Genomic DNA, 57,671 nt, shown 5'->3' on the forward strand with positions numbered 1-57,671 from the left:
GTGAAGGATTGGTTTTAAAGAGGGAACTATATTTTGCTTCAATTTTTCTAGAGTATCTAATATTAGTAATTTATTAGGGCTCAAACTTATTGAATAAGATAATATTTCGCCGCTGGCCTGGTCCAGCACGGCGGATATATAGCCCCATTTGTCTTTACGCAAACGTATTTGAGTTACATCTGTATGTAATACTTTTAAAGGTTCTGTCTCAGTAAATTTCTGTTTGATTGTATTAGGAACTATTTTTCCAAGGTTACCTCTATAGGAACAGTAACCGGATGTGTGTTTTGAAAAAATAACTACTTTTAATTTAAGTTTGGTCATTAAATGCCGAATTGTTTCTGGAGAATTTTTGAATCCGACCTTGAGAGACTCTTTCCAGATTCGACGATAACCGTAGGTTGAGTTTGAATCGTGATATGTTTTAACAATAAAATCTTTTAGTTGAGCGTATTTATCTGTTTTATCAGTTTTACTAAGGCGTTCATAATAAGTTGATCTTGGTAGATCGACCTTAGTTAATAACTCATTCAACTTGTATTTTTTAAGTAATGATTTGACTAATTTTGCTTTTTCGAGTTGTGATCGTTTTCTCGCAAGGTCTTTAGTGCTTTTAAAATATCACGGTCCATTTCGGCATCATGTAGTTTAGCTTTTAGATCAAGAATTTCCTGTTTATATTTCTCTTCTTTTGTGGAATTTAAACGTGTTTGTTTCTTCTTTTTCTTGGCCATTAACGGTCGTCTCCCTCTGGGACGACGCCTTAATCCAATAACACCATATTGATTATATTTATAGATCCATGAATCAACTTGACTAGGTGATATCTTGAAATAAATTGCAGTATCAAGGCGACTGATCTCATGTAATTTATAATATTCTATCACGGATAATTTGAAATCTTGAGAATATTCTTTATGGGATTTCTTACTTATCAAATAATCAAGTCCATTCGCCTCCGCTTGATGGATCCAGCGATAAATCGGTGATTTACTGGGCATTCCATATTTTTTCGATAATCCAAGTATAGAAATTTGTCCATCAAGGTATTCATTTACTAATTTAGCTTTGAAATCTGAAGAGTATTTGGTCATAAAAAAAGTGCTCCTAAAGTTGTTAGATTATATCTAACAATTTTAGGGCACTTCACATTACGGATTGTCCTTTTTGAGTACTATTTAATTAGATAATTTCGCTAACTTTGATCCATTGGTTAGTAGCAACACGGTACATCTTTACACCGTTTTGAGTCTTCATTAAGTCAGTTGCCCATGGTGTGTTAGGTCCTAATTTAAGATTTACAATAGCTTTGCCGTTATCATCATAGATTTGAGCAAAACCAGTATTCTTAGTTGTTACGGCTCTAACATCAGATTTTTGAGCTGTTGTATCATCTGATGAGCTGTTGTTGTCTTTATCGTTTGTTGTAGTTGAACCTTCAACAAGAATATCTGATAACTTCAACCATTCAGTTGTAGAAACTTGATAATAAGTTACTCCATTGAGGACCATCTTATTATTTGTTTGCCATCTTGAATCTTTACTCAATGAACGACTCAATACCTTACCGTCTTTATCATATAAGTGAGCTAAAGGAACAGTAACTTTTACAATTCCCTTAATAGGAATAATTCCATCAGCGGCACTCTTTGTAACAGTAACAAATTGAGTATTACCTTCGTTTTGTAGAGTTAAGTCCTTGCTTGCTGTTGTGTAGCCTTCTGGCAATTGAGTATCTGTTAATGAAACCTTAACCCCAGCTTTGTCGCCAAAGATTTCAGTTCTACCAACCTCAGTTTCATCAGCTGTCTTAAAGATAACTGTGTTAGAAACTTTCTTCGTTACGGGAACGTTATATTCTTTTCCTTCAACTAAATTAATAGTTTGCTCTGCATCGTTATTCCATGTGCAGCCTGCAGGTAGATTAGTCAATTTATAATCATTGCCGTTACCACCATTAACTGTTTCTGAGTTAACTAATTTACCGTTTTGATCAACGTAATTAACCTTAACTGAAATCATCTTAGTAACTACAACTGACTTGCTGTCTCCGTCGTTACCAAAAGTAACCTTACTACTGTCAGAACTTGTGTAACCATCTGGAGCAACAGTAATCTTTTGACCCTTTGTTCCTTGATATGCACGTGCTGGGCTGATGGTATTACCGTCAGCATCAACGAATGTCACGTAATTTGTAACTGTTTGATCTGCTTGTGTTGTTGCTTGAGTAGCAGCGTTAACTGTTACAGGAGTGACGATTGTTCCTAGCACCATGCCAGAAACTAAAATTCCACTAAGTAGTAATGATGTACTCTTCTTCAAAATAACCCCTCCATATTGTTCAATACTAAACACTTTAAATCTTAGATTAGTCAAACATATGTTTCAAGCTATATTACGCAATTTTATCAAAACGTTTACAATGTTTTTCTTCCTATTAATGTATAAAAAAAATAAAACAATCGAAGGTTTATTTAAATTCCTCAATACTTATATATGTAATTTATAACATCCAGTGAACTACATTTTTCATCATCTAATATCTTCATAAATTTTTCATCGCTAATTAAATTCATTAAATCATTCAATGCATTTAAATGATCAGTTGAATTAATAGCACTTAATGAAAATATATACTTAACTCGCTTATTTTCAGATAATACAATAGGTTCTTTTATTGATAGAATCCCTATCCCTATTTTATTGGCTCCAAAGTGTGGATTTGTATGCGGCAATGCAATATTAGGGGCTATCACAAAATCAATTCCGTTATTGATTTGATTTAAAATCTTGGAAATATATGATCTTCTAATAATATTATTTTTAAGAAATGGTACTAGGCTTGCCTCTACTGCATCTTGATAATCACGATAGCTGGTATGTAACTGGATATAATCCGGTTTAATTACATCCTTTATTGAAAGTTTATGAACATTAAATATTGGCTTAGATCTAAATATATCTTCAGATAAATCTTTCCTAATCTTTTTTAACATATCTTCATTACGGACATTATTATTTATAACTTTCATTACTGTATCTAACGTAGGGGCAACAAAATTATTGGATGAGAAACTACTATTAACTTTTTGTACGATTGCATATTTATCATCATCAGTCAAAATTGGATTGATTACAAAGCATGGTTTTTCCAGTGTAAACAAATCACTTCTATAAAAAGTGGAAAATATCATATCAATTTCATCCAAATGATTTTTTAACTCTGAATAAGGAAATGGCATCATAAATTTAATATTGGGAAAAATGTTAGTTAATTGTAAATATGCTAAAGCAGAACTTCCGATACCGTTTGGGCAAACAATAGCCGCTGATAAATAATTCCTTTTATTCTGATTGGAATCATAAATGAAACCAATCAAATGAATTGTTAAATAGGCAATCTCTTCATTAGGAACTTTACCTAACTCATCCTCAAATTTGGATATAGTTTGCGACAACAACTCAAAAATTTCATTATATTCCTTCATAACTTGCTTCGTTAAAGGGTTAGTAATGGGAAATTTAAATTGAAGTCTAAAATACATCGATCTAAAATGTGTAAAAATTTGACCAATAACTTTTTTGTTATCCGTAAAATCTATTCCTGATATATCAGAAAATTTATCAACAATTTTTTCAGTGATACTATAAATATAATTATCAATATCAAAATTTTTTTCTCCGCCAATACTCAAACAAAGTACAGTTGTGGCCACATATTCGGCCGCATTTTTATTCTCGATTCCTAAGGAATCTAGTAACTCTTCCGAGAATCTGTATTCATTAGTTTCACGAATATTAAACTTTTTAACATTGGCCGGAACGTAATTTGGCTTTATGTACAATCGATCAATAATAATCGTCAGTATATAGCAAAATTCCCTCAGTCTATTTTCTACAAATTTAATTTGATAATGATCTTTTAAATTCGATACCAATTCAAAAATTTCATTTAATCCATAACGACAATTAGAATCTATAAAATTATTTAGGAGTTCAGATCTATTCTCCACCAACTCATTAGAGATATTCTTAATTAAACACATTCTAATAGCATCTTCACGGCCATTTATTTTATAACCAGTTTTTCGATCATAACTTATTTTTAACTGCTGGGAGAACAAATCCAATTCCAACTGTTTTAAGTCTTTTGAAACTGTTGACTGACTAACACGTAACAATTCTTGCAAATGTACTAACGACAAATATTTATTGCTCGTTGAAAGTAACAACGTTAAAAATAGTTTTCTCTCGTCATTGCTCAATACATACCTTTTTAAAGACATTAAGTTCTCTGATACACGAATATTCAATAAATAATCATAGGTTTCACTGGGAACAGTGATATATACTCCGTCGGCATCAATTTCTTTTTTTCCTTTTTCATCTAAGTATTGGTTCAATTTATCAATGGAATACTCTATCTGCCTATCTGATAATGAAAACTTTTTTGTCAATTCATCCTTTGTTAACACCGGATTTTGAATCAACTTATCAATGATCAACAATTGTTTTTTATCTAGCACGTATAATCACCTTCCATTATCTAGCAATAAAACCAAAAGAGTAGTTACTTCCGCCCTTTTGGTTTTTTTGATCTTATTCACGATATTCATCAATTTTATTTCTAAACTGTTGGGCACTCTGAGCTATATCATCCACGGTCCCTTTGGATAGGGCACCGCCAATGCCGACGATATCAGTACCAGCCTCAAGCCAATCCGTAATATTATCTACCGTTACACCACCAGATTCTATCAATGGTAAATAAGGAATTGGAGTCTTCATTGTTTTGATTAAATCAGGACCAACGATTCCTCCATATGGAAAGATTTTGACAAAAGTAGCTCCTGCTCGTAATGCAGTGATAGCTTCAGTAACAGAAGTACATCCAGGTGCATAGGGAATTTGATATTGATTACATAATTTGGCAACTTCTGTGTCAAACATTGGTGAATAGATAAATTGAGCACCTGCTTTAATAGCATCTTTTGCTGTTTCTCCATCCAATACAGTTCCGGCACCAACTAACAATTTGTCGCCAAATTTTTCCTTTAAAATTTTAATCGAATTAGCTGCACTATCTATGGTGTAACTGACTTCCATTACATCAACTCCGCCTTTAACAATGCCTTCAGCAATTTCGATAACACGATCAGTTGATGCACGTACAACTGCCAACGCACCACTGTCATAAATACGATTCATATAATCAAGTTTTTTCATACGACACCTCTAAATAATATTATTGGTTCTGTAATAACTAATCATTCTGTCAATATCTTCAAGTTCATCACTATTGGGCATCATCACAGGATCCTTAGCTGGTCCAACATTAATTCCACTAGCAGTTACAGTAGCTTTTAGTGCAGACGGAGTTGTTCTTGTATGCAAAACTTTTCTCAACGGTTCAATTCTGTGTTGGCATTCCTCAGCCATCTTTAAATTGCCATTTTGATAATATTCATAAATATCAACGTCATTTTGGGTTAATAGATTAGCTGTTGCAGCAATTGCTCCATCACCTCCGGCTTCTAATAACGCCAAAATCTTCGAATCGGAACCTGATAACACACCAAAATCTTTATTAGCTCGAAGTTTCAAATAACCACGCATGTTATCAATACTTCCAGAACTATCTTTTACTCCAACAATATTAGAATTCTTTGATAGTTCGGCAACTGTTTCAGGGTCAATATTTACACCGGTTTTTCCGGGCATATTATAAAGAATAATTGGAACATTTACTGAATTAGCTAATTTTTCAAAATGATTGATTAGTTCTTCCTGAGTAGGCGGTACAAAATAAGGCGTTACCACTGACAAAGCATCTGGATTCAAAGTTGCGATTCTCTGACTAAAGTCAATCGTTTCGGAAGTACTATTTAATCCTGTCCCAACAAAAATTTGAGTTCTATGATTTACATATTCAATTACATGTTTAGCAAAGGAAAATTTTTCATCCTCTGTTAATGAATACGCCTCTCCATTTGTTCCTAAAATAAAGATTCCATTAATGTTATAAGTTAAAAGTTTATCTATCAATTTATCTGTTCTTGAATAACTAATTTTTTGATCATCGGCTAATGGTGTAACCATTGCGACAATAATTCCAGAAACGTCTGTCAAAATATATCCTCCTTAATGAAAGATTCCTAAGAACCAATTTAATAGTGAACCTACAACGTTGTAGTCGACGTTTGGGAATGTTGATCCAGTAATTCCAAGTGATGAGAATGTTGGATAAAGTAATAAAGGTAAAAAGGCTAACAATAATCCGACTACAAACGAACCTAGAATAGCGCCTCTCCATCCACCAGTTGAATTACCAAAGATACCCGCAGTACCACCGGAGAAGAAACAAATATGTGCAGCAGGAATGATAACGATTGGGAATTTCAACATAACCATTACAACAATTGCCAACAAACCGGCTGTGTAAGAACTTAGAAAGCCTACCAAAACAGCCGTAGGTGCAAATGGGAAAATTGTGGGAACATCCAATGCTGGACGTGAACCTGGAATGAATTTTTCTGAAATGGCAACGAAAGCAGCTGTAATTTCAGCAAGAAACATACGAACACCTGTCATCAAAATAGAAATTCCGGCCGTAAATGTTAAAGCTTGAATCATTGGGAAGACTAACCAATCAGTTGTTCCTGACAATTTTGTAACAACAGTTTTACCTGCAGCTAACGCAGCAACATAGAAAATAACGATCATAACAACCGCAACTCCCATTAGGAAATCCTTAAAGAAAGATAACCATTCTGGAAACTTGATGTTTTCTGTTGTTTCATCTTTATGACTTTTGAAAATATTGCCAATAAAACCAGATAGAGCGTAACCAATCATATTGAAATGACCTATAGCTTGAAAATCTCCACCTGTTATTTTTTTCATAAATGGTTGGCATAATTGTGGAAGTGCTGCTGAAACAAACCCTAAAATTGTTCCGCCAACAATGGATGTAAGCTGATTCCTGAGACAACTTTTAAGAGAGCGTATAATGAATAAATCGTCTCTCAAAAGGAAGGAATTTTTACATGCCAACTCGTTACGACAAAGAATTCAAACAAAACATCATCAACCTATATAAGCAAGGCGAATCAGCTGCCCAACTGGCCAGATAATATGGCATTGGCTATTCAACCGTTCATAAGTGGATCCAGGGCCAAGCCAAAACTCAATCCGGTAAATCGCCAGACGAAATTAAAGCGATGGAAAAGCGGCTGGCTTCCCTGTCTGAGGAGAACGAAATCCTAAAAAAAGCCCTGGGCTTCCTTGCGCAGAAGTAACCAATATTTTTGATTACATTCACCAAGAAAGCCATCACCACCAGGTAACTAAGATGTGCCGAATCCTCGGTGTTTCCAGAGCTCAGTATTATCGTTATCGATCCCCAAAGCCTTCAAAACGCCGGGCCGAAGATGCGGACTTAAAACAACGGATTCTGCGGATCTTTGCGGAATTTAAGCAGCGATACGGTGTTATGAAGATCCACCATGAATTGAATCTGGAACTTCAACCACTGCAGCGTCGGTGCAGCCCAAGACGGATTTCCCGGCTCATGAAGGAACTGGATATCCACTCCGTTACCGTCAATAAATGGAAAGCGGCTTCGGCTTCCAAAACCAAGGTTGAACAGCGTCCCAACTTGCTTAAGCAGGATTTCTCGACCACTGGTTTAAATCAAAAATGGACCGCTGATATGACCTATATTCAAACGAAGCGTAATGGCTGGTGTTACTTATCAACCATCATGGATCTGCACTCAAGACGAATTATCGGCTATTCATTCTCAAAAAAGATGGATACTGATTTAGTCTTAAAGACCCTGGAAAGCGCGGTTAAAAATCGAACCATTACTGGGGACCTGATTATCCACACAGACTTAGGATCACAGTACACCAGCGATGATTACAACCAACGGTTAACAGAACTACATATCCGCCACTCTTACAGCCGTAAGGGGTGTCCATACGATAATGCACCAATGGAATCTTTTCATGCTTCCCTCAAAAAGGAATGTGTTTATCCAGTGCCGGTCTTTGAGAATTATGAAACTGCCGCTGCTGTCCTTTTTGAATATGTGCATGCTTTCTACAATAGGAAGAGAATTCATAGTTCACTGGGCTACCAGACCCCCTTACAAGTTGAAATCGCAACACTTGCGAGCCAAATGGCCGCCTGATTTAATGCTTTCCAGGGTTCAAATAAGTTATTAATCACGATTAATGATTTATTTGAGCTGTGGAAGGTAAACGCGGTTCTGAATGTCTCTTAAAACCTGTCTCAAATATTGACTTCAATCCAACTGTTACAAAAGATAGTCTTGCTACAATTACTAATACTTTGAATCATGTAACGCCACCAATTGATAATAAGACTAAGTTGACCATTACAAAGACTTGGAACGATGAAAATAATCAAGATAAGATTCGTCCTGATCAAGTTAAAATCCAATTGCTAGCTGACGGTAAGGAACTCGGTGATCCTGTTGTCTTGAATGCGGATAATGACTGGTCATATACTTGGAATAACCTTGATAAAAACGTCAAATATTCTGTTAAGGAAACTCCAGTTACAGGTTATACTACCGAGGTTAAACGGGTTGATACTAACAATATTTCCATTACCAACACGCATTCGACTAATACGCCGGTAAATCCTAGTAAACCAGATAATCCTGACAAACCAACGACACCGACAAAGCCTACAACTCCAACTACACCTATAGAACCTGAACAACCTGTAGAACCAACTATTCCTAGTCAACCAAGCAACCCTAATACTTCTACTGATACTAATTTGATTCCTTCAGAGTCTGATAATAACGAATCTTCTTCAAAGGATTCAACACCATTACTTCCAGATAATCCGCTCACACCGGCTAAAGCTAGTGATCCTAATATTCCAAATAATGATGCAACTAAAGGTTTATTACCACAAACTGGCAATCAAACGACTTGGGTACTTAGTTTACTCGGTATAATTGTTTTAATAGTCTTAGGACTATATAGTTTAGTTAAAAGATTAATCTAAACAAAAAAAAGCTGAAACTTTTTTATCAAAGTTTCAGTTTTTTTGTATTTGAGTGTTTTTAGTATAAGAAATACTATTTTTTGAAGCCAGACTCTTTGTTATATTTTTCAAGCAAGGAATTAATTCTATCTTCAACTGTTGCGTTGTGATTGATTTTAGCAAAAGCTAAAGATTCATTTAATAATTCTTCAATTTCTTTATGTGGTCTCTTTTCATTGATAGCTATTTCCGCGGAAAGAAGTTTCAATCTAGGTAAATAATAAGTAATATGTTGCTCCGAACAAAGTTTTATTCCCCGTGAAACTAATTCATTACTTTTATCATATTTCTTATTTTTTATATAAAACTCCGCTGTATAAAAAATAATTGTTAATATTCGTAAATAAACATTAATTCCATTCTTTTGATATGTTTCATCTTTATGCAAATCAATATAGTTCCAGACCTTCTCAAAGAAGAAACTAGCCTCATCGATCATACCTAACCTAAAATAAAATACACCCAAGCCAACGTATGATAGATGAGTATAAATTGTTTGATGCTTCTCATCCAAATCATTTAATATGCGTGCAAAACAATAAAAAGCATTTTCAAGTTTACCATTTGTCAAAGCTTCATAAAGTCCCCGTTGATAATAGTATTGCATCTTTAATGCGTTATTATGAATTTCATCCGCATTAATTTCAGACAATCCCTTGAAAGTGTTCGAATAATTTTCCATCATTAATTCACTTTCAGTTTTATTTAGAAGTGACTTCATATGTGTCGTCGTTGCTATTGAATTTCTATATAGATCATCAACAGAAAGTCCCAACCTCTCACATAATTTACTTAAAATGGTCAACGAAGGTATTCGACCATTATTTTCAAATTTACTAAGAGTTGATTGTGTGCAAATGTCCTTACACAGTTTTACTTGGGATATTTTCAGCGATTTTCTCCGCTCAATAAATATATTAATATCCATAATCTCATCCTATTGTTTTTAAATCCTAGAAATATTTTGTGCGGGATATCAAGGTTTTTGATCACCCATATTCCGCACAATATCAGATTTAAAAATTTCCTTTACTTATAAACACTGTTCATTATCTAATTTATACCTTAAATTGTAAACACATATCATTATATTTATATTGAATCATATTTAATTAATTTTTATTTCAAAATATGAACAATGCTATTCATATTTTACCCATACCATTCACATGTGATGAGTAACATACCTAATGAAAAAATAAATGACAATTTCATCAGACTGCGGTATCATAGAATCCATGTTGCAAAAACAACTGTTCACTAATAGTGAACAAATTAGAAGTGAGGGGTTAATATGGCTAAGAAAAATTTAAGTCGTAGTCTATCATCTAGACAAATGCAAATGATCGCCTTAGGTGGAACAATTGGAGTCGGTCTGTTCATGGGGTCTGCTTCAACCATCAAATGGACTGGTCCTTCAGTTTTACTTGCCTATGGATTAGCTGGCGTGATTCTTTATATGGTTATGCGTGCATTAGGGGAAATGCTATATGTCGATCCTTCAACTGGTTCTTTTGCCAAATATGCAACAGAGTATTTACACCCTGTAGTTGGGTATTTAACTGCCTGGAGTAATGTTTTTCAATACTTGGTAGTCGGTATCAGTGAAGTTATTGCTGTCGGAACTTATCTAGAATTTTGGTTCCCAACCATGCCCAAATGGATAGCAGGTGTGGTGGTTGTTGTTACATTATGCCTAGCTAACCTTACATCTGTCAAAGCATATGGTGAACTGGAATTCTGGTTTGCCTTAATCAAAGTTTTAACAATTATTATGATGATTATTTTAGGATTTTTTGTTATCGTCTTTGGAGTAGGTAATCATGGTCATCCAGTTGGTATCAGCAATCTCTGGACTCATGGTGGTTTCTTCACTGGTGGATTAAAAGGATTCATCTTTGCTTTATCTATTGTTGTTGCTTCCTATCAGGGAATCGAGGTTATCGGTATCACAGCTGGTGAAGCCGAAAATCCTCAAGAGAATATCATCAAAGCTATTCGTTCTATCGTTGGACGTATTTTAATTTTCTATATCGGTGCTATTTTTGTTATCGTGGCTATTTATCCTTGGGATAAATTGGGTACAATCGGATCACCTTTCGTTGAAACATTCTCCAAAGTTGGTATTACCTTTGCGGCCGAAATTATCAACTTCGTTATGTTAACAGCCGCTATGTCTGGGTGTAATTCTGGTATTTTCAGTTCTAGTAGAATGCTTTATACACTAGGTCTAGAGAAACATTTACCTAAATCATTCGTAAAATTATCTCGTCATAACGTTCCATACATTCCCGTACTAGCCATTTCTATCGGTATCTTGATTGGATTAATTTTGAACTACTCATTGCCTGTTCTACTACATACTTCTGGTGATGTCTTTGTTATCGTTTATAGTTCAAGTGTTCTTCCAGGTATGGTCCCTTGGTTCGTCATTCTCTTTAGTGAATTAAGATTCCGTAAGATCAATCAAGATAAGATGAAAGATCATCCCTTCAAAATGCCATTTTTCCCTATCAGTAACTATTTGGCAATTATTTCCTTAATAATTATTTTGGTATTCATGTTCTTAAATCCTGAGACCACAGTCTCACTACTTGTAGGAGTTGTTTTCTTGATTGTCATGTCAATCATCTACTTCCTAAAAGAACGCGGCAAAGTACCTGTTGAAGATACTAAGCCTGAAGCATTTTCAAACTTTGAAGAAAATAAAGACTAAACAAAAAAGCTCAATGTATCTACTAGCAACTAGTAGTACATTGAGCTTTCTTTGTTTTTACATAAAATCAGTAACATCTTTAACATCATAACGAACTGACTTAGTATAGTCGCCTTCCGGTTTACCAATAGCAACAGCTGTAACTGGAATATATCTTTCACTGTCCAAACCAAAGGTTGAAGCAATTTTACCAAAATCATAACCTGACATTGGGTTGGCTTCGTAACCATGAGCACGTGCAACTAGTAACAATTGCATAGCAGCCATACTGCCATCGATTGTAGCATCCTTTTCAAGAAAACTTCTGTCAGCATGTTCATACAAAGGTAAGAATGTCTTAAAAACCTTATCACGTTCCTCAGGGCTAATTTGACCATTCTCACAAGCCTTATTCCAAACATCACGATACTTGTAATGTGATTGTGTATCACCTAAAACGAAGATAATTGCTGAACAACTGTCAGTCTGTGGATAGTTGAAAGGCATCATAACAGAATGGGCTTTCTTCTTACCTTCTTCATCATCACAAACAACAAAGTGCCATGATTGTAAGTTACAAGCTGAAGGAGCAGTAATTGTTTCTTCAAGCATTTCTGAAATTTCTTCACGAGAAATTTTTACATCACTTTGGAACTTTCTATATGAATGACGATTGAACATAATATCTTTAAAATCATTATTAACTAAATTCTTTGTTTCATCCATTAATCTTCATCTCCAAATATTTATCATACTTAATTCTACCGCCTTGATTAAATCTTGTAAACACTTTCACAAACTGGGTAGATGAAGTAAGAAATTTACGAATCATTCTCACTAACCACTCATCGTTAATGTACTGTTTGATGAATTTCATGAGTAAATCATGATTGACTTTCACCATCAAGTTAGCGGCACTTAAAAAGATCCAGCAACTCTATACTGAGTCACTGGATCTTTTATTTTAATTATTTAGTTTCTTTTGAAGTTTTCTTTTTCTTAAGATCGCCATGTTCACTCATTTCATGCCATTCGGCTAAACTGATCAAATTGGACATAGTCATTGGTAAGATGAAGACTAAGACAACTAATCCGATAATTACACCTAGAGCAACTTGAATCAAAGTTGTAACACCACTAGGAATCAAAGCGGCAAAGGTACCACTCAAGATAATAGCGGCACTGATAACAACCGCACCAATTGCTGTAGCAGCTCTCAACATTTGACTCTTCAAGTTAGCATCATCGTGATCATCCCTATAACGAATCATTAGGAAGATACTGTAATCAACACCTAAGGCCATCAACATAATGAAAGTAAAGAATGGTGTGTTCCAACTCAATAATGGTCTTCCCAAGAAGGTTGCAGAAATCATTCTTGTTAAGCTCATTGAAACAGCATAAGCAGTTAACAATGTACCGATAATCATCATTGGTTGCAAAATTGATTTAATAACAACGATCAAAGCAATTCCGATGCCAATCAACATGATAATAGCTGTACGCTCGAAGTCACCATTAGCAAGAGTTCTCAAATCGTTATCTTGTGATGTTTGACCACCGATAGCAACCTTAGTTCCAGCTAATGCGCCATGTTTAACTTGAGACTTCAAATCTTTTTGCATACGTTTGAATTGTGTATTTGCTTTAGTTGAATTTGGATCACCCTTTAATACAACTGTTAGAGTTGTGATCTTATGATGATCTGCCATGTATGTATCTAGAGCTGGCTTGAAGGCATTTGACTTAATCGTAGCTTTAGGTAGATAGAAATCATCACCGATATATGACTTACGTAATTCAGTCAAATATTGATTCATGGTATCACTACCACTTGCCAAAGTTGTCAATCCATCAGAGGCACTACCAAGTCCTTGTTGCAATTGATCAACTTGTGAAGACATTGATTGCAACTTAGTATTCAAGGTTTGAACACCTGTATTAACTTGTTGACTAGCAGAAGCAACAGTACCGGCACCACTATTCAAAGTAGAACTCGATGCATCTAATGTATTAGTACCACTAGCTAAAGTACTTGCTCCACTAGCAATTTGTGAGTTAGCGCTAGCAAGACTATTAGCACCTGATGACAATTGACCAGCACCACTGGCAACTTGGTTAGCACCACTAGCTAGAGTTTGTGTACCACTAGTTAATTGACTAACTTGACTTGTTAAGCCAGGAAGTGAACTTGTAAATTGATTGATACCGCTATTCAAAGTACCAGCACCACTATTTAATTGATTAATACTACTTACTAATGTAGAAATTTGGTTAGCACTTAATTGACCGCCAGTTGCTTGGCTAAGTGCACCACTACCTTGTAATTGAGCAAGTAATGGTTTTAGTTGGTTAACTGTTGCAGTTAGTTGATTCATTTCAGTAGCTAAAGTATTACTACCTTGACTCAATTGTTGAACTTGACCAGTCAATGTAGGCAGACTAGCTGCTGTACTACCGACACTAGATGCTAATTGATTAGAACCACTAGCAACTTGGTTAGCACCACTAGCCAAAGTTTGTGTACTTGAGGCTAAAGTATTTGCACCACTAGCTGCTTGGCTACTACCAGAAGCTAATTGTTGAGCTCCTGAATTAGCACTTGAAACCCCAGCCGTGTAATTACTGATACCAGATTGTAATTGTTGGGTACCAGCTTGTAACTCTTGAGTACCATCGGCCAATTGTTGAACTTGGCTCATGCTACCACTGATATTTGCGTTACTTAATTGTGTATTTGCACTATCTAAGCCTGATTTAATAGTATTTAAACCTTTTTTAGATGAATCCAAACCTTTAGTAATAGTCTTCAATTGATCTTTCAAATACATTGAACCAATCTTACTACCACCAGGTTCAGTTACAGAAGCAACTGTCTTAACACCATCTTCTTTTTGAAGATACTGTGTTAATTGATCGACAGCAGCTAATTTAGATTGAGTATTTAATTTCTTATCACTCTGAATATAAATTGTGATAGGAGCTGTCATACCTTTAGAGAAGTGCTTTTGAATTATCTCGTACCCAGCTTTTGACTTATAGCTACTTGGTAATTCATCAGCATTATTAAAGTTCAAATCAGCGTTCATAGTCATAACGAATGGAATAGCTAAAATAACAATTACACCCAAGACAATAGCTGGTTGTGCCAAAGCTGTCTTAGATAATCCATGCCATAAACGACTTGAACTACTACCATTAGAAATTTTACTTGGCCAGAATAATTTTGGACCAAGTACGGCCATGAAGAACATGTTCAATGTCAATAGAACTGGCAATAGAACAAGAACACCAATTGCGACGGCTGAAGCACTTTGATAGAACGAGAACTTAGCTAGCCACAAAACTGAAAATCCGATTAGAACTGAAATTCCTGAATAGAGAACTGTTCGACCACCATGTTTACGAGTTGACCTCATTGCATCGACCGGATCTAGTCCATCTGCCAACGCTCCCTTAAAGTAATCGTAAAGTAAAATATTATAATCAGTACCAATACCAAACAAGACAACGACTAAGAAGACTTGGGTAAAGTTAGAGATTGGGAATCCAGCATGTTGAGCTAGATTCATGACAACACTCAAACTGGTAACAAAAGCTACACCAACGTTTAATAAGGAAATAATTGGCACGATTGGTGAACGGAAAACTAAAATCAATACGATAAAGATAAAGATAACCGCAATAACTTCAGTCTTTTGAATACCTTTTTCAGTTACGGTTGAGAAATCATCATTTAAGGCATCACTACCTGTGACGTAAGTATTAATACCAGAAGTCTTTAACTGACTGTTAAGTTCTTTTACTTGGTGCTTAACAGTTCCATTAGCCTTAACCGTAATTTGGGCTAACTGAGTTGTTTTGTCTTTAGAAACCAACTGCTTCTTTGTTTCAGCATTATCTGTTGGTCCCATGACATTAGTAATACTTAGACCTGATTCATTCTCTAAACCAGACAAAGTATCCTTAATCTTTTCGGTTTGATTGGAAGAAAGCTTTTGATTTCCATTACTAAAAACAGCCGTATATGTACGGACTGATTTATTATTATTCGCTTTTTTCTGAATCTTATTAGCTACTTCACTCTCCACTGTGTTGGGTAGCTTTATCCCACCATTTTCTCTGACTAACTCTGAAACGTTTGGCATAGCGACGATTGCAATCAAGATTACAACCAGCCATACGATCAGTGCTGGCCACTGTTTACGACGAAAATCTTTCATAAAAATCACATTCCCTTAATCAAATTCAGTTATCCATACTTGGACAGTTGTAAAAATACAAATGTAATGATAAGGTTAATTACGAATTTGGGCAAGAGACAAGTCTTGTCATTTTGTCTAAACTTTGACAATTTATGAAAATTGTCCAGAATTGAGGCGCTTACATTTTGAAATATAATCCAAACGTTAAACAATCACGTGGTATTGAACGTACCCAACGGGCATTTGCAACCGCTATGTTTGATTCCTTAGCTCAGAAACCTTTTGACAAAATTACAGTAAATGCTCTCTGTGAAAAAGCCGATTACCCACGTGCCACTTTTTATAATTACTTTGATGATAAATTTGATCTTTTGAATTTCTGTTGGTTCAAATTAGGACAAGATACTCACCTGGACGTCAACAATACCCAAGAAAACAAATTAACCATTAAGGAGACCTTTGCGCAGATCTATAAATTATTTGAAGATTATCAGTCTCTACTATTAAGTATTATCGAAAATAATCCAATCGACAGTCCCTTAGTAAATCATTTTGTCCGTCATTTTACAGATGTCATTTATACATCTATCAAGAACAATTTTGAAATTAAGGACATCAATACTCCTTCAGAGTTAGTAGCTCAACATTGTAGTACAACAATTATCGAAATTTTGAGATGGATCTACTTAGGTCAACATAAAGTAACCCTCGAAGAGGCCGAAACTTACTTGACTGAATTACTCTCTGGACCAATTCGTTTACAAAAAGATAAACAATAATTTACCAATTTCACCACTTTTTGCAAAAAAGAGTACCATAGAAGTTATATTTATTATTGAAGGGTGTTTTTTATGGGTGTTTTCTTCTCAAGTATTCAAGGAATTCTAATAATCATTGGCCTAATCGCTGTTGGTTATGGTTTAACTCATTTAGGCTGGTTTTCAGAAAACTCAACACAATTGATTGCGAAATTAGTTACACAAGTTGCTTTACCTACCTATATGATTTCAACTATCACTAAAGACTTTACGGCTGAAAAATTGATCAAACTCTTACCTGACTTAGTTATTCCCGTTTTGTCGATGACTATTTTGATCTTTGTTTCTATAATTTTAATTAAAGTTTTGAAAATTGATCCTAAACATAAAGGCTTATTTTCATCAATGTTTTTCAATTCCAATACTGTTTTTGTCGGTTTACCTGTTAATATGGCACTATTTGGTGAAAAAAGTTTACCTTACGTCTTGGTCTATTACATGGCTAACACAACTTTCTTTTGGACACTTGGAACTTATTTAATTCAAATGGATGGAGAAATTAAAGGTAAATTCAAACTAAAGACGACTCTCAAAAAAATTTTTTCACCACCATTAATGGGATTCATTATCGGATTGATCTTAGTCATGCTCCATATTCAATTGCCTAAGTTCTTAATGTCAGACTTTGAATATCTAGGTAATCTGACTATTCCTTTATCCATGATCTTCATTGGTATTTCTATCTACAACGCTGGTTTAAAGAATATCTCATTTCACAAAGACAATTTGGCAATTCTCTTCGGAAGATTTTTATGTGCCCCATTATTAATGGCTGCTCTCTTCCTATTCATTCCTGCCACACCTTTGATGAGACAAGTTTTCATCGTCCAAGCAGCTATGCCAGTTATGACTAACGCCCCTGTTGTAGCAAAGCTTTACCATGCCGATTCAGATTACGCAGCTATCATGGTTACCGAAACAACTTTACTAAGTTTGATTGTTGTTCCTATCATTATGGTTCTAATTAAATAACTTTCAGCTTGCCATCAATTTGGTAAGCTTTTTTTGTGAAATTTTATTTCTTCATTCTTCGAAAGGGCTTACAATGTAGTCAGCTAATTAAGAAGGAGTGAGTATATGTTCTTTATCGATACGTCTAAAAATGGAAAACCTGTCTACAATGCTATAGTCAATCAATCATTGGATAATTACTTAGTAAATGATCTTCGTTTACCAGGCCATGGTTTGATCCTCTATATCAATAATCCTTCGGTTATCGTAGGTGTTCATCAAAATGCTTATGCCGAAGTCAACTTCCCTTACCTTGAGAAGAATAAAATCCAACTTGTCCGTAGAACTTCCGGTGGTGGCGCCGTTTACCATGATTATGGAAATCTGATTTTCGAAAATATTATCATTGGCGACGACGAACATTTTGGAGATTATGCCTACTTTGCCCAACCAATTATCGACGCTTTGCATGATATGGGTGCTACTGGTGTCGAGATGCGTGGCCGTAACGATATCGTTGTGGATGGCAAAAAATTCTCTGGTATGACAATGTTTAAAGTTGGTGATTCTTACGCCGCTGGTGGCACTTTAATGTTCGATTTGGACATGGATACTGCTAGTAAGGTTCTAACACCTGAACAAGATAAACTTGAATCTAAAGGTGTTAAATCTGTTAACAAGCGTATTACCAATATCAAACCATATCTTGATGAACCTTTCAGAAGTATGAATGCCAATCAATTTAGAGAAGAATTGTTGAAACGAATCTACCACGTCGACAAGCTCTCTGACATTGAAACTTACACTTTGGACGAACATGATTGGAACATTATTGACTCTCGCTTAAAGAATAAATACGACACTGATGCTTGGAATTATGGTAAGAATCCTGGTTTCACTAACTATGTTTCTAAACATTATGATATCGGTACAGTTGCTTTCAACTTCTCTTTAAAAGATAACAAAATCTCTAATATCAAAATTTATGGTGATTTCATTACCGGCGGCGATATTACTTTAATTGAAAAAGCTCTCTTAGGAGCCGAATTCACTAAGAAAGACTTAATCACTGCTCTTGAAAAAGTTGATTTAGCAGCCAACCTAGGTAAAATTGAACCAGCAATCTTAGCTGATCTACTACTATCTTAAAGAATTCACTTATACGATTAAATACAGAATAATAAATACTAAAAAAGACCAGTATAACAGCTATTTTTAATAGTTGTCATACCGGTCTTTTTATCGTTATAACGATAAATCAACTTACAAAAGTTGTATGTTTAGCTTTCCAATCTTCCAATTTGATATTAACCCAAAATGAGTAAATTCCAATCGTGATGATAGACAATAAAAACCACTTGATCCAATTACCAAATAACTCTAACCCAGTTCCATTAAAGTGCATTCGATGACCCTCAATTACAGTATGATTAATTTTCCATCCGTAAACTAAACAAAGCGCCCAAGGATAAAGAATACCAATTGTAAAAACAGTCATAATAAATCCACCTAAACTCAGCAAGATCAGTTCAAAAAGTCCCCCATCAAAATACGAATATCTTCCAAATTTCACATTTTGTGATCTAACCCGTTTCGTATTTGGTTGTTGTTCTTGATTATTCATATTCCCCCCTGATACAAAACATATCCTAAAAGTCTGTCCTCTAATTATTGTAAATCATTCGTTTGACTTTTTTGGACACTGGATAATAATTGTTTAATTCAGAAAATTAAAACAGCACCACTTAGAAACGCAAATGCATACGTTCATTCTAAATAGGTGCTGTTAATTGTTATTTAACTGAATAATTAGGTGCTTCTTTAGTAATTGTTACATCATGTGGATGTGATTCTCTTAAACCAGCATTTGAGATTTGGACAAATTGAGCGTCTTGTAGTTCTTTCAAATTATGAGCACCAACATAACCCATACCTGAACGTAAACCACCAAGTAATTGATAAATTACATCGCCAACAGCACCTTTAGCTGCAACACGACCTTCAATACCTTCGGGAACTAATTTATTAGCCTCATTAACACCGCTTTGGAAGTAACGATCGGACGAACCATGGGACATAGCAGCTAAGCTACCCATTCCACGGTAAGTCTTGAAACGACGACCTTGATAAATTTCAAATTCACCAGGTGCTTCATCAGTACCAGCTAACATTGAGCCAAGCATAACGGCGTTACCACCACCTGCTAGAGCCTTTACAATGTCACCTGAATACTTGATACCACCGTCAGCGATAATTGTCTTGCCATATTCGTGGGCAACACTTGCAGCATCATAAACAGCTGTTAATTGAGGAACACCGACACCAGCAACGATTCTAGTTGTACAAATTGAACCAGGTCCAATACCAACTTTAACAACATCTACTCCAGCATCGTAAAGTGCTCTTGTACCTTCAGCTGTAGCGACATTACCAGCGATTAGAGTTGCTTCTGGGAACTTATTTCTAATTTCAGAAATCTTTCTTAAAACTCCGGCTGAGTGACCATGAGCTGTATCAATAATAATGGCATCAGCTCCGGCATCAAGTAAGGCTTCGGCACGTTCGAAAGTATCACTAGTAACACCAACAGCGGCGGCTACTAACAAACGTCCATATTGATCTTTAGCGGCATTAGGAAATTCTTTTACTTTTTCGATATCTTTGATTGTTACAAGGCCACCCAAACGACCGTTTTTATCAATCAAAGGTAATTTTTCAATCTTGTGTTCTTGGAGGATCTGTTCTGCTTCTTTTAAAGATGTTCCAACTGGTGCAGTAATTAATTCTTCACTCGTCATTACAGTACCGATTTTAACTGAAAAATCAGTAATGAAACGTAAATCTCTGTTAGTAATAATACCAACCAATTTCAAATCAGTTGTATTAGTTACAATGGGAACACCACTTATGCGGTATGTACTCATCAATTTTTCTGCTTCACTAACTTTGTCATCTGCTGTTAAGTAAATAGGGTCAATGATGACACCATTTTCGGAACGCTTAACTTTTGATACTTCATCAGCTTGTTGCTCAATACTCATATTCTTGTGAATGACACCCAAGCCACCCTGACGAGCCATTGCAATGGCCATCGGTGCCTCGGTAACTGTATCCATACTTGCACTTAAAATTGGTGTATTTAGCTTGATATTCTTAGCTAGTTGAACTGATAAATCTACTTCATTTGGTAAAACATGACTCTCTGCTGGTATTAATAAGACGTCATCAAAAGTGAATCCTTTTTTATCAAATTTTGTATCCCATGCCGACATGATCTTCCTCCTAATTATTTGTTTTGCCTAAATATAGGTAAAATTTATAAACATGTTATCCGATTTTTCTACGATAGTCAATCAATAAAAAAAGACCATCGTCATAACGACAGCCTCATTCATACATTTTTATTGCTATAACTTTATAATTCCATAAATTTTGTTTTTCTAAATAAAAATCAAATCGACGTTTCTTCAAATATAATTTATACCGTATAACGTCGTTTTGCTTGGAAACATATTCATTGAGTCGATGTAATTCGTGATCATTATTTCTCTTCAAATAGGATGAAGTCTTCTCATCCAAGGCAATATCATCAATTTTTTGACGATTGGCCAAGGCATGTTTACAAGCAAACTCCATTCTTTTACGAATTAAGTCATTTAACACTAGCAAAATAATTATAAATATCATTACTAGTAACAGCAAGCCACCACATATTTCCGTCATCTCTACATTTGAAATATTCATAACAATCAACACTTTTATATTTATTTTAATTAAATAATATCATGATGATATTATTGTTATCAAATTCTCGGCTTCTATCCTTCTTGTGTGGTAAGATTCTTTTACACAACGTTTTAGGGGGAACTTATAATATGAGAAAATTGGTTCGGGACAAAATACCTAATATTATCAACGACGATTCTAAATTTGAAGTACTTTCAAATGACGATTATCGTCTCTCTTTACGTGAGAAAGTAGTTGAAGAAGCTACTGAAGTAAAGGCTGCTAGTACGCGCGCTAACTTGGTCGAAGAATTAGGGGACTTGGAAGAAGTTATTCGTGCTATTCTCGATGACGCTTCAATCACTTATGAAGAAATGGATAGCCTTAGACATGCTAAAATCAATCAAAAAGGTAAATTTACTGAAAAATTTGCTATGATAAATATTAAAGAAGAATCATAAGCTTTTGGTTCTTCTTTTTTGTTTCCATTGTATGATTTTTTAAAACAGGCTAATATAATACTTATACTTTTTAATATAGAAAGAAGATTAAAATGCAAATCTTAACTTTATTTTTAGTTGCACTAGTTGCCTTAGAACATATTGGTATTGCGGCTTTAGAGATGTTTGCTAAACCAGAACAACAAGCCAAGGCTTTTGATATGCCCTTGGACTTCGTTAAAAACGACCATGCCAAAGTTGCCTTAGCAAATCAAGGAATTTATAACGGTGCTTTAGGTCTCTTAATTCTTGCAATGATTCTTTTCTTCACTGGTACAACTTTGAAAATTATCATGATTTTATTGATGCTTTACGTCATCATTGTAGCAATTTATGGTGCTATGACTGCTACTAGAAAGATTATCTTTCTACAAGGACTACCTGCTCTGATAGCTTTGGTTTTCGTACTCTTCTTTTACCGTTAATCAAATGCTTCTATAATATAAGTAATTTTATAAAGAATGGATAAAAAAATGAAAAAAGATTCATTACTAAAAAGTTCGCTGTGGATTTCCATTAGTGGAATTATTTCTCGTATTCTAGCGGTTGTTTACATCATTCCCTGGAATATTTGGATTGGTCCGTTGGCCGTTAATGCTGCCAATGCCATGTATGGAAAAGTCTATAACATTTACAATCTCTTTTTGATTATCGCCACAGCAGGTATTCCTTCAGCTATTTCTAAGGAAGTTGCTGCTCATAATGCCTTAGGACGTTTTGATCAAAGTGAAAAACTCTTCAAGAAGTACAGTTTCTACATGACTTTAGTCGGTATTGGCTGTGCTGCAATCATGTTCTTCGGCGCTAAATATGTTGCCATTGTTTTGGCAGCCGGCGATATGCGTGTTGTAACGCCCATTAAATATTTGAGTGTCGCAATGTTGATTATTCCAGCTTTAGGTATTTTAAGAGGTTACATTCAAGGTTACGCCTTCATTTCTTATTCAGCCTTTTCACAAGTTATCGAACAAATTGCCCGTGTTGCTTACATGCTTTATGCCACATATACAATTATGATTTTGCAAAAGGGTAATTATATCTCTGCTGTTAACCAATCGACTCTTGCTTCATTTATCGGTGCCACATTAGCCTATGTCTTCTTACTTTGGATTCGTGTCAAAGTCAGACGTTCAGTAACAATTGACGACATCAAAACAAAGGATGACTTACCTACAGACGAAACAATTGATATCAACTTTGGTTCAATGTTGCGTTCAGCCATTCCGTTCTTGTTAGTTGATACCATCATGACCGTTTTACAATTATTTGACCAAACAACTTTCACATGGATTTATCAATTGATTCTTCATGCTAGTGAAAAAACAATTGATAACCTCTATGCAATGTTTGGATTCCAAGCTAATAAGATTATTATGGTTCTTGTTTCCTTAGCTATCTCCGTATCTGCTTCCGTTATTCCAGCTCTATCAGCTATGGTCAGCAAGAAAGTTTCCAACGAATACATTCAAAATTTCATGCGTAAAATTGTTCAATTCACGGTCTTTATCATCCTTCCAGCTACTTTCGGAGTGATGGCTATCAGTCGCCAACTCTGGACTGCTTTTGTCTTCTACGATCAAAGTATCCTCGGTTCAAAAGTTTTAATAGTCTCCTGTTTTGAAGCTTTCTTCTATTGTCTATTCATGATTTTGGAAAATATTCTTCAGGTTACTCATCACATGAAGAAATCAATGATCTATCTAGCAATTGCCTATCTACTAAAAATAGTGCTTCAGTTACCTCTAACTTTGGCTCTAGGTGTTTATGGTCCGGTTGTTGCAACAACTATTGCATTCGTAATTATGAGCCATTTTGCCTTTAGATTGATCAATAAGCAATTTGCAATTGTTGATAAAGAATTAGGCAAGAAGTTAATTCGCATTCTCATTGATGGCGTAATTATGTTAGTTGTCGTTGTGGTTGCCAACTTATTAATTGTTCAAGTGATTTCTGACGCCACTAAAGTTGGAGCAATCATCGTGATTGCTATCTGTGGAGTTCTCGGTATTTTAGTTTATGGTTTCCTCAGTTACAAAGATGGTTCACTCAACATTCTTAAAGATATTCGTGATACTAAGATTTATTAATTAAAACAAAAAGGAAAACCATTAATGGTTTTCCTTTTTTTGTTTCTCTAAGCCGAATCGATCATTTGCCACGTTATAGTACCGTTATAGTTACCTGACTTAGTATTACTATCCATCTTTATTTTCCAAGAACCGGCTCCGATATATTCTGATAAATCTAAATTATCTTGTCCGCCTGAGAAGCTCTCTGACTGGATCCTTGTTCCGTTTGCCAAAATTGGTTGCCATGTTCCGGAATCAGTGACACTTGTTTGGCGTTGACGGAAGAATAAAATGTTTCCCAAATTGTTACTTAAAGTATCTACATCACTATTCTTCATCTGTGAATTAGGATCAGTATTATCGTAAGATACGGAAATCATGAACGGATTGTCTGTCGGATGATTAATAATCAACTCACCATCAGTTTTGACGTTATTAGCCTCTAAACTCGAACCTGAAAAGTTATGTGTTCCAAAATCAATCATTTGTGGGACCGACGTAATGCCATCAACATTTTCAATCGAAACTTCGGCGTTATTAGAAATTAGATCATCCAAATCCTTATTCGCTACAACTCCACCTTTCAAAGTAGCGTTAGTCGTTATTTTACCAACTGCCGCTGAAGTAACTTTGGCCTTGTTCTCAACAATAACCGACTCACCGGCTTTTACTTCTCTAACAACTCCTGTATTAGTACCACCTTGCGGATAACTGTTTCCATCGGCTCCTGTAACAGTAATATCATAAGGTGTACCCAAGCTATTTGGTAAATTACTGATCATATTGGTGGCACTGGTTAGTGGATGCGTACTATCACTCGCAACTTCAAATTTTGTTTTATAACTGATTACATCTCCTACTTTAGCCGTAGTTTGATTAGCGTAATCTGTTTCCTTATTAGTTTCATTTTTAACTTGGCGCGTAAAATTATAATTGAAAGCCAATTTTTCGATCGGCACATCAACCGAGGCTAAATATTTTTTCTGGCTTGCCCCAGATACTTTTTGATCGGTTCCAAAGAATTGAGCTGTATTTTCAATTGTCGTACCAGCACCACTTTCGACGACAGCTTCAAAAGTTATCGTTGCGGAATCGTTATCCTCTAGAGAATACCCTGGCATAACAGTTAAAATTCGATTCTTATCATTGTAACTACTGGCAGGAACTGCAGTAAAATTAGTTCCATCATTAGATTTTTTTATTGTTGAAGTATCTATTTGCAATCCTTCAGGAATTTCATCGATCAATTTATCATAGGACCACTCTGATCCGTATCCATTATTAGTTACTTTCATCGTAAATTTCAAACGATCTCCAACCTCATTTTTACCTGTGGAGTTAGTTTTATTAGTGTAAGTTTTTGATACAGCCGGTGAAGCAGAAGATTGCGGCATTGCTCCCATAGTTGAAACAAAGTGAGCTGTCTGTCCCGGTTCCAAAGTAGTAGGATTCCATTTCAATGCGTATGCCGTATCAACGACTCTCGGCGAACCATCACTAGTCTTGAAAAGTGAAGTTCCATAAGCATTATTGTCCTTCTCAGCTCCTGAACCATCAATACTAATTTGATTCTTGCTATTCTTGAAACCATCCAACCAATTAGTCGGATTAGTTAGTAAGTCTCTCGCAACCCCAGTATACTGATCAAATCCATCCTTAACTTTATTAGTAATTAAAAGGGTATATCTATCTGAGGAATCAGCTCTGGATGTAATAATCAGCCCTCGACTTTCACCCATATCATAAATATATGACTGATCGGTTTTTCCCATTAATCCTAAGGCCGTATCCTCAGCAAACATGGTTGTGAATTTCTGTGTCGTTGAACTTGGGTTATAAACATACATCTCCCTTTGAACAACAGCACCATTATTAGGATCAGCGCGCATCAATAATTCGACTTTTAAATCAAACACTCCATAGGTCTTACTATTACGTTTCAAATCACCAACAATTTTATAAGCAGCATTTCCATTCTGATCGGTTCCAATATAGTACTTTTTATTCGACATCCGATTAGTTGGATCTGTCCCTGAAAATTGTGATGGCAAAACTGAATATTCCATTGCTGTAACTTTAGTCGTCGTTGAATCAGACGGTACAATCATAAAATCTGGTGACAACGATGAGGCTAGACTGCGATTGGTTTCAATACTGCTTCCGGCACGATTTTGAAAAAGAGCGTTAACGTATTTATCACCTTTTTTCAAAAAGACATCCATCTTAGAATATTGAACTGAATTACCACTTGCAATTGAATCTTTAATAATTGAATCATCGCCACCATCTAAAAAATAAGGTAACTCACTGGAATTAGAATTATATCCTTGAGCCAATCCAAAAGTATAACCTAAATCCAAATTATCACCCATCGGTAACAAACCAACTTGGGTTGTTTGACTAGACGGCGCATACCAGTTATCTATCCCGTCATCTATTTCTGCAGCCTGCACATTTCGAATTGAAGACACACCAAATATAGCCACTAGAAATAAGAGTAAACATAATATCATTTGCTGTATTCTATTGGTTTTCATATCCTCCACCTATCTAAATTAAGAATAATAATTATGATTTATTATAAATGGAAACGCTTAAAAATATTATTCAAGACAAGCAAAAATATTTTTGCATTTTTGATAATTTAAGATATGCCATTATGTATCATTATTTCTATGGAATTATAAATAGAAGTATACTAATCTAGTATCAAAATATTGTTAACCAGGAGATACTACTTATGGCATATGACAAAAAATTTATGGATTTAGCCGCTCAAGAGGCTCAAAAGAATGTGGGAACACAGATTGGTGGACCCTTTGGTACTGTTATTGTTAAAGATGGAGAAATTATTGCACAAGGTCGCAATCACGTTTTAGCAAATCACGATCCTTCAGCACATGGTGAAATCACCACCATCAGAAAAGCTTGTGAAAAATTAGGAACACACGATTTATCCGGTTGTGAATTATATACAAATGCTTATCCTTGCCCAATGTGTTTAGGTGCTATTATTTGGTCTAACATCAAAACTTGTTACTACGGAAACACCGCTGAAGATGCTAAGAACATTGGTTTCAGAGACGATTTCATTTACAAATTCTTATCCGATGGTTTGAAGGATAAAAAAGTTTTGAATCTTGAACAACATGACAGAGATACGACTATCAAAGCTTTCAATAATTTCAAAGAAGACTCATCACATACGATTTATTAGTATAAAAAAGACATCAATTCGTTTAAAACCGAATTAATGTCTTTTTTATAAATGTTATTAATATTTCTTTCCATTCAAATAGTTCCTATAATTTGGGAAATTTCATCGGTAGACATTACCCCTCTATGGATACTATCAAGCTTTCCATTATGAAAAATCATAACTGCAGGAACCGATATAACATTCATAAATTCTGCATAATAAATAATATTTGCTAATTCAAATATCCTAACCGACTTATCTAATTTAATAGAATCAAGTCTACTTTTAAATAATTTACTAGAAAATGAATCTGATTTTAATATAATAATTCCCACAGACTGTTTAGAATTAATTATTTGGGAAAGATTGTTGCTTTCGTTCATCAGCATCCTCCTCCATATATTTATCAATACTGGGTTGATCAAACCTATCTTTATTCTTATCCATCACACCCATTGTAAACATCAAAGTTACACATTCATTATTTGGATTTATATTTAATAGTTTGTCTAATTCATCATCGCGAAAAGTCCCTATTGCTCCCACACCTAGCTTTCTAGCTGAAGCAATTAAATAAATATTTTGCATAACAGCACCTGATTCTATCATTGCTGAACGATAAGCAATTCCTTCATGGTATTTCCAAATAATTCTATCCATTTTTTCAGTAAGTACTAACATCATTTTAGTCGACTTAACCTGACTCTGATTTCCCGAAATCTTAAACATGATATCGTTAAAATCACCCTTTTTTATCAAATCTAGAGTATGTTTTTTTACAGAGTAATGATAAATTCCATTTTCCAGATTAGTATTAGAAAGGTTTATCAAATATAATTCGTTTCCAGCACGTCCCCCCGGAGTAGCCGTAGGCTTGAACAGTGCATCTCCCATCCCATTATCAAAAGCATAAGATGTTTCTCCCGTTGAATAATAAAGCAGATCTGAAATAGCATCAAATGAAACATTTTCCTTTGTTATTCCGTATCTAACAGACTGCCTATATAAAATTGTTGACAATAAATCTCTTTTAATTTCAGATGGGTAAGGAAGAGGAATGGATTTCAATTTGCTTTCGTATTCTTTATAAACGCTTGGCTGAATATTCCTTTGGCTACCTAATTTCATAAACTCATGGTAAGTAGTTTCGTATTTTTCATAGTTAAAAATTCTATTAGCCCAATAATAATACCTAGTCGATTGATTCAAAGAATCAATTTCTAGTTTTTTTTCATTGATACCTTCGCTATCAATGAGAACATGCTTATTAATAAATTCGTCCACTATAGCATCAAATTCTGATTCACTATAGGTAGTGAAGTTATCACGATCATCTTCTATATCATTTTCATCCTTAGGAGATCTAAATAACAACAATACTGGTAAGAATTCAGGATTTATAGCTACCTGATTATGTTCTTTATATAAGTCGAGGATTATTTTGTCCTTATCTCTAAAAATTATCATGTCATTATTCATTAACAGTTTCATTAGACATTTCCTCCACTAAAAATTTAATACACTTATCACTGATTTTTTGTTTACTTTGTTGTTCTAACCATTTCCAATCACCATTTGGATTAATCTCGTAGAATATCCAAGAATCTTTCAATTTAACTAAATCTACGGTTCCAACCTTCAATTCCAATATTTTCATTAATTTCATGATTCTTTCCTTCACGTAAGTAGGTATCTCAACTGGAACTATATCAAATCCATACAACCCTTGATCATGCCAATCTGCTGATTCAACATTTTTATATTCTGCTGATTCTATATATTTCCCAAAAACATTAACCCGTATTTCCGTACCATTTGAAACTATATTTTGAATTATTGTAGGTGCGACATTGACTGTTTCTTTTTCTAGTTGATGTTTTGATAATTCTCTACCATAAACATGGTCTAAAAAATTAGGCTTTGTTTCAATATTATGATGTTTAACTGCTTTAGCAAAAAAATTACCTTGAAATTTATTATTAATAGAATTCAAACTATTAGTTACGATTGTATTCGGTATTTCAAAACCCGATTTGCATGCCTGATATAGCTGGATTGATTTAGTTATCGTTAATGTACTATTATATTTACTTATATAATTAATATTTTCCAAATTACTTATAGTTGATAAAAAATAATTCCATTGTTCAACGGCATATTTTCTACTTAAATCATCTTCAAATGGCCAACTTACGCAATCTAAAGTAAAGTGTCTAAACCATATACCATCTATATCAGATATATTCCAAGTTTCATTTCTCCTCTTGATATAACCCTTTAATTCTTTATCTATACTCAGTGAGAAATCAAAATCAAATATTTGTTCTGCATTAATTCTTAAATAATCAATACCCTTCTCTAATAAATATGGTCCTAAATAATCTATTTCTGGATCATCAATTCTAGTAAATATAACTAAATGTTTTAATTTTCCGTACCTTTTCAACTTATTAATTCCCAATATATCTACCAGATGACTTCTATAGTCTATATCTTCTATCGTGGTAGTAAGATTTTCATACGTTGAATTAAAATTCATCAAAAATGGCTTATTCATTTCTATTTTCCCCCCTACCAACAACTTCTAATAAGAAGAATGTCAAAAACAGACTAATTATTCCATTAATCAAGAAAATCATTTGATAATTGATCTTTGAAAATACAATACTGAATATGAATACTGCAATTGGCGTAAGTATTTGTGCAGCAGTATACATTGAAGTATTAACTTTACCAAGATCTCCTTCTGGAACTGTTCTTTGTATATATGTAAACATTGGAGGTTGAGACATAGCGTCCAACACGCCAATAATAAATTCAAAAAATGCAAAAATAAATAAAACATAACGTGGCAAGGTAAATAACATCAAACCCAAAATAAGTAGTTGTGTACTAGTTGCCCAGTACATATTTCTTATAAATCCAAAAGTATTTTTTAAATTAACTATTGTAATGATGATTCCGCCAATAAGAGCTCCAATAGAATAAATCCCTTCAATATTTCCGCTGATTGTTGTTGAATATTTCAACGTATGTATAACAACATAAGGCATACCTATAACAAGAGCAGTACTAGTAATGTTGAGACACATCGTTACTATTAAAAAGAAAAGCACTGTTGGATATTTATTTAGTGATTTAAAAATATTTAAGTTTTGAATTTTCTTTTTAGTTTTATCTACCGGATTACTATCAAAGTGAGTTGCCATCGTTAAAAATAAAGTCATTATTTCCGTCACAATTTGTAAAACAATCATCCATTTAAAATCCATAATTCCAAATAGAAATCCCGCTATCGCCGGCGCTAAAATGCTTGATACCGTTGCTGCAGTTGATTCAATGGAATTAAGTTTCTGAATATGATCTCCCGTTACAATCTGCGGGGTCGATGACAAATATGAGATAGTAAAAAAACGAGCCGTAATATTATTCAAACACACAACAACAATCGCTGAGATGAGAATATTGGTATGAAATAATTCAAAAACAAAGAAATATACAATGAGGGTCAAAATCAGTGCACTTTCGGCAATCAAAGCAATATGTTTTCTTTGATAACTATCAACAGTATTTCCCACCCAAGGAGCAACAAGTACACCAACCAATGGTCCAATAATTAAACTCGTTCCATATCCCATAGCTGATCCAGTAACTTGTAACAGTTTTAAAGACAGCGCGTAGTTAAATATCGATGCCCCCAAATCATTAACAACTGTCGTAATTCCAGCTTTAATCAATTGCTTCGTCGTATCCGATTCCACTAATTCCAATAACTTCACCCCCTATTTTTCAAAAAAACACTGAAACTTATAAAGTTTCGGTGTTTTTTATATTAAATATTTAATTATCTTTCTTATTATATTTAATATCCATTCTAGTCTTATATTCGGCTTTGTAATCTTCCCAAATTTGTTTAGTAATTTCTTTTTCAGCAAATTTAGAATCACTTGGAGTTTTAATTCTATCTTTAACTAATTCACTCATATCTTTCATCCCCTTCAATAATTGATTAACTATGTTATACATCTTTAATATTTATATTCCAATAATAAAATAACGTTTTAGCATTATTTTTTATGATTATAATAAATCTAGATTTAGCTATAAATTTCAAGATAATGTGTTTTCAATCTTTTTCGTAGTATAATAATGTCCTAATAGCAAAAAAATAGAAGAAATATTATCCTATAATATCTCTTCTACTAATAATTAATTTAATTTTTTAAGCAAAAATAATATCATATCTAATGATATGGAGTATCATTAGATATTTCTGTGCTCAATGAACTATTTATGAGCGCGGTTTGACTTACACTTGTCTGATTATTAACTATTGTTGTATCCTTTACGACCATAGCAGTGGTAAACATAACGGTAATTGTCGTTAAATATATTAATATTTTTTTCAAGATAGTATCCTCCACATTTTTAATGTATATATAATATACACCAATTTATTAAAAAAATGATATTTTTTTAGAGGTATTCAAATGATAGATGGAAATAAAATAAAACAAACTAGAAAAAAGATAGGTTTATCTCAATCTGATTTAGCCAAAGATATTACTACACAGGGAACCATCAGTTCCCTAGAAAGAAATTCTACTTCTCCAGGAAGTACAATCTTAGTAAAATTATTAAATCGGCTAGATTTAAAATTAAGTGATGTTGTTATTAACGACATTGCTACTGAAAATGATCAGATTTTAATGCAGGCAGACCATTTTAGCATGAATTATAAATATCAAGAGGTTATCGATTCATTAAAAGATTTTCAACAGACTGACGATAAAGACCAGCATGCTCATTATCAATTTTTAAAAACAGACGCTGAAATGTGGCTCACTAATAACTCTGATGATGCAATATTTGGTTTCAATCAGTTATTGCTACTTCACGATGACATCTCTGACATATTTACCATTCTTGCAACCTGCGAATTAGGTGTGGCCTATAGCCAAAAAAAAGATATTACGAAGGCTAATTTTTATTTCGAACAAACTGCATCATTATTTAAAAACTACAATACTAATAACAATCTCTTTTGGTCTCTATTAATTTACGATAATTTGGGAATGTACTATGCCAATAATGACAAACTTGAAAAATGTATAGATATTACTACTTCTGGTTTAAATTTGGCTCAAAGAAATGGCAGCTCGTATTTTGTTGAATCATTCTACTACCTACTTTCAGAAATGGCAGAACAACAAGGTAAACATTCTGAGGCTATTCAATATACGATTCAAGCCTATTCATTTGCTAAATTCATAGGCAACCGCTTAATAGGAGAAAAAGCATTGGCGTTTCTCAAGAAGAATGGCATTGATTACTTAAATCTCTAACAAAAAGCAAGAAGACAGAATTATACTGCCTCCTTGCTTTTTAAAATTTAATAGCTGCATTCTCAAGTTGATAAACAGTTGCTGATACATTTGTTTTATTTTCAGAAATAACATTCAAATTAGCTTTATCTGTGTAAATTCTTTCTGTAAAAGTTCTTATTCCATTGTTAACAAATACCTCTACGGAACTAGTATCAACATACAAATGAAGTTTTAATTCTTTCTCAATATTAATCTCTGCTTCTCTCTCACCATCTTTTCCCATTCTGTTCAAAATCACTTTGTTATTTAAATACTTCAAATCCAATATCTTATCGTTGTTCGAATCTAAAATTTCAATTCCTGATCCATTTAAATCATCCGCTTTAAAAGTCAGTAGAGCTTCATACTGTTTAACGTTGGATAATAATTGCTTATAGTCAATTAATTCTAAGTCTTCGTCAACTAATTTTGTTGTTCTTAGTCGTTCCAATTCTTTGATTGGTCTCATTTGTAAAATATTATCTTCATAAACTAATTCACGTGGAAGTGTTAATGCTCCTGCCCAACCATCAACACTTTCAGGCATTGGACTTTCCCACATGTCCATCCAGCCGACGACAATTCTTCTACCATCAGGTGTCAACATTGTTTGAGTAGCGTAAAAATCATGTCCATTATCTAACTCTGAAAACTCACCGTGCTCAAAATGATTGTCTTGATAATTATAGTTTCCAACCAAATAACCAGTTTGTCGGAAGTTCTTAAATCTTGGACCATCCTTTTTGATACCTTGAGGTGACATAACTAGGAAATTATTATCTCTCAATCTAAAGAAATCTGGACACTCCCACATGTCACCTTCCTGATCAGCTGATTTTGACTTTGTTAAAATACCATCGTATTTCCACTCTGTTAAATTTTTTGACTCATATAACAGGACACGACCTACTTCGGTATTATCCTGACTCCCCAAAACTAAGTACCATTTACCGTTATCATACCAAACTTTAGGATCTCTAAAATTAGCTGTATTATCATCTGGTGCTTTGGCGATAATTGGATTGTGCTCATATTTATGAAAGTTGATTCCATCTTCGCTGATAGCTAAATTCTGATTTTGCCAAAAATGTTCTGGATCGCCGTCGTTGTAATAATGATGTCCAGTATAAATTAAGTACATTTTATCATTGTAAACAACTGCACTCCCTGAGAAACAGCCGCCTTCATCCTCAGGATCACCTGGTGTTAAGGCAATCGGCAATGTCTCCCAATGAACTAGATCTTTACTTCTAGCGTGTCCCCAATGCATAGGACCCCACTTTGAGTCATTAGGATAATGTTGATAAAAGAGATGATAATAACCTTTAAAATAGGAAAAGCCATTAGGATCATTTATCCAACCTGACGGTGCCATAATGTGATATCCAAGTCTATATCTCTTATTAGTTAGCTTAATTTTTTCTGTCATAATTTCTCCTAAAAATTTTCAATATTAGTTCTCATCAAGAATCGAAGGTGTTGCTCTAAAGGCATTAACTTGCTTATCTAAAACGATCTGGTCATCAGTTCCTGTATCCAAAATAGTATTTCTCTTGGATTCTTTTTCTACTAAGACATTAATTGTTTGAATTGAACTGGATTGTTGTGTCGAAAGTAAAGCCCCTACTTGAGATTTGAAAGCTGATTCACCGATTTCTGAATGTGCTTCTGAAGCAACCACATTATTATTAGAAATGTAATTCGTACTTCCGCCAATTAAATGGATAATCACAGGTGTCACTCCAACTGGCTTGAGATACTTCTTATCAATGATTTCTGAAAAATGATTGCCAGTTACAGTATTGTTGTTACCATCTATTGATAGCAATCCATATGAATCCTCAAGTCCATTGTCATGTGTCTGCATTGGTTGCCAAGGTTCATGATCACGTAAGAAATGATTAGAAGAAATAAGGTTTTCCGAACTGGACTTAGTCAATAACACCATACCTGGATAAAATGCATGCAAGATATTATTAGAAAGTAAAGAACGTGTAACTTGTTCAAAATGAATCGTGCTTGCTCCACGAGGGAAAATATTATTCGTAGAAACCAACAGTTGAGCAAAGTTTTGAGCATAAATAGAGTAACCTTTATAACCAGCACCCATTAAATTGTCAGTAACTTTTGATGCTTGTCCCCATCCACGTAATTCAATACAGTTACCACATTCTGCAATAAAATTGTTGTGGATCGTTAAAGCATCAGCATGATAGATCACAATACCGTGTTCCAAATATACGAATCCCATGCCCGTAATTCTAAATGAATCTTGCGCACTGGCGACGTAAATTCCTGTTTTATTATTAACATAGATATTTTCAGGATTGTCATCCCCAGAACCATCATCAACAAAATGTAATCCATCAATATTGAAATTAGAAAATTCGACCGAACTGATTCTTGGATCTCCATCTCTCTTTACCAAAAAGGCTGCACCACTTATTTCAGAAGAATTATTGTCAACGGGAAGATCATTGATAATCCTGCTACCACCGGGCCATAATTCATGAAGATCAGGCCAATCTTTTTCTGGTACATTGAAACGAATACTTGATGATGTAAAACCGTGACCCGATCCAACTATTTTCAAAAAACTAATATCAATAAGAACTTGTGTCTTTAGGTGATAATCAGCTGGTGGCAAATAGATTACTGCTCCTGGTTTACCGTTACCTTTGTTGTCACTCTTTGATTGCTTATTCTTAATATCTGCAATGATATTATTGATAACTTTTCCGACATCTTCGTAAGGATCTCCAAAATCAGTTTTCGTGACATCATAAAAATTTGTGTTATTCATTTTTACTCTCCTATCCTTGATTTGCTAAATCTGCTCTAACTTGAGCTTCATTATTTTCATATTTTGCATAGAAAAACATTGGAATAGTTGCTAACAAGAATAAAATAGCTGGCAACCAAACAAAACTAAAGTTAATTCCAAATAGCGATCTTGTACTTTGAACATGATTAGGAATATAGCCAAAATACTGCATAACTTTAGATGGTATGAAACCACCAATTCCGCTTCCGGCTTTAACACAGAAGGCACTACCAATCGATGTCAAAAATCCACTGGCACGAATTCCGTTTTTCCACTGACCAAAGTCAACTGCATCGGCCAACATAAGAAATGGCATTGAAGCAGCTACCCCTGTTCCGATTGAACCAATGCAATACAGTACAACTACTAACACTTTATTGCTGCCTACAAATTGAAATAGAATATTAGCTACTGAAGCAAGTATCAATGAACCAATAAATACTGTTCTCTTGTTTGTCTTTTTTACAAAAAATGGAGTTGCAATCATACCAACAACAGCGACAACTGATAATCCACCAGCAACTGATACTAATGATTTAGCATGAATATTGTATTGGAAATAATAAATCATTCCTGAACTTCTAACTGTCGTACCAATCCAATATAGTAAGTTAGTAACCACGATCAAAACCCAAGGCCAGTTATTCTTAGTTGCTTTGACACTCTGTTTTAATGAAATAGATTTAACTTGAGTAACGTTCACTTCTCGTAAATTCAAAAATGCTATCAAGAAGGAAACAATCGAGACAATACCTAAAATAGCAATTGCGTAAGAAAAGCCTTTTTTATCATTACCTTGTCCTAATATTTGTACTAATGGTAGAACAACACTGTTAGCGACTAGCAATCCAATATTGCCACCTACCATTCTGTAGGAATTCAATACTGTTCTTTGATCCGGATCATTAGACAAATTAGGTAAAATAGATGTCATCGGTGTACTGATTCCGGTATATAAAATTCCTGAAAGTACGTATGTCAAAGATGCATGAATAACTTTTGCCGTTCCAGATAAATTAGGTGTCGTAAAAGTTAACCAAGTGAAGAACGCAAATGGCACGCATATCCACAAAAAGTATGGTCTACTCTGACCCCAACCAGTATGTGTATGATCAATCAAGAAACCCCAAATGGGAGCGTCGATCATATCTAGTAATCTTGTAACTAATAAAATTGTTCCCGCAGCACCAATGGCTAATCCAAAAGTATCTGTATAAAAATACAATAAATACGTGCTAATACTTACAAATAGAACATTCCCGCCAAAGTCAGTCAGGGAATAACTTAGTTTCCGGAATAAGGGAATATCTTCGCCTGATTGTCGTGTATCACTTTGAACCTGTGTTTCCATTTTTATTCACTCCATTCTTAAATTGTTATTTTTGTGTCAACCGGTTAACATACAAGAACAAAAAAATAAGTACTTAACAAAATTCATTGTGAGCACTTTCAAATATTATGTCAACCGGTTAACATAATATTTTTCTAAACTGTTTTTCCACGCCAAATTTTAACCGGTAGTACCCGATTAGAGTCATAGCTATCATTTTTCATTCGTTCTACCAGTGTATTCACAGCGACTTCAGCCATTTTATCTATTGGTTGCACAACAGTCGTCAGATTAGGCAACAAAACTTTAGTAACGTCAGCTCCATCATAGCCGACAACTTTTAAATCCTCAGGTATCTTATAGCCTAAACCTCTAGCAACATCGATAACTTGAGCTGCATCCATATCATTAGAGATGAATAGCCCATCAACATCAGGATGTTCTTTAAAGATTTTTTTTATGCTATTTATTTTGGTATCAGTATTTGAATCAAAGTCCAACGTGTAGACAATCGGTTTCAAACCATTTTTGATCATCGTATCTTCATACGCACTACGTCTTTTTTGAGCCGGGCTTTTAATATTCTGAGGGTCATTCGTATGGATAATAATTTTTGCACCATTATCGATCAACAATTGAGTAGCCAACTGTCCACCTAGATAATTATCAGAGGATACTACAGGAATATCTTTATTCATTATTCGATCAATTGCGACTATCGGTAGATTGGTATTCTTATATTCTTCAATCCCCTGATTATGTGCCCCAACAATCAATCCATCAACTTGATGCGTCATCAATTCCTGAAGATATAATTTTTCCTTCTTTGGATCGTTCATAGAGTCGCCAATCAACACTTTAAAACCTAAATTGAATAATCTTTTTTCCATTTCTGAAACCAACTGTCCAAAAAAAGGATTATTAACCGTTGGAAAAATTAAGCCAACGAGCTTAGTTTCCTGCTTAAATAACTGTCTAGCCACTACGTTAGGATGATAATTCAGTTCATCCATCGCATCGTGAACTTTTTTGATTGTTTTGTCACTCAAATATCCCCGTTTATTCATAACTCTAGAAACGGTTGTCTTTGAAACACCGGCTAACTTTGCCACATCATCTATTTTTGCTTTCATCATTTCACCATAATTTCTATACTAAGCTGATTATATCATTTCGTTTTTACTTAAAAATCTGAAAGCCTAATATAGTATATTTTCAATAAAATATTTTAAAATTAATGCAAAAAAATTATCATTTTTTCATAAACTAATTTGACGTTGAAAAAAAATAATAGTATCTTATTAGTATTGAAAGCGATTACTAAAACTGAGGAGAGATTAACTTTGCTAGTAGGAAGTATTGAAGCAGGCGGAACAAAATTTGTTTGTGCTGTTGGTGATGAAGATTATCGTATTAAGGATAGCGTTCATTTCCCAACAACTACACCAGAAGAAACATTACAAAAAACAATTGATTATTTTAAACAATTTGATATCGAAGCTTTAGGAATTGCATCATTTGGTCCTATAGAGCAACGTAAGAACTCACCAAAATATGGTTATATCACATCTACACCTAAGCCAGGCTGGAAAGACACTGACTTTGTTGGCAAAATGAAAGAAGCCTTTGACATCCCAATGTTCTGGACAACTGACGTTAACGGTTCAGCTTATGGTGAGTATGTCATGTCTACTCTATCTAATGAAAAAATTGATTCATTAGTTTACTACACTGTTGGTACTGGTGTCGGTGCCGGTGCCATTGATAAGGGTAAATTTGTTGGTGGTATCGGACATCCTGAAATGGGTCACACACTTGTAAAACGTCATCCTGACGATCTAGATTTCAAGGGTGTTTGTCCATTCCACGGTGACTGTCTAGAAGGATTAGTTGCTGGTCCTACATTTGAAGCTCGTTTAGGTATCAAAGGACAAGATGTTCCTTTGACAAATCACGTTTGGGATATTATGGCTTATTATGTTGCTCAAGCAGCTCTTCAAGCTACACTTATTCTTAGACCTGACAAGATTGTCTTCGGTGGTGGTGTTGTTAGTGAACCATTCCTAGATAAAGTTCGTGCTCAATTCAAAGACTTACTAAACGATTACGTTGAAGTCCCAGATTTGAAGAAATACATTACAATGCCTGTAATCAAAAACAACGGTTCAGCTACATTAGGTGATTTCGCCTTAGCTATCCGCGAATTACAAGAATAATTTTTATAAAAAATAAAAAGGGATTGAAAACTGATTAGTTTTCAATCCCTTTTGTTATCCATTTCTTTTTCTGAAAATAATAAATTTGCTAAATACGTAATTTAAAATGATTACAACTACATTATCTAGAATTTTGACGATTAGAGCATTACCGTGCAATAAGGAAACACCTATAGTCATAATACTTTGATCAATTACCCATGAAGCTGCTCTGAAAAGGAAAAATGAGACCATTTCCTTAAAAAAGTCTTTCCAAGTTGCCGTATGGGAATTAAAAACCCAAAGTTTATTTGTTACATAAGCAAACAATACGGAAAGCCAGTATGCTAATACATTTGCGAACTGATAATTCCATCCTAAAAAGTGCCATAAAACATCGAAAGTAATAATATTAACTAAAGTTGTCAAGACTCCAAAGAAAGCATAAGGAATCATATCTTTATATTTATTCCATAATTCTTTTAACATTTATTCAGATCCTTAATGGTTTAATTTCCAATTTTTATAGCTTAATCCTAAGAAGTAAGCAATTACTTCAAAAGCTGAAATAAAGAAAGTTACTGGCCAATTGGTTACAAATGCTAAGTATAAACCTAACCAAACTCCCGCTAACGACAATCCGACTGAAACCATAATCAATTTCGGCACCGAATGTACTAAATACTTGGCTGTCGCTCCTGGCAAGGTCAATAATACAAAGACTAGTAATGAACCAACGATTTGAGCTCCAATACTGACGCTCAGAGCCAAAGTTACTAAGAAAGCAACTGATAGTAATCTTGTTTTCAAACCGGCAGCACGGGCGCCAATATGATCGAATGAATCAAATGATAGTGGTTTATAGAAAATAATGAAGACGAAAATGACGAATAACGCCAGAATCATTAATTGATTAACCTCTTTAGAACTGATGCCAACAATACTACCAAACAAGATGTTAGTAGCGTAACTACTCGATTCTGAGGACAGCGATAAGAACAGAATTCCTAAACCAATGAATAACGACGATATTGCACTGATTGACGCTTCTCGTCTAGATGATTCACTACTCAAACTACCGACTGCCACTGAACTGATCAATGTAAAAATAATCATTCCAGCTAAGGGCGATATTCCAACTAGAATTCCAAAAGAAGCTCCGGCAAAACCAATTTCAGATAATGTGTGAGAAAGAAAAGACATATTTCTAGAAACAACGAAAACACCAACTAATCCAGCGGTGATGGCGATGAAAGTACTAGCAATAAATGCTTCTCTCATAAATTCATATTCAAACATGCTTACCCTCCCATCTCAAACATATCTTCTGAAACATCTTTAACATCGACTTCTTGTAATTCATGATCTCTAAAAAAGAGCGCCCGATGAGTATATTTCTTAGTTAATTCATAATCATGTGTAATGAAAATGACAGTTAGTTTTTCATTTTGATTTAATTCAGCCACTAAATCCATCAATTGCATCTTAACTTCAACATCCAAACTGGCCGTCGACTCATCTAAGATCAATACTTTAGGATCATTCAAGAGTGCTTGAGCCAAATAGGCTTTTTGCTTTTCTCCACCTGAAGCTAATCCCAAAGGTCGATCTTTTAAAGCTGTCAGTCCCGTTTTTTCAAGAATTCTTTTGATCAACTGATTATCTGATTGACGTTTTTTGGGACTCAAAGTGAATTTGAGATTCAAACGGACGAATTGTTCGATATTCAAAGGATAATCGATATCAATATTTCTAAATTGTGGTACATAACCGATAGTTTGCTTGTGATCAACGATTAGGTCACCACTAGACTTCTTTTCCAAACCCATGATCATTTTGACCAATGTCGTTTTACCAGAACCATTCGGTCCGATCAAACTGATAAAGTCGCCATCATTGATTTGAAAATTTAAATTTTGAAAAACCAATTGTTTACCAAAACGTTTGGTTAAATTGACTGCCTTAATAACGATTATTCCTTCACTATCCTTTCAATCTGACTAATATTTTGATCCATCCAACTATAATATCCCAAATCACTTGGTAATGTTTCCGTGAAATAAATAATTGGTACATGATGCTTCTTTGCTAAAGTGGTCATCTTAGTAATAATGCCACTAGTTACCTGCTTATTAACGACTAAGAAACTAACTTTATGATTCTTCAAGCCGGTTTCCATATTTTTCACATCTTTAATAGATGGATCAGTGTCTTCTTCGATGGCTTTAGCAAAATGTTGATTAGCAATTGTCACGTCCAGATCTTTCAAGAGATAGTAAGGTAGCGGTTCAGTTACATAAGCCTTTTTACCAGCCGTATACTTTTTTAATGCTTTTTCTCTTTGGATTAAACGATTCAATTTTAAATAATATTCCTTAAAATTAGCTTGATAATACGCACGATTTTTCGGATCAACTTTGGCCATATGCTTGTAAACCATCCGGCTGAGTTCTTGGACATTCTTAACTCCAAACCAAACATGCTCATTATCACCATTTTGTTTCTTCAAGACGTCTCGGGAAAAATCGATCATATTATCTTCTTGACTATTAGCGGCCACAATTTTTTCAACCCAATCATCGTACCCCAAACCGTTAGCGACAATCAATCTTGAATCAGCAACTTGTTTAGCATTGTTGCTGGAAGCTGAAAAACTGTGTGGATCAACATTGACTGATTTAATAATTGATTCAACCTGATATTTATCACCGACAACACTCTGTATCGGTTCCTTATAAGTATTAACTGTGGTCGTTATGATTTTTTGTGACGTATCACGACGACTACAGCCCCCTAATACTATCAATAGCGAAAACAAAGCTAATAAAATAAAATTTCTTTTTCGCATTCTTTCCCTCTATTCAAATAATTGCCAAACTAAAACAGAGGCCTGAACAAAACATAGTTTTGACCCGACCTCTGAAAAATATAACTAATTCTTATTATAAAGGCAAGTGCTTTCAAATTACCAAATTTGGAAATATTGACCGTTAGCTGGTACTAAGTAACTGCCAACTGGAGAATCTGAATTCTTGCTATAAATATTTATTTGATAACCATTAACATTATTCCAAGTAACCTTACCGTTCGCAACATATTGAGTATTAGCTTTATCATACGTTGTACTTAACTTATCAGCTAAGAAAGAAGTGGCTTGATCTGCTGTCGTAATATTAACCCCTGTTTGTGATGATTGTGCTGTATTCTGATTTTGTGATGATTGGTTATTATTTGTGTCAGTATTGTTGCTATTATTATCAGATTTTGTTGAGCTTTGATTTGTTTGTGTAGAATCATTGTTCTTATTTGTCGTGCCAGTATTATTATTACCGTTGCTGTCACTATTGCTATTACTGCCACTGTTGGTATTATCATCATTAGTTGCTTGGTTATCATCATTTGATGAAGACGAAGTAGAACTTGATTGGTCAGACTTCTCAGATTTCTCTGGAGTCGACTTCTTAGTACTCTTTTCTGTTTGTTCAGATCCAGTGTTTGACTTTGTGCTTGTAGCTTGTTGACTACTGCAACCTGCTAATAGAACCCCTGACAAAATCACTGTAAAAAGCGATAATCTCTTAAACATAGTATACAAGTACCTCCTTGTACTTGTTATTATATAGGAATGACGTATTTTATTGCAATGTTCCATGAGAAACATTACCGAACCGTAAGAATTAGACAGAAAAATAGTCACAATAATCTGTTTTTGATCAAAAGAACAGCCTCCATTAATCATTCAAGATATATCTTTTACTTGAATCCCTTAATAGAGGCCGTTCTTATTTATTATTCAGATTTTATAATGATTACTTAATGAAGTAAGATTTAGTCCGGAACAACAAGAAATTTATCTTAGCAATTTATTGCTTAGATAAAGGTCGAACTTGAAGATCCATGGCGTTCCAGCCAAATTTTCTTGTTCTGGAGGACGGCAGTTTTACACTATCAACCTAACTCAAAAAAGAATCTAAGCGGGCTTATTCCGATCTCTATCCATAAATCTTCGTATAATCAATTTTTTCGCCATTACGAATCTTTTGACCAAGTTCGATTGATTTATCAACGATAATTCCTTGTCCATCAATTACTTGATAAGGATGATCTGGAGCTTTTTCTTGGGCATATGATAACTCAGTACATCCCAAAACGATTACATCACAATCAAATTTATCATGCATTGTTTGTAAGATCTTGTGATACTTGGGAGCATTCATCTTACCTTTAATTTTAATATCATCATAAATTAAACTTTCAACTTCATCTTGTACTGCTTGATCACCAAGGCTTAATTCAAAGCCAGCATTCTTAATTTCGTCTTCATAGACGTGATCAGCAATTGTTCCCTTTGTAGCAATCAAACCGATTCGCTTAGCTTTGGGATACTTATTCTTCATTACACTGATAGCCATATGTGGCATGTGGATTAGCGGAATATCAGTTGCTGCCTGCAATTCTTTATAGTAATAATGAGCTGTATTACAAATAATTACCATAAATTCAGGTTTCAATAAACTCTGTTGTTTAATATCTTCTGTCAATGGAGGTAAAAAGCTAGGTTTACTGTGATCCAAAATATGTGCAGTTCTATCAGGCACAGTTGAGTGATTGACCAAAATATAGTCTAAGTAATCTTGATCTTTCTTACTAGGTGTCCTCTCATTTAATAAATGTATATAGCTTTCAGTAGCAAGGCTACCCATGCCACCAATTACTGTAAAGAATTTCTTCATGTTTCTAACCTTCGATATCCTTCAAAATTTTCTTAGCTACAACTGGATCACTTGGATAAGGTACATCGACACCCTTAGTCTTTTGATATGGATCATTACCTTTTCCGGCAAGAACAATGATATCCCCATCATTACTTGAGTCAATCATTTCACGAATAGCTTCTTGACGATCAATTACTGTCTTAACTTCAACTTTTTCGTGGTCAATTTGATCATCGATTTCCTTACAAATTTTAGCTGGATCTTCAAATCCAGGATCATCTGTTGTCAAAATTGCTGAATCGGCTAGTTCCGTTAGGACTCTAGCAAAGCCTGCACGTCTAGAAACTCCTTTATCACCAGGGCTACCAACTACAACTTTAACTTTTGATTCAGGATATTCACGCTTTATGAAACTCAATAGAGCGTTCATACTAGCATAGTTGTGGGCGTAATCTACAAAGATTGTCCCGTGGTTCTTGGTATTAATGTGTTCCATTCTCCCCGGGACGAACGCTTTTTTTAAACTATCAGCGATCACCTCATTATCAATACCCATAATTTTAGCCGCTGTAATAGCAGCACCAGCGTTCAACTCATTGAAATCACCAACAAGACCTAATTCATAGGTATATTCACCATGGTCTTGTAGATCTTCAGCTTTATCACTTTCAGCTGTATAGGTAAAGACGGAATCATTTAAATTGGATTCTTTGTTACGAATACTGAAGTCAGTGTCACCAACTTCATCTTTAGCAAATCTATAAATATCTTTGTCAGCACTTGTCTCTTTGGCTGCGGCTAAAACTGTGTCATAGTCGTTAGTTTGACGATTAATGATATTTACTTTAGAGTTGATCATCAATTGCTTTTTACAATTCAAATAATCAGCATAAGTTGGATGTTCATTAGGTCCGATATGATCTGGAGTGATATTCAAGAAACCTCCAATATCAAACTTCAATCCATAAACACGATTCTTCTTATAAGCTTGTGAGGATACTTCCATAACCAAATACTTCATGCCGTTATCGACAGCTCTTCTCATATCATGGAACAATTCCATTGATTCGGGAGTTGTTAAATCTGATTTGAATTCATCACTTGGTTTTGGTCCAACGATACGATCAACAGTTGAGAACAATGCAACTTTCTTAGGATAAGCACTGTTCAAAATATCGTATGTGAAATATGAAGTTGTTGTCTTACCTTTCGTACCTGTAAAGGCAACGATAAACAAATCATTTTGAGGATTGCCGTAAAATTCAGCACTCAACAATGCCAAAGCTTTCGATGCATCCTTCACAATTAAATGATCAATATCTGTACTATATTCCTTTTCAGCAACATAGATCTTGGCACCATTTTTAATTGCTTGGTCTAAATATTCTGCCTTGAATTGATTTCCCTTGCAGAAGAAAATTCCATTGGCTTGGTCTTCTCTAGAATTGTAACTAATATTTGTTACTTCGAGATTTTCATCGCTTACTGAATCAGAAACTAGCAAGTCATGATTTTTCAAAATCTCAATAGCTTTACTTACTTTCAAACTCATTCTTTCACCTGCTCCTAAAATAGACGTTTCCATAGATGATTAAAAAATTCAACGATCTGATCCCACCAAGACTTCTGGCTAGTCTTCTTGTGTATTACTTTTTTAACATCTGCCTTTTTAAACGGAAGATAACCACTAGCAGTATTAGCAGCAATTAATTTCACCGTTTGCTTATTGCGTTTCGCAGTAAAACCTAAGTCGTTACTACTTTCATTATAACTTAAATTTTCAACATTAAAATTCTTTGGTACCCAAATATAACTAGATTGATTAATTTCATACTTTTTTTTGTTAATAGTAATTTCTGAGCCTTTTTTCAAAGTTTCTTTGTATTCAAAATTATCTTTCACATAATGTGCTAATTTCTGCGTACTACGAAATCTTTTATCAGCATCATTACTTTCACCTTGAGCATTCATCACAATTGTAACAACACGAGTCCCATTCATAGGTAATGTTCCCACAAAAGATTCGCCAGCCTGCTTGGTTGTACCTGTCTTCAATCCATCAAACTCATAACCCGCCTGATAATCACGTTGTCCTTTTAACAATAAATTTAAAGAATTATAAGTCTTAGTTTCATTGTCAGCCGGAAAATCTAATTTTGCCATTGAAGTTGTTTTCAAAATTTCTGGATATTGGTCCAAAACATGCTTGACGATTACACCAATATCATTAGTTGATAACTTATTTTCACCATCGGCATTGCCAAGATACATACTGGAATCCAAGTCCGAGTTATTCAATCCTGAAACATTATTGATTTCAGCATCCTTGATACCCCAATTTTTCAGAGTTTTTCTCATCATTTTGACAAAGGCTTGTTGGCTACCAGCTACTTTATCGGCTAACATCATTGCCACCGAATTAGACGAAACAATCCAAGCCGCTTGATACAGTTGCTTAACAGTATAAGAATGACCAACATCCAATTTAACATTAGTCAATTCATTATCCTTAGTCATATCAGCCTGTGCTTGGGTAGGCTGTAGCGTATCTTGTTCAGTAATTTTGCCTTCTTTTAAAGCCTTAGTTACTAAATAAAGTGTAATTATTTTGGTAATTGAACCAATAGCAACTTTTTGATTTGCGTTCTTGCTGTAAATAACCTGACCACTATTTTCATCAAAAGCCATTCCAGCCGTCGCATTTAAATCCAAACTGAGTTGTGAATCAGCTTGAACAGTTGATGCAAACAAGGGTAATGTCAAAATAATTAATGACATTATCAATGTTAACTTTTTAAAAAACTTTTTCATTATTAAACCTCGCAAATCAATCTTTATTGAGTAATTGGAAAATGACTAATAAATGATGTCTTTTCCTTGTTAGATGTAACTGCTATTGTTCCACCATGCAATTTCACCATACTCTGGGCAATCGCTAGTCCTAGACCAGTTCCACCAGTCTTCTTAGACCGTGAATCTTCAACTCGATAGAAGCGGTCAAAGACATGTCTCAAAGATTCCTCAGGAATAGCCGGACCGTTATTAGCCACCGTTACAACGACTTCATTTTTCTTTTGTTCAGCCGTTAACCAAATATGAGTGGCTCCCTTACCATATTTAAAGGCATTCATGATGAGATTATTGAAAACCCGACCTAATTTTTCGGTATCGCCTTTCATTATGATCTTATCTGGATGTGAATTGACGATTATTTCCATTCCACGTTTGTTAGCTTCTAATTCAAAATCAGCTGACAATTGATCTAGCATCTGTGCCATATCAAATTGAGTCATATTAAGACGACTTGTTGCATGCTGTACGTTAGCGAACTCAAACAATGAATTGACTAAATTCTGCATCTCTAAAGACTTCTTATAGGCAATGTGAGTATACTTCAATATTTGTCCTAAATCGTTATAATTCTTGCTCTCAATCAATCCTAAGTAACCGATAACTGAGGTCAAAGGTGTTCTGATATCGTGACTAACATTACTGATCAGTTCATCTTTACTCTTCTCAGATTGTTCCTGTTCCTTAGAACGGCGGTTCATGTTTGAGATCAATAAATTATAATTATCAATGATTCCTTGTAAGTTCTGATTTACTTTCACTTCAATTGGTTGCGGTAAATTAGTTGTAGCACTCTGTTGTAAAATCCGTTGAACCTGATGTAATTCAAGATGGTGATACATAGTTAAAACCATCATAACGGTCAAAATCAGTTGTACCAAAAGGGTCAAAACTAAAATCCAAAGTTTATCACTGATAAGATTAGATAGATTAGTTTTGACATTTTCGACAACACCGTTCTTGCCGATAGCTCCTATTAAAATCACATTGATAACCTGAAATAAAAGAAAGGTGCCTATTCCTTCTAAAAGGAGGACACCTTTTTCTTTCACATTCAGTTTGATTCTTTTATTCAAAATCAAACCTCCACTTTGTAGCCAACGCCCCAAACGGTTTCGATAACTTTTTCACCATTAGTTGCTTCTTCTAGTTTATCGCGCAAATGACTGACATGAACCATAACGGTTTTTGCCGAAACGACGCTTTCTTGCTTCCAAACTCTTTCAAAAATTTCATCCGCAGAAAAGACACGATTTGGATGACTTGCTAATAAATAGAGCACTCCAAATTCTAATGCTGTCAACTGCACTTTTTGATTAGAATCAGTTACTACCTCATGTGAATCTTTATAAATAGTAATTGGTCCCACTTCCAATTTATCTGGTACATTTTTAGCTGTCTGTTGAGAGCTACGACGTAATAAAGAACGAATTCGTGCCATTATCTCTAATGGGTTGAAAGGCTTCGTTACATAATCGTCAGCACCCGTGATAAGACCTTGAATCTTATCCATATCAGTCGTTTTGGCGGAAACGATAATTATTGGAATCTGGGAGTTCTTACGAACACGTTTGACGACTTCAATACCATCGATTCCAGGCATCATAATGTCTAAAACCATCAACGCTATATCGCTATGAGCCGCCAATTGGTCCAAAGCTTCCTGACCAGAATTAGCCGTCACAGGATCATAACCTTCATTTTTAATATAAATACTAAGTAGTTCTACAATCTCTTTATCATCATCAACCACTAAGATTTTCATCTAATAGACCTCTCAAGCGTACATATATTTACAAGTATACAACTAGTTAGTATTATACAATAAGATAGAACTAGATTACTAATTAGACCGTGAAAGTGAGTTTTTATGGAGTATTTAAAAAAGCGTTTAAAATTTATTTTGATTATCATTTTTTCAATTGCTGTGATTGCATTCGTTCAATACGAATTACATTTCGACCACAATTTAAACATCAAAAAAGTCGGTATGATGATGACCATTTTACAGGCCGCTGCCGGTGGTTATGGTCTTTATGGTCTAGTACAGTTTTTTCGAGTTAAATAAAAATCTCTCAATCGATTATGATTGAGAGATTTTTATTTAACTTCTATTTAGAATAACCACTGTTCTTTGCTGAACAGTGGTAACGAGCTCCGCAAGGGCAACCTCTTCCGGTTTGCTACAGTAGTGGAATCACACGTCAAGTACGCGTGCAATTTCACTACTTAGGCAAATCCTCGGAGGCTGAACGCCCTTGCTCCGCTCTTTAGAAGAACGTCTTTTCTTTGATTCCCATGTAACGACGGAAAGCAAAACGGATGCCATATGCTACTACTGCAGCTACAAAGTAACCTACTGCATTAAGTGTTGGATTAATTGTTGTTGGTACAAATGCCATTGCTCCTAAGAAGACAAACATTAGTACTAAACCAAGTGCTAAGTAACCAATTGTTTTACCCCAACCAGGTCTCTCTGATTTTGGCATTCTCATTTGGTTGTTGAACCATGTTAACAATGCACCCCACATTAATGACAAGACGATCAATGTTAAGATACCTGTTTGATTATTAGGATCTGTCTTCTTCGATGTCAATGCAACGACTCCGTATAACAATCCAAACAAAGCAAAGAATAACAAAGCTGTATCGATCCATAGTCCCCAGAATGGTGTTTTCTTTGGCTTTTTAACTGGATGAGCAATCTCTTTAGCCTTTTGAGTAACTGGTCCATAAAGTTGATTAGCTGGAATTCCTTTAATCTGATTATCAATCATTTCAGGTAACATTCCATCGATAACTTCTTTGGCCTCTTCTTCTTTGAAACCATCGTCAAGCAAGCGTTTGTTAAGTTTAAAAACGTATTCTGCATTTTTGTTGCTTAACTTTTTACTCAAATCATCAGTATCTGCACTGTAAATTTGGCTTGTGACTTCTTCTTTTTTCTCATTTTTAGCTGATGCAACTTTTTGCTTTTCAGCAGCCTTTTTATTCTTTTCTCTTAAATCCTCTGACATTTTGCTCCCCCTGGATTAGACATTGAAACGAAATTCGATAATATCACCATCTTGAACTTCGTAATCCTTACCTTCAACACGTAATTTTCCGGCTTCCTTAACAGCTTTTTCACTACCTAGTTCGTCTAGGTCACTAAAGGCCATTACTTCGGCACGAATAAATCCACGTTCAAAATCAGAATGAATGATTCCGGCAACTTGTGGTGCCTTCATTCCTTCATGGAAAGTCCAAGCACGTGTTTCCTTACCACCTGCAGTAAAGAATGTTCTAAGACCTAATAGCTTGTAACTAGCTCTAATCAATTTATCAAGTCCTGATTCTGTAACACCTTCGGCTTCAAGGAATTCTTTTCTTTCGTCATCATCTAGTTCAGCAATTTCTTCTTCGGTCTTAGCTGAAACACCAATAACTTGAGCATTTTCCTTCTTAGCGTAATCTTCAATTAACTTGTAATACTTTGAACCTTCGGGGTCAGCCATATCATCTTCAGCAATATTAGCAACATACAAGACAGGTTTTGATGTTAATAGGAATAGTCCCTTAACAATCTTTTGTTCTTCTTCATCGAAGTCAATTGATCTAACAGCTCCACCCTTTTCAAGAACTGGCTTGATCTTTTCTAGAACAGCAAATTCAGCTTGAGCTTCTTTATCTTTGGCACTTTTAGCGGCTTTTTCAACTCTTGTGTAACGCTTGTTGATACTGTCAAGATCAGCGATACCCAATTCCAAATTAATTGTTTCAATATCATCTAGTGGATCAACTTTACCAGTTACACTTGTGATATCGTCGTCATCGAATGCACGAACAACGTGAACGATAGCGTCAACTTGTCTGATATTTTCCAAGAACTTGTTACCAAGTCCCTCACCCTTACTAGCACCCTTAACGATACCAGCGATATCAGTGAATTCAAAAGTAGTATGAATTAATTTTTTAGCAGGAATCAAAGAATCGATTCTTGATAGACGTTTGTCTGGTACTTCAACCATTCCTACATTAGGGTCGATTGTTGCGAAAGGATAGTTAGCCATTTCGGCACCAGCCTTTGTAATAGCGTTAAATAAAGTTGACTTACCAACGTTTGGTAGTCCTACAATTCCGGCAGTTAAAGCCATTAGTTATTCCTCGTTTCTTTTAATAAAATTAGGTGGCATTAATTGATCTTTAGTCAAATAATGTTGCTCGTTTTCCGTTTTCACCTGGTCGGCTTGAGTTAATACTTTTTTGAATTTCTTTTTAAATTCAGCTCGTAGAATCATAACAATATGACCACACCCTAAGCACTTAACTTTAATATCCGCACCCATTCGGATAACTTCCCAGCGGTTTGCCCCACAAGCATGAGGCTTTTTCATTAAGATAATATCTCCAAGTTTAAACATACAATTCCTCTAATCTAAATGGATTCCTAATATGTCTAAAATACGGTTCAAATCATCCGTATTCGAGAAATCAATTTCAAGTTTTCCATGGCCGCTTCGATTCTCTCTAACAGTAACAGGAGTGTCAAATCTTTCCACTAATTTTTCTTCAGTAGCTTTGATATATGGTGACTTTTGAACAACTCGTTTCTTTCTCTTACTGTCGTGTTTGGATTCGGTAGCTAATTGTTCCAATTGACGAACAGTTAAATCTTCATCGACAGCACGCTTAGCGAGTTTATCAATCTGTTCTTTATCTTTCAAACTAAGTAAAGTTCTAGCTTGTCCCATTGATAATTTACCATTCTGTACTAATTTCTTAGTCGCGTCAGGTAGATTCAATAGACGTAGGTAATTAGCGATATAAGGACGACTTTTACCCAATCTTTGGGAAACTTGTTCTTGTGTCAAATTTAATTTTGTTATCAAAGTTTGATATGCATCGGCTTCTTCTAACGGTGTTAAATCTTCACGTTGTAAGTTTTCCAAAACGGCAATTTCCATCATTCCTGATTCGCTTAAAGGACGAATAATTGCAGGGATAGTAGTCTTCTTAGCAATTTTACTTGCTCTGAAACGACGTTCACCAGCAATGATTTCGAAACCATTAACACTTTCACGGACGATGATAGGCTGAAAGACACCATTTTGTTCAATTGAACGTGCTAATTCATTTAAAGCATGTTCATCGAAGGTTTTTCTAGGTTGATATGGATTAGGACGAATATCATCGATTGATAGATCAACTACGGTCTCACTATTTTCATCGATTGCTTCGAATTCAGAAAAGATTGCGTCAATTCCTCTTCCTAAACCTTTTTTATTTTTGCTTGATGCCATTACGCTTTAACACCTCCTTAGCAAGATCACGATAAGCTTGTGCACCTCTTGACTTGTCGTCAAAATCAACGATTGGTAGTCCATAACTTGGAGCTTCAGCTAAACGTGTATTTCTAGGTACGATTGATTTATAAACCGAATCGCCGAAATATGATTTCACTTCGTCTACAACTTGGGCACCCAAGTTAGTTCTGGCATCTAACATAGTGATCAAGACACCTTCAATAGCTAAGTTTGTATTAAAGTGCTTTTGAACTAAGCGAATTGTATTCAATAACTGACTTAATCCTTCCAAAGCATAATATTCACTTTGAACAGGAATAATGATTGAATCACTGGCTGTGAAGGCATTGGTTGATAATTGACCTAATGAAGGCGGGCAATCAATCAGAATAATGTCATAATCAGCATCTACTTCTGCAAGTCCAGCACGTAAACGAGTTTCACGAGCCATCATCGAAGTTAATTCCATTTCCGCACCAGCTAATTGAATTGTGGCTGGCACGATATCGAGATTCTTATGTTTGGTATGAATAATGGTCTTTTTAAGTGGATATTCATTAACTAAAACATCATAAACATCTTTTTCCACATTGGCCTTTTTGATTCCCAAGCCACTAGTGGCATTCCCTTGAGGATCAGTATCTACTATTAATACCTTTTGGCCCAGATCAGTTAAACATGCTCCCAAATTGATGGTGGTTGTGGTTTTTCCGACACCACCTTTTTGATTTGCAACAGATATTTTTCGTGCCATTTTATTCCCCTATCTCTAGAAATTGCTCAACAATTTCACAAAATATTATCTATGGTAATCACTTTTTGGCGCTTTTGCCATAACTATATAATCTTATCATTTTTACAATATTATTTAATAGTTTGGAATTATTTCACGAGCGGTTTTTTAGCTGGAGTACCGGGTTTTCGAGGATACTTTTTAGGTGTCTTAGAAATTTTTTCAACAAAGATAAAATTACGAATTCCGGCATCATTTTGCAATTCAACTGATTCCTGTTGTTTAATTGTTCCGCCTAAAGTTTCGATAGCATATTGTGCATTCTTAACTTCTTCAGGAGCTTTTTCAGATTTCATGGCCACGAATTGACCACCAACTTTTACTAACGGCAAACAAAATTCAGTTAAAACATTCATAGCTGCCACTGCTCGAGCTGTCACAACATCAAATTTTTCACGGAATTGAGGATTCTTCCCAACTTCTTCGGCGCGTCCATGAACTAAACTAACGTCAGTTAAATTAAGTTCATTCACTAACCCTTCTAAAAATTTGATTCGCTTATTTAACGAATCAACGATTGTAATTTTTAATTTAGGATTAATAATTTTTAATGGTAAGGATGGAAAACCTGCTCCAGATCCAACATCGCACAAAGTTAGTTCTTCATTTAAGATTTTTTCATCAACAAAACCGAGTACGATTGAATCATAAAAATGTTTCAAGTAGACTTGGTCTTCATCTGTAATTGAAGTTAAATTCATTACCTTATTAGTCTCAACTAGTTCATGAAAATAAGTCGCAAATTGTTCCTTTTGAACATCACTCAATTCAATACCCTTCTGGGCTAAAGCTTCAAAAAATTCTTCCGGTTTCATTAAATACCTCCACTCGTGAAACAGTGTTTCACACTCTCTAATCGTATATTAATGCGACACTTAATTCAATGATGAGTTCAATAAGTCTAATCAAAATATAGTTGCATTTGCAACAATTCAAATATATACTAATCCTAACTTAAATCTCTAGGAGTAACTTATGATAATTGTCAAACACACAAATGAATTGACGTCAAAAGAACTGACCGAAATTTTCAAACAACGAGTAGCTGTTTTTGTTGTTGAACAAAATTGTCCCTACCAAGAAGTTGATGCTAACGATTTCGACGACTTACATGTTTGTTTAGTAGAAAACAATAAACTTATGGCATACACCAGAATTATCGATAAGGGTGATCACATAACTTTTGGACGTGTGCTTGTAGTCAAAGAATATCGTAATGATGGCCTTGGTCGTCAAATTGTTCAGGCTACAATCAATGAAATTAAAAAGAGATTCCCTAACCAAACAATTCAAATTCAAGCTCAAGCTTATTTGCAAAAATTTTATGAAAGTTTTGGTTTTAAAGCTATTTCCACAGTTTATTTGGAAGATAATATCCCTCATTTAGACATGCTGCTAGAAAATAATTAGAGGTGTTCATAATGAATTTAGTTACTTTACCAATAAATATTGAAGAAATTGATTATGCAGAATTACCTAAATTACAAAAATTGAGTGTTGAAACTTTTAATGATAGTTTCCGCCATTTCAAAGCATCCAAGGATTTTTCCCATTACACTTTAAAAAATTATAATTATGGTCAACTAGCAAAAGAGATGCTCAATCTTCAATCAAAATTCTATTTCATTTACTATAATCATAAATTGGCCGGTTATCTTAAGCTTAATTTTGCGACTGACGCTTTAGAAATCGATAGATTCTATTTACGCAAGGATTTTGAATACATTGGTTTGGAAAAACAATTATTAGAATTCACATTAAAGAAGACTAGAGAACTCCATCAACATCGAATCTGGAGCAGTGTTTGGGAACATGATGATTCAGTACTTCATTTTTATAAGCAATTTGGTTTTCAGAAAACTACTAGTCGTAATTTTTCATTAAATGGTCTGTTACAAAAAGATTTTATTATGGAATTGAATCTATAGAAAAAGGACGATACAAATCACATTCGTGAAATGTATCGTCCCTTTTTGACTCAATGAAGTATCCAAAGTGGCTGCTTCATTTGCCCCTGCCAAGGAACTTAATTATAACTCATCCTTAACACATATGCTCGCAACCATCGGGTAAACAATCACAATTTACCTTCTCTGGAGCTGTTTTCAATTTATTATCCAGCGTTTTTTGTAATGACTCAATATCGCTCTTACTAATATCCAATGAGTCGATCAATTCATTTAAAACTGAACCCGTCTTGTGGGCACAAAAATCATTAAATAAGCTATTAGCATATTCATCCATCGTCTCTTGCTCAGAAACAGTTGTTGAATAAATATAGCGCCCCTTTGCCTTTTTACGACTGAGAAATTCTTTTTTAGTCAATCTAGTTATCAAAGTTTTAATCGTCGAATCAGACCAATTCTGCTTTTGTTGCATCAGATTGATAATCTCCGTACTAGTTACGTGTTTTAAAGTCCACACGATACGCATAATTTGCCATTCCGCTGAAGAAATTTCAACTTTTTTCTGTTCTTTCTTTACTGCCACAGTATCCATCAAAATCTTCCTCTCTTAACAAATTAATTATATAACATAACATTGGCTAGATTGTGAATATTTTTTGAATTCAGGATTTATTTAGTTGTCCTTCATCATAAACTTCAACACAATAATCTTTCTTACCGCAGACTGGAAAAGTCAATTTACGTGCCTTGATATTATGTTTAGCCCAAAAGGCCTCTTTCGTATTTGGTTTAAATTCAGCTCCACAGTTGGGACAAATATAATTAGTTTTTTGGAAATAATATCTAGTTACTAAAGTAGCACAGATGATTAAAAGAACGATCGCAATTAAAAATGGCCACCATTGACCTTTAATAATTCCCCAAGCCAAAGTACCATATTCCAAAATATTGAAAGGAATCCCATATAGAATCATCCGCAAATGAACTTTACGCAATTCTTTTTTATTTTTCATAATGTCTTCTATGTCATCAATCGTACTTAATGATATTTGATTGATTTGAGGTAAATTTTTTCTTAATTCTTCGATTGTTTTCAACTGTTCACGTGAATCTCTCAAAGTATCCTTAATAGCCTTTTGTTGTTGCTCCAAAAGTAAATTCAAAACTACAATTGAATTTTTACTACTCAGAATTTCAGCAATTGCTTTCAATGGCAAGCCTAATTTCTTCAATAAAAGAATTAACTTTAATCTACTCAAATCCACATCGGTATATATTCTGCGACCACTTTCAGTGACTTTACTAGGTTTTAATAAGTCCTTTTTATCGTAATATTGTAGTGTTCGAACAGAAACTGATGCCAACTTAGCTAATTCACCAGTTGTATATTCTGACATAGATTTTCACCTCTTTCTCTAATCATTTTTACCTTATTACCTAAGGTCATTAGCAAGTACTTTTCTTTATAACGGCGTTATGAAACAAACAAACTAGCTGATTAATTGCCTTAATTTTTAAAAAGTCCTAAAATAGTCCGATAGATGGTAAACACAAGTAATCCTATATAAAAGGAGGAAAATATCACGAAATATAGTTTTTTTGTTCAACCACAAATAAATAAAGATAATGATTCAATTTTCGGTTACGAGGTCCTTTTACGTAAAGAAGACAACGGTTCTTGGCATTTGCCAAAGGACTTCACGGAACTTTCGATTGAACAACAAACCATGTTGCTCGAAGAAACTGTTAAATCTTTGAAGAAGAATACTGGCAAAGATGATCGAGTGATTTCCTTCAATTTAAATCATGATCAAACTAATGACCCTTCCGCAATCGATGAAATTATTTCCTTAAAGAAAAGGATTGCTCCTGTTTCACTTACAATTGAATTAACTGAGGCGGTTCCTTTAAATAAAGTTAAAGAATTGAGTTCACTATTACATCAAAATAATATCTCTTTAGTCCTCGACGATGTCGGGACTGGCTCTAATACTTACGAAAATATTAAACAAGCATTACCCTATGTTGATCGAATCAAATTTGCCATGCAAAATTTTCGCATGAATGGTCATGCCGAACTAATCCCTAAATGTCTTGATTTCTGGGTCAAACAGGCTAAACAGTACTGTTTAGATATGGTAATCGAGGGTGTCGAAGATTATAAGGATCAAGTTTTGGCTAAAAACTATGGTATCGATATTCAACAGGGATACCTTTATGGCAAACCCGCAATGGTTTAATTACGTTAAAAAATAATAGCCTCAACAACTCGGTTTTGAGTTATTGAGGCTATTTTATTCTGCTCTACTATGACAAAGCATCCCATGAAGGTAAAACAATTGGTTCTTGATCGAGTTCAGCTAATTCTTCATCGTTTAAATATTTCTTGTTAATAACGACTTCATAAGTATTATCCTTGAACCACTTTTCATCCATCAAATAATAACCATGCACGCCGTTATCTTCACCCCAGGAGTTTTCAACTTTCCAACGGTTAGGTTGGCCATTCAAAATATTAACTCCGGTAATAGTCATTGCGTGAGAAACTTCAGCCTCTCCGTAATCAAGAGCAAGTCCCTTTTCAATTTGACTGTCCATACCGAACAATTCGTCATATTGATAAAGATCACCCAATAAGTAACCATTCTTACGATCTGATTGCTTCAAAACATCATTACCGAACCAAACCAATTGATTATTCTTTAGTTGTTGAATAGTTAATTCCTCAAGGCGTTCCATCGGCAAGTTCAAGAAGATATGTTCTTTACCGCCAATAACGTTATTTTGATTCTTAATTGAATAAACCTGATGATATTTTTTACTCTTTTGAGGAGAATTTTCAATTGTCACAAAATCATCCAAGTTAGTTGTAAAGTAGTTATTGAAGAATTGTTTTGGTGTAATGCTCTCCTCTTCAATCAACTTATCATTATCAGTTTGCAATGATAGTTCAAAATTCTTTGGTGGCAAACCAAATGAGTAGACACAAATTTTATAAACTTCTGACAACATTTCGGTGACGCGTTTATCAATATCTGCTTGAGCAGCTCCGTCTTTAACTAATTGGCGTAACTCAATTCCATTTTTACGTAATAATTTATTAAGAACAGCATCAAATTCACGTGTATTTTCTGAAACAGCTGTTTCTGGCATAACATA

At 34.5% G+C, this 57,671-nt stretch carries 56 protein-coding genes and 2 pseudogenes (2 of these 58 cut by a window edge); 16 read left to right on the forward strand and 42 right to left on the reverse strand.

What is annotated here, in order from left to right:
• The 7 genes and pseudogenes from ACI6PB_RS12460 to ACI6PB_RS12490 form a co-directional block, all read right to left on the reverse strand.
• Window positions 1-555 (reverse strand): annotated as a pseudogene (locus ACI6PB_RS12460) (IS3 family transposase) (its annotated part extends 288 nt beyond the left edge of the window); the annotation flags it as partial.
• Between the two features lie 5 nt (window positions 556-560).
• Window positions 561-1,094, reverse strand: a complete 534-nt coding sequence (locus ACI6PB_RS12465) for a helix-turn-helix domain-containing protein (RefSeq protein WP_025086434.1) — start codon at window positions 1,092-1,094, stop codon at window positions 561-563.
• A gap of 88 nt (window positions 1,095-1,182) precedes the next feature.
• Window positions 1,183-2,322, reverse strand: a complete 1,140-nt coding sequence (locus tag ACI6PB_RS12470; protein ID WP_025084849.1) for an SLAP domain-containing protein — start codon at window positions 2,320-2,322, stop codon at window positions 1,183-1,185.
• Window positions 2,323-2,483: 161 nt separating this feature from the next.
• Window positions 2,484-4,526 carry a BglG family transcription antiterminator gene (locus ACI6PB_RS12475; protein ID WP_025084848.1) on the reverse strand — a complete coding sequence of 681 codons (2,043 nt, stop codon included), beginning with the start codon at window positions 4,524-4,526 and terminating at the stop codon, window positions 2,484-2,486.
• Window positions 4,527-4,599: 73 nt separating this feature from the next.
• Window positions 4,600-5,226 carry a ketohydroxyglutarate aldolase gene (locus ACI6PB_RS12480; protein ID WP_025084847.1) on the reverse strand — a complete coding sequence of 209 codons (627 nt, stop codon included), beginning with the start codon at window positions 5,224-5,226 and terminating at the stop codon, window positions 4,600-4,602.
• A 9-nt stretch (window positions 5,227-5,235) separates the two neighbouring features.
• Entirely contained in the window at window positions 5,236-6,129 is an 894-nt protein-coding gene (gene dapA / locus ACI6PB_RS12485) for a 4-hydroxy-tetrahydrodipicolinate synthase (RefSeq protein WP_025084846.1), read from the reverse strand.
• Between the two features lie 12 nt (window positions 6,130-6,141).
• Window positions 6,142-6,981, reverse strand: a pseudogene (locus ACI6PB_RS12490) (PTS transporter subunit IIC); the annotation flags it as partial.
• Window positions 6,982-7,315: 334 nt separating this feature from the next.
• On the opposite strand from ACI6PB_RS12490, the gene ACI6PB_RS12495 reads away from it, so the two are divergent.
• Together ACI6PB_RS12495 and ACI6PB_RS12500 are read left to right on the forward strand one after the other, a co-directional pair.
• Window positions 7,316-8,194, forward strand: a complete 879-nt coding sequence (locus ACI6PB_RS12495; protein ID WP_309511212.1) for an IS3 family transposase — start codon at window positions 7,316-7,318, stop codon at window positions 8,192-8,194.
• Between the two features lie 59 nt (window positions 8,195-8,253).
• Window positions 8,254-9,045 (forward strand): Cna B-type domain-containing protein, encoded by a 792-nt coding sequence (locus ACI6PB_RS12500; RefSeq protein WP_404327527.1) that lies wholly within the window; start codon window positions 8,254-8,256, stop codon window positions 9,043-9,045.
• A gap of 73 nt (window positions 9,046-9,118) precedes the next feature.
• On the opposite strand, the gene ACI6PB_RS12505 is transcribed toward ACI6PB_RS12500, so the two are convergent.
• Window positions 9,119-10,012, reverse strand: a complete 894-nt coding sequence (locus ACI6PB_RS12505) for a helix-turn-helix domain-containing protein (RefSeq protein ID WP_404278774.1) — start codon at window positions 10,010-10,012, stop codon at window positions 9,119-9,121.
• A 366-nt stretch (window positions 10,013-10,378) separates the two neighbouring features.
• Between ACI6PB_RS12505 and ACI6PB_RS12510 the strand changes: the two genes are divergently transcribed.
• Entirely contained in the window at window positions 10,379-11,800 is a 1,422-nt protein-coding gene (locus ACI6PB_RS12510; protein WP_025084831.1) for an amino acid permease, read from the forward strand.
• Window positions 11,801-11,857: 57 nt separating this feature from the next.
• Here ACI6PB_RS12510 and ACI6PB_RS12515 read toward each other — a convergent pair whose 3' ends face one another.
• Together ACI6PB_RS12515 and ACI6PB_RS12520 are read right to left on the reverse strand one after the other, a co-directional pair.
• Window positions 11,858-12,505 carry a nitroreductase family protein gene (locus ACI6PB_RS12515; RefSeq protein ID WP_025084830.1) on the reverse strand — a complete coding sequence of 216 codons (648 nt, stop codon included), beginning with the start codon at window positions 12,503-12,505 and terminating at the stop codon, window positions 11,858-11,860.
• 242 nt (window positions 12,506-12,747) lie between these two features.
• Window positions 12,748-16,002, reverse strand: coding sequence for an MMPL family transporter (locus ACI6PB_RS12520; RefSeq protein ID WP_404327528.1), 3,255 nt, complete (start codon window positions 16,000-16,002; stop codon window positions 12,748-12,750).
• Between the two features lie 167 nt (window positions 16,003-16,169).
• On the opposite strand from ACI6PB_RS12520, the gene ACI6PB_RS12525 reads away from it, so the two are divergent.
• From ACI6PB_RS12525 to ACI6PB_RS12535, 3 genes are all read left to right on the forward strand, one after another.
• The gene (locus ACI6PB_RS12525) at window positions 16,170-16,763 is read left to right on the forward strand and encodes a TetR/AcrR family transcriptional regulator (protein ID WP_025084828.1); all 594 of its coding nucleotides are present in this window, start codon (window positions 16,170-16,172) and stop codon (window positions 16,761-16,763) included.
• A 72-nt stretch (window positions 16,764-16,835) separates the two neighbouring features.
• The gene (locus ACI6PB_RS12530) at window positions 16,836-17,774 is read left to right on the forward strand and encodes an AEC family transporter (protein ID WP_056955673.1); all 939 of its coding nucleotides are present in this window, start codon (window positions 16,836-16,838) and stop codon (window positions 17,772-17,774) included.
• A gap of 105 nt (window positions 17,775-17,879) precedes the next feature.
• Window positions 17,880-18,902 (forward strand): lipoate--protein ligase, encoded by a 1,023-nt coding sequence (locus ACI6PB_RS12535; protein ID WP_404327529.1) that lies wholly within the window; start codon window positions 17,880-17,882, stop codon window positions 18,900-18,902.
• Between the two features lie 109 nt (window positions 18,903-19,011).
• Here ACI6PB_RS12535 and ACI6PB_RS12540 read toward each other — a convergent pair whose 3' ends face one another.
• The 3 genes from ACI6PB_RS12540 to ACI6PB_RS12550 form a co-directional block, all read right to left on the reverse strand.
• The gene (locus tag ACI6PB_RS12540; protein WP_051564129.1) at window positions 19,012-19,377 is read right to left on the reverse strand and encodes a DUF898 family protein; all 366 of its coding nucleotides are present in this window, start codon (window positions 19,375-19,377) and stop codon (window positions 19,012-19,014) included.
• 169 nt (window positions 19,378-19,546) lie between these two features.
• Complete coding sequence (gene guaB, locus ACI6PB_RS12545; RefSeq protein ID WP_025084825.1) at window positions 19,547-21,025, reverse strand: IMP dehydrogenase; 1,479 nt, start codon at window positions 21,023-21,025, stop codon at window positions 19,547-19,549.
• Window positions 21,026-21,140: 115 nt separating this feature from the next.
• Complete coding sequence (locus ACI6PB_RS12550) at window positions 21,141-21,497, reverse strand: hypothetical protein (RefSeq protein ID WP_056955672.1); 357 nt, start codon at window positions 21,495-21,497, stop codon at window positions 21,141-21,143.
• 131 nt (window positions 21,498-21,628) lie between these two features.
• Here ACI6PB_RS12550 and ACI6PB_RS12555 point away from each other — a divergent pair, with 131 nt between their 5' ends.
• The 3 genes from ACI6PB_RS12555 (at window position 21,629) to ACI6PB_RS12565 (ending at window position 24,066) form a co-directional block, all read left to right on the forward strand.
• Entirely contained in the window at window positions 21,629-21,940 is a 312-nt protein-coding gene (locus ACI6PB_RS12555) for a nucleoside triphosphate pyrophosphohydrolase (protein ID WP_025084823.1), read from the forward strand.
• A gap of 92 nt (window positions 21,941-22,032) precedes the next feature.
• Window positions 22,033-22,404, forward strand: coding sequence for a DUF1304 domain-containing protein (locus ACI6PB_RS12560; protein ID WP_034543922.1), 372 nt, complete (start codon window positions 22,033-22,035; stop codon window positions 22,402-22,404).
• 48 nt (window positions 22,405-22,452) lie between these two features.
• A complete protein-coding gene (locus ACI6PB_RS12565) occupies window positions 22,453-24,066 on the forward strand; it encodes a polysaccharide biosynthesis protein (protein WP_025084821.1) in 1,614 nt (537 codons plus the stop codon).
• Window positions 24,067-24,113: 47 nt separating this feature from the next.
• Here ACI6PB_RS12565 and ACI6PB_RS12570 read toward each other — a convergent pair whose 3' ends face one another.
• Entirely contained in the window at window positions 24,114-26,585 is a 2,472-nt protein-coding gene (locus tag ACI6PB_RS12570) for an isopeptide-forming domain-containing fimbrial protein (protein WP_404351086.1), read from the reverse strand.
• 203 nt (window positions 26,586-26,788) lie between these two features.
• On the opposite strand from ACI6PB_RS12570, the gene ACI6PB_RS12575 reads away from it, so the two are divergent.
• On the forward strand, window positions 26,789-27,265 hold the full coding sequence (locus ACI6PB_RS12575; RefSeq protein WP_025084819.1) for a nucleoside deaminase: 477 nt from the start codon (window positions 26,789-26,791) through the stop codon (window positions 27,263-27,265).
• A gap of 74 nt (window positions 27,266-27,339) precedes the next feature.
• Here the strand turns inward: ACI6PB_RS12575 and ACI6PB_RS12580 are convergent, their stop codons facing one another.
• The 5 genes from ACI6PB_RS12580 to ACI6PB_RS12600 all read right to left on the reverse strand — a co-directional run bounded on the left by ACI6PB_RS12580 (window position 27,340) and on the right by ACI6PB_RS12600 (window position 31,231).
• Complete coding sequence (locus tag ACI6PB_RS12580; RefSeq protein ID WP_404327531.1) at window positions 27,340-27,630, reverse strand: hypothetical protein; 291 nt, start codon at window positions 27,628-27,630, stop codon at window positions 27,340-27,342.
• Window positions 27,596-28,738, reverse strand: coding sequence for a SagB/ThcOx family dehydrogenase (locus tag ACI6PB_RS12585; RefSeq protein ID WP_404327532.1), 1,143 nt, complete (start codon window positions 28,736-28,738; stop codon window positions 27,596-27,598). The genes ACI6PB_RS12580 and ACI6PB_RS12585 overlap by 35 nt, the downstream gene beginning before the upstream one ends.
• Entirely contained in the window at window positions 28,719-29,804 is a 1,086-nt protein-coding gene (locus ACI6PB_RS12590; RefSeq protein ID WP_404327533.1) for a hypothetical protein, read from the reverse strand. The genes ACI6PB_RS12585 and ACI6PB_RS12590 overlap by 20 nt, the downstream gene beginning before the upstream one ends.
• Window positions 29,797-31,008, reverse strand: a complete 1,212-nt coding sequence (locus ACI6PB_RS12595; protein ID WP_404327982.1) for an MFS transporter — start codon at window positions 31,006-31,008, stop codon at window positions 29,797-29,799. Before ACI6PB_RS12595 ends, ACI6PB_RS12590 begins: the two co-directional genes overlap by 8 nt.
• A 79-nt stretch (window positions 31,009-31,087) precedes the next feature.
• The gene (locus ACI6PB_RS12600; RefSeq protein WP_404327534.1) at window positions 31,088-31,231 is read right to left on the reverse strand and encodes a hypothetical protein; all 144 of its coding nucleotides are present in this window, start codon (window positions 31,229-31,231) and stop codon (window positions 31,088-31,090) included.
• Between the two features lie 506 nt (window positions 31,232-31,737).
• Here ACI6PB_RS12600 and ACI6PB_RS12605 point away from each other — a divergent pair.
• The gene (locus ACI6PB_RS12605; protein WP_056955670.1) at window positions 31,738-32,592 is read left to right on the forward strand and encodes a helix-turn-helix domain-containing protein; all 855 of its coding nucleotides are present in this window, start codon (window positions 31,738-31,740) and stop codon (window positions 32,590-32,592) included.
• A 40-nt stretch (window positions 32,593-32,632) separates the two neighbouring features.
• Here ACI6PB_RS12605 and ACI6PB_RS12610 read toward each other — a convergent pair whose 3' ends face one another.
• The 4 genes from ACI6PB_RS12610 to ACI6PB_RS12625 form a co-directional block, all read right to left on the reverse strand.
• Window positions 32,633-34,042: a glycoside hydrolase family 32 protein gene (locus ACI6PB_RS12610; RefSeq protein WP_404327535.1), complete on the reverse strand. Its 1,410-nt coding sequence runs from the start codon at window positions 34,040-34,042 to the stop codon at window positions 32,633-32,635.
• A gap of 24 nt (window positions 34,043-34,066) precedes the next feature.
• The gene (locus ACI6PB_RS12615; protein WP_404327536.1) at window positions 34,067-35,416 is read right to left on the reverse strand and encodes a right-handed parallel beta-helix repeat-containing protein; all 1,350 of its coding nucleotides are present in this window, start codon (window positions 35,414-35,416) and stop codon (window positions 34,067-34,069) included.
• Window positions 35,417-35,426: 10 nt separating this feature from the next.
• Entirely contained in the window at window positions 35,427-36,788 is a 1,362-nt protein-coding gene (locus ACI6PB_RS12620; protein ID WP_404327537.1) for a glycoside-pentoside-hexuronide (GPH):cation symporter, read from the reverse strand.
• A 134-nt stretch (window positions 36,789-36,922) separates the two neighbouring features.
• Window positions 36,923-37,900, reverse strand: coding sequence for a LacI family DNA-binding transcriptional regulator (locus ACI6PB_RS12625; RefSeq protein WP_404327538.1), 978 nt, complete (start codon window positions 37,898-37,900; stop codon window positions 36,923-36,925).
• 210 nt (window positions 37,901-38,110) lie between these two features.
• Here ACI6PB_RS12625 and scrK point away from each other — a divergent pair, with 210 nt between their 5' ends.
• A complete protein-coding gene (gene scrK / locus ACI6PB_RS12630) occupies window positions 38,111-38,983 on the forward strand; it encodes a fructokinase ScrK (RefSeq protein WP_025085447.1) in 873 nt (290 codons plus the stop codon).
• 54 nt (window positions 38,984-39,037) lie between these two features.
• On the opposite strand, the gene ACI6PB_RS12635 is transcribed toward scrK, so the two are convergent.
• The 10 genes from ACI6PB_RS12635 to ACI6PB_RS12680 form a co-directional block, all read right to left on the reverse strand.
• Complete coding sequence (locus ACI6PB_RS12635; RefSeq protein ID WP_025085446.1) at window positions 39,038-39,451, reverse strand: GtrA family protein; 414 nt, start codon at window positions 39,449-39,451, stop codon at window positions 39,038-39,040.
• A 12-nt stretch (window positions 39,452-39,463) separates the two neighbouring features.
• Window positions 39,464-40,261, reverse strand: a complete 798-nt coding sequence (locus ACI6PB_RS12640; RefSeq protein WP_054642695.1) for a metal ABC transporter permease — start codon at window positions 40,259-40,261, stop codon at window positions 39,464-39,466.
• Window positions 40,262-40,263: 2 nt separating this feature from the next.
• The gene (locus tag ACI6PB_RS12645; protein WP_227005305.1) at window positions 40,264-40,890 is read right to left on the reverse strand and encodes an ATP-binding cassette domain-containing protein; all 627 of its coding nucleotides are present in this window, start codon (window positions 40,888-40,890) and stop codon (window positions 40,264-40,266) included.
• A gap of 44 nt (window positions 40,891-40,934) precedes the next feature.
• Entirely contained in the window at window positions 40,935-41,810 is an 876-nt protein-coding gene (locus ACI6PB_RS12650; protein WP_025085444.1) for a metal ABC transporter solute-binding protein, Zn/Mn family, read from the reverse strand.
• A 117-nt stretch (window positions 41,811-41,927) separates the two neighbouring features.
• Window positions 41,928-42,548: a hypothetical protein gene (locus tag ACI6PB_RS12655; protein ID WP_025085443.1), complete on the reverse strand. Its 621-nt coding sequence runs from the start codon at window positions 42,546-42,548 to the stop codon at window positions 41,928-41,930.
• A 406-nt stretch (window positions 42,549-42,954) separates the two neighbouring features.
• Entirely contained in the window at window positions 42,955-43,695 is a 741-nt protein-coding gene (locus tag ACI6PB_RS12660) for an aspartate/glutamate racemase family protein (protein ID WP_056955669.1), read from the reverse strand.
• Window positions 43,696-43,699: 4 nt separating this feature from the next.
• Window positions 43,700-45,229, reverse strand: coding sequence for a UDP-N-acetylmuramoyl-L-alanyl-D-glutamate--2,6-diaminopimelate ligase (locus tag ACI6PB_RS12665; RefSeq protein ID WP_025085442.1), 1,530 nt, complete (start codon window positions 45,227-45,229; stop codon window positions 43,700-43,702).
• Window positions 45,230-45,243: 14 nt separating this feature from the next.
• Window positions 45,244-46,488 (reverse strand): D-alanyl-D-alanine carboxypeptidase family protein, encoded by a 1,245-nt coding sequence (locus ACI6PB_RS12670; RefSeq protein WP_404327539.1) that lies wholly within the window; start codon window positions 46,486-46,488, stop codon window positions 45,244-45,246.
• Window positions 46,489-46,511: 23 nt separating this feature from the next.
• Complete coding sequence (locus tag ACI6PB_RS12675) at window positions 46,512-47,603, reverse strand: sensor histidine kinase (protein ID WP_404278802.1); 1,092 nt, start codon at window positions 47,601-47,603, stop codon at window positions 46,512-46,514.
• Between the two features lie 2 nt (window positions 47,604-47,605).
• The gene (locus ACI6PB_RS12680) at window positions 47,606-48,292 is read right to left on the reverse strand and encodes a response regulator transcription factor (RefSeq protein ID WP_025085439.1); all 687 of its coding nucleotides are present in this window, start codon (window positions 48,290-48,292) and stop codon (window positions 47,606-47,608) included.
• Window positions 48,293-48,397: 105 nt separating this feature from the next.
• On the opposite strand from ACI6PB_RS12680, the gene ACI6PB_RS12685 reads away from it, so the two are divergent.
• Window positions 48,398-48,595 (forward strand): hypothetical protein, encoded by a 198-nt coding sequence (locus ACI6PB_RS12685; RefSeq protein ID WP_054642702.1) that lies wholly within the window; start codon window positions 48,398-48,400, stop codon window positions 48,593-48,595.
• A gap of 202 nt (window positions 48,596-48,797) precedes the next feature.
• Here the strand turns inward: ACI6PB_RS12685 and ACI6PB_RS12690 are convergent, their stop codons facing one another.
• The 6 genes from ACI6PB_RS12690 to rsmG all read right to left on the reverse strand — a co-directional run bounded on the left by ACI6PB_RS12690 (window position 48,798) and on the right by rsmG (window position 53,420).
• A complete protein-coding gene (locus ACI6PB_RS12690; protein WP_025085437.1) occupies window positions 48,798-49,544 on the reverse strand; it encodes a DUF1129 family protein in 747 nt (248 codons plus the stop codon).
• Between the two features lie 15 nt (window positions 49,545-49,559).
• On the reverse strand, window positions 49,560-50,663 hold the full coding sequence (gene ychF, locus ACI6PB_RS12695; RefSeq protein WP_056955668.1) for a redox-regulated ATPase YchF: 1,104 nt from the start codon (window positions 50,661-50,663) through the stop codon (window positions 49,560-49,562).
• Between the two features lie 3 nt (window positions 50,664-50,666).
• The gene (locus ACI6PB_RS12700) at window positions 50,667-50,930 is read right to left on the reverse strand and encodes a DUF951 domain-containing protein (RefSeq protein ID WP_404327540.1); all 264 of its coding nucleotides are present in this window, start codon (window positions 50,928-50,930) and stop codon (window positions 50,667-50,669) included.
• Between the two features lie 9 nt (window positions 50,931-50,939).
• The gene (locus tag ACI6PB_RS12705; RefSeq protein WP_404278806.1) at window positions 50,940-51,809 is read right to left on the reverse strand and encodes a ParB/RepB/Spo0J family partition protein; all 870 of its coding nucleotides are present in this window, start codon (window positions 51,807-51,809) and stop codon (window positions 50,940-50,942) included.
• Window positions 51,790-52,566 carry a ParA family protein gene (locus tag ACI6PB_RS12710; RefSeq protein ID WP_025085433.1) on the reverse strand — a complete coding sequence of 259 codons (777 nt, stop codon included), beginning with the start codon at window positions 52,564-52,566 and terminating at the stop codon, window positions 51,790-51,792. The genes ACI6PB_RS12705 and ACI6PB_RS12710 overlap by 20 nt, the downstream gene beginning before the upstream one ends.
• Window positions 52,567-52,694: 128 nt before the next feature.
• Window positions 52,695-53,420: a 16S rRNA (guanine(527)-N(7))-methyltransferase RsmG gene (rsmG, locus tag ACI6PB_RS12715; RefSeq protein WP_404327541.1), complete on the reverse strand. Its 726-nt coding sequence runs from the start codon at window positions 53,418-53,420 to the stop codon at window positions 52,695-52,697.
• A 160-nt stretch (window positions 53,421-53,580) separates the two neighbouring features.
• Here rsmG and ACI6PB_RS12720 point away from each other — a divergent pair, with 160 nt between their 5' ends.
• Both ACI6PB_RS12720 and ACI6PB_RS12725 read left to right on the forward strand, forming a co-directional pair.
• Window positions 53,581-54,015: a GNAT family N-acetyltransferase gene (locus tag ACI6PB_RS12720; RefSeq protein ID WP_025085431.1), complete on the forward strand. Its 435-nt coding sequence runs from the start codon at window positions 53,581-53,583 to the stop codon at window positions 54,013-54,015.
• Window positions 54,016-54,026: 11 nt separating this feature from the next.
• Window positions 54,027-54,533, forward strand: coding sequence for a GNAT family N-acetyltransferase (locus tag ACI6PB_RS12725; protein ID WP_025085430.1), 507 nt, complete (start codon window positions 54,027-54,029; stop codon window positions 54,531-54,533).
• A gap of 115 nt (window positions 54,534-54,648) precedes the next feature.
• Here the strand turns inward: ACI6PB_RS12725 and ACI6PB_RS12730 are convergent, their stop codons facing one another.
• Window positions 54,649-55,104 carry a CopY/TcrY family copper transport repressor gene (locus ACI6PB_RS12730; RefSeq protein ID WP_025085429.1) on the reverse strand — a complete coding sequence of 152 codons (456 nt, stop codon included), beginning with the start codon at window positions 55,102-55,104 and terminating at the stop codon, window positions 54,649-54,651.
• 70 nt (window positions 55,105-55,174) lie between these two features.
• On the reverse strand, window positions 55,175-55,909 hold the full coding sequence (locus tag ACI6PB_RS12735) for a MerR family transcriptional regulator (protein WP_404327542.1): 735 nt from the start codon (window positions 55,907-55,909) through the stop codon (window positions 55,175-55,177).
• 183 nt (window positions 55,910-56,092) lie between these two features.
• On the opposite strand from ACI6PB_RS12735, the gene ACI6PB_RS12740 reads away from it, so the two are divergent.
• Window positions 56,093-56,752 (forward strand): EAL domain-containing protein, encoded by a 660-nt coding sequence (locus ACI6PB_RS12740; protein ID WP_404280461.1) that lies wholly within the window; start codon window positions 56,093-56,095, stop codon window positions 56,750-56,752.
• Window positions 56,753-56,819: 67 nt separating this feature from the next.
• Here the strand turns inward: ACI6PB_RS12740 and ACI6PB_RS12745 are convergent, their stop codons facing one another.
• A protein-coding gene (locus ACI6PB_RS12745; protein WP_025085427.1) for an aminopeptidase C crosses the window boundary here: on the reverse strand, window positions 56,820-57,671 show its 3' portion. Its footprint extends 471 nt past the window's final position; 852 of the gene's 1,323 nt are visible here — the last part of the coding sequence; its start codon lies off the right edge, out of view — the gene reads right to left on this strand; its stop codon occupies window positions 56,820-56,822.

The organism is Companilactobacillus paralimentarius (assembly GCF_963227125.1).
GTDB lineage: Bacteria > Bacillota > Bacilli > Lactobacillales > Lactobacillaceae > Companilactobacillus > Companilactobacillus paralimentarius.

Coding starts and splice junctions, on each gene's coding strand:
- ACI6PB_RS12465 (WP_025086434.1), bottom strand. CDS start 1,094: ATGACCAAATACTCTTCAGATTTCAAAGCTAAATTAGTAAATGAATAC.
- ACI6PB_RS12480 (WP_025084847.1), bottom strand. CDS start 5,226: ATGAAAAAACTTGATTATATGAATCGTATTTATGACAGTGGTGCGTTG.
- ACI6PB_RS12505 (WP_404278774.1), bottom strand. CDS start 10,012: ATGGATATTAATATATTTATTGAGCGGAGAAAATCGCTGAAAATATCC.
- ACI6PB_RS12510 (WP_025084831.1), top strand. CDS start 10,379: ATGGCTAAGAAAAATTTAAGTCGTAGTCTATCATCTAGACAAATGCAA.
- ACI6PB_RS12515 (WP_025084830.1), bottom strand. CDS start 12,505: ATGGATGAAACAAAGAATTTAGTTAATAATGATTTTAAAGATATTATG.
- ACI6PB_RS12520 (WP_404327528.1), bottom strand. CDS start 16,002: ATGAAAGATTTTCGTCGTAAACAGTGGCCAGCACTGATCGTATGGCTG.
- ACI6PB_RS12530 (WP_056955673.1), top strand. CDS start 16,836: ATGGGTGTTTTCTTCTCAAGTATTCAAGGAATTCTAATAATCATTGGC.
- ACI6PB_RS12535 (WP_404327529.1), top strand. CDS start 17,880: ATGTTCTTTATCGATACGTCTAAAAATGGAAAACCTGTCTACAATGCT.
- ACI6PB_RS12540 (WP_051564129.1), bottom strand. CDS start 19,377: ATGAATAATCAAGAACAACAACCAAATACGAAACGGGTTAGATCACAA.
- guaB (WP_025084825.1), bottom strand. CDS start 21,025: ATGTCGGCATGGGATACAAAATTTGATAAAAAAGGATTCACTTTTGAT.
- ACI6PB_RS12550 (WP_056955672.1), bottom strand. CDS start 21,497: ATGAATATTTCAAATGTAGAGATGACGGAAATATGTGGTGGCTTGCTG.
- ACI6PB_RS12555 (WP_025084823.1), top strand. CDS start 21,629: ATGAGAAAATTGGTTCGGGACAAAATACCTAATATTATCAACGACGAT.
- ACI6PB_RS12560 (WP_034543922.1), top strand. CDS start 22,033: ATGCAAATCTTAACTTTATTTTTAGTTGCACTAGTTGCCTTAGAACAT.
- ACI6PB_RS12565 (WP_025084821.1), top strand. CDS start 22,453: ATGAAAAAAGATTCATTACTAAAAAGTTCGCTGTGGATTTCCATTAGT.
- ACI6PB_RS12570 (WP_404351086.1), bottom strand. CDS start 26,585: ATGAAAACCAATAGAATACAGCAAATGATATTATGTTTACTCTTATTT.
- ACI6PB_RS12575 (WP_025084819.1), top strand. CDS start 26,789: ATGGCATATGACAAAAAATTTATGGATTTAGCCGCTCAAGAGGCTCAA.
- ACI6PB_RS12580 (WP_404327531.1), bottom strand. CDS start 27,630: ATGAACGAAAGCAACAATCTTTCCCAAATAATTAATTCTAAACAGTCT.
- ACI6PB_RS12585 (WP_404327532.1), bottom strand. CDS start 28,738: ATGAAACTGTTAATGAATAATGACATGATAATTTTTAGAGATAAGGAC.
- ACI6PB_RS12590 (WP_404327533.1), bottom strand. CDS start 29,804: ATGAATAAGCCATTTTTGATGAATTTTAATTCAACGTATGAAAATCTT.
- ACI6PB_RS12600 (WP_404327534.1), bottom strand. CDS start 31,231: ATGAGTGAATTAGTTAAAGATAGAATTAAAACTCCAAGTGATTCTAAA.
- ACI6PB_RS12605 (WP_056955670.1), top strand. CDS start 31,738: ATGATAGATGGAAATAAAATAAAACAAACTAGAAAAAAGATAGGTTTA.
- ACI6PB_RS12610 (WP_404327535.1), bottom strand. CDS start 34,042: ATGACAGAAAAAATTAAGCTAACTAATAAGAGATATAGACTTGGATAT.
- ACI6PB_RS12615 (WP_404327536.1), bottom strand. CDS start 35,416: ATGAATAACACAAATTTTTATGATGTCACGAAAACTGATTTTGGAGAT.
- ACI6PB_RS12620 (WP_404327537.1), bottom strand. CDS start 36,788: ATGGAAACACAGGTTCAAAGTGATACACGACAATCAGGCGAAGATATT.
- ACI6PB_RS12625 (WP_404327538.1), bottom strand. CDS start 37,900: ATGAAAGCAAAAATAGATGATGTGGCAAAGTTAGCCGGTGTTTCAAAG.
- ACI6PB_RS12635 (WP_025085446.1), bottom strand. CDS start 39,451: ATGTTAAAAGAATTATGGAATAAATATAAAGATATGATTCCTTATGCT.
- ACI6PB_RS12640 (WP_054642695.1), bottom strand. CDS start 40,261: ATGTTTGAATATGAATTTATGAGAGAAGCATTTATTGCTAGTACTTTC.
- ACI6PB_RS12650 (WP_025085444.1), bottom strand. CDS start 41,810: ATGCGAAAAAGAAATTTTATTTTATTAGCTTTGTTTTCGCTATTGATA.
- ACI6PB_RS12655 (WP_025085443.1), bottom strand. CDS start 42,548: ATGTTTAAGAGATTATCGCTTTTTACAGTGATTTTGTCAGGGGTTCTA.
- ACI6PB_RS12660 (WP_056955669.1), bottom strand. CDS start 43,695: ATGAAGAAATTCTTTACAGTAATTGGTGGCATGGGTAGCCTTGCTACT.
- ACI6PB_RS12665 (WP_025085442.1), bottom strand. CDS start 45,229: ATGAGTTTGAAAGTAAGTAAAGCTATTGAGATTTTGAAAAATCATGAC.
- ACI6PB_RS12670 (WP_404327539.1), bottom strand. CDS start 46,488: ATGAAAAAGTTTTTTAAAAAGTTAACATTGATAATGTCATTAATTATT.
- ACI6PB_RS12680 (WP_025085439.1), bottom strand. CDS start 48,292: ATGAAAATCTTAGTGGTTGATGATGATAAAGAGATTGTAGAACTACTT.
- ACI6PB_RS12685 (WP_054642702.1), top strand. CDS start 48,398: ATGGAGTATTTAAAAAAGCGTTTAAAATTTATTTTGATTATCATTTTT.
- ACI6PB_RS12690 (WP_025085437.1), bottom strand. CDS start 49,544: ATGTCAGAGGATTTAAGAGAAAAGAATAAAAAGGCTGCTGAAAAGCAA.
- ychF (WP_056955668.1), bottom strand. CDS start 50,663: ATGGCTTTAACTGCCGGAATTGTAGGACTACCAAACGTTGGTAAGTCA.
- ACI6PB_RS12700 (WP_404327540.1), bottom strand. CDS start 50,930: ATGTTTAAACTTGGAGATATTATCTTAATGAAAAAGCCTCATGCTTGT.
- ACI6PB_RS12705 (WP_404278806.1), bottom strand. CDS start 51,809: ATGGCATCAAGCAAAAATAAAAAAGGTTTAGGAAGAGGAATTGACGCA.
- ACI6PB_RS12710 (WP_025085433.1), bottom strand. CDS start 52,566: ATGGCACGAAAAATATCTGTTGCAAATCAAAAAGGTGGTGTCGGAAAA.
- rsmG (WP_404327541.1), bottom strand. CDS start 53,420: ATGAAACCGGAAGAATTTTTTGAAGCTTTAGCCCAGAAGGGTATTGAA.
- ACI6PB_RS12720 (WP_025085431.1), top strand. CDS start 53,581: ATGATAATTGTCAAACACACAAATGAATTGACGTCAAAAGAACTGACC.
- ACI6PB_RS12725 (WP_025085430.1), top strand. CDS start 54,027: ATGAATTTAGTTACTTTACCAATAAATATTGAAGAAATTGATTATGCA.
- ACI6PB_RS12730 (WP_025085429.1), bottom strand. CDS start 55,104: ATGGATACTGTGGCAGTAAAGAAAGAACAGAAAAAAGTTGAAATTTCT.
- ACI6PB_RS12735 (WP_404327542.1), bottom strand. CDS start 55,909: ATGTCAGAATATACAACTGGTGAATTAGCTAAGTTGGCATCAGTTTCT.